Source organism: Kitasatospora sp. NPDC097605 (assembly GCF_040302725.1).
Taxonomy (GTDB): domain Bacteria; phylum Actinomycetota; class Actinomycetes; order Streptomycetales; family Streptomycetaceae; genus Kitasatospora.
In genome coordinates this window covers 1-53,328 of the sequence record NZ_JBEOSF010000055.1, presented here as the reverse complement: position 1 = coordinate 53,328, position 53,328 = coordinate 1, and the positions used below count along the sequence as shown (strand labels likewise).

The window sequence follows — 53,328 nt, the reverse complement described above, 5'->3', positions numbered from 1 at the left end:
GGAGGCCGAACATGCCGACCAACCAGCCCGAACTCGCAGCGGAGCAGCAGCTCCACGGCCTGCGCGCCGAGTTGACCCCGCCCGGGGAGGAGCAGTCCGCCGTGGTGGCGCAGTTCGCGGCGGGCCGGGGCCGGCTCGCCGTGCTCGCCGAGCTGGCGGCGCAGCAGCAGCGGGTCATCACCTCCGACCGGCGCAGCCTGCTGCTGCTCGCCACCCGGTGCGCCGACGGTCCGCTGGGCGGGTGGTTCGCGGGGCTCGCGGACGGCGAGAGCGCCGCGCTGCGCACGCTGCCCGCGCTGGCGGCGGCCTGCGGCCCGGCGGCCGACGGGGCGCCGCTGCCGGGGTGCCAGGCCTACCCGGCGTACCTGGCCTGGCTCGCGCTGAACGGGCGGCCGCCCGCCGTGGCGGCGGCGCTGGTGGCCAACTTCGCGGCCTGGGGCGGGTACTGCGCCACGCTGGCCGGGGCGCTGCGGCGGTTCCACGGGTTCGGGGACGAGGCGTGCGCGTTCTTCGACTTCTTCGCGCAGCCCGCGACCGCGCTGGAGCGGGCGGCGGCCGAGGCGCTCGGACCGGCGGGGCTGACCGCCAGGCCGGACCTCGACGCCGCCCACGAGTACGGCCGGCTGCTACAGGCGTACGAGCAGCTGTTCTGGAGCACGCTCGCCGACCTGCCCTGAGCCGTGCCGCCGAGCGGTTCTCACGCCTGCCAGTGCGGCTTGCCGCTGACCATCCGGCAGGTGATCACCCGGCCGCCGGCCTCGTGGGTGCTCTTGCCGAGGTCGTCGTTGCGGCAGAACTGGCCGGCCTTGTAGCAGTTGCCGGCGTTCGACTTGATCTCGCAGTCGCCGGTGGCCGCCGCGGGCTTGGTCTCGGCGGGCTCGGGGTCGGTCGGCGGCCGGGCGGTGGTGATCTTGGGCTGCGGCTCGGCCTTGGTGGGCGTCGACTGCGGCTTGGGAGTGGTGGCCGGGGCGGGGGTCTTGGTCGGCTGCGCCTTCGGCGGCGGCGCCGCCGGGGTGGTCGGCGCGGGCTCGGCCGCGGTCGGCTCCGCCACCGGGGGCGCCGGGGGCGCCGGCGGCGGCGTCTGGACCGGCTCGGCGGCCGGCGTGGTGACCACCGGGGCCGGCGCGGCCGGCGTGGTGGCCACCACCGGGGCGGCGGGCGTGGAGACCGCGGCCGTGGTCGTGTCACCCGTCGTGGGGTCACAACCGGTCAGCGCGAGCCCGACCGTGAAGACGAGTCCGGCGACGGCGGCCAGGCCGCGACGACCGCCGCGCATCCGTGAAGGCATGAACGTGAACGCTCCGTTCCGTTTCGAAGAGGTTCGCGAGTCAACCAGACCGGCCACACGATCTGTCCATACTTCAAGCACTTGTAAGCAGATCGAGACCTGGCGATCACAGAACGTCGATCACCGAACCAGTGCGATCACATATCGCCAAACACGATCACGCCTCCGCTCACGGCGACGTCACGCCGGGCGGGTGAGGCGGTTCTCGTGGGCGAAGACCACGGCCTGGATGCGGTCGCGGAGTTCGAGCTTCTGCAGGATGCGTCCCAGGTGGGACTTCACGGTGGCCTCCGCGAGGTGCAGGGCGGCCGCGATCTCGGTGTTGGAGAGACCGCGGCCGACCTGGACGAGTACCTCGTGTTCGCGGGGGGTGAGGCGGTGCAGGCGGTCGTCGGGGCGGGTGTCGGTGGCGCCGGGGATGTGGGGGCGGAAGCTCTCCAGCAGGAGGCGGGTGATCCGCGGGGAGACCACCGCGTCGCCCGCGGCCACGCTGCGGATCGCGGTGAGCAGCTCCTCGGGCCTGGTGTTCTTCAGCAGGAAGCCCGAGGCTCCGGCGTTGAGTCCGGCGAAGGCGTACTCGTCGAGGTCGAAGGTGGTGAGGATCAGCACCCGGCTGCTCGGGGAGGCCTTGACGATCCGCCGGGTCGCCTCGATCCCGTCGGTCCCGGGCATCCGGACGTCCATCAGGACGACGTCGGGCCGCAGTTCGCGGGCGAGCCGGACGGCCTCGGCGCCGTCCACGGCCTCGCCGACCGGCGCCATGTCGGGCTGGGCCTCCAGGACCGTGCCGAAGGCCATCCGGAGCAGCGCTTCGTCATCGGCGATCAGGATGCGGATCGTCATGCCGGCACCTCCGCTCCGCCGCCGAGGTCCAGGCGGGTGCGGACCGCCCAGCCGCCGCCCGGGAGCGGTCCGGCCCGCAGCGTCCCCCCGTAGGCGGCCGCACGCTCGCGCATGCCGGGGATGCCGTGGCCGGACGGCATGGCGCCGGACGGTGGCGCGTACGGGCCGGTGTCGGTGACGTCCACGGTGACGGCCCCGGCCGAGCACCGCACCCGGACCTCCGCCCGCGTGCCGGGCGGGGTGTGCTTCAGAGCGTTGGTCAAGGCTTCCTGCACCAGGCGGTAGACGGTCAGCTGGGCGGTGGCGGGGATCCCGGCGTGGCCGCCGTCCACGTCCAGCCGGGTCGGCAGCCCGGCCGCGCCCATCTGGTCGGCCAGGCACCGCAGTTGGGCGATGCCGGGCAGCGGGTGGCGCTCCGCGTCCGGTTCGTCGGCCCGCAGGACGCCCAGCGAGCGCCGCATGTCGGTCAGCGCCTGCCGGCCCGTCTCGGAGATCTGGAGCATCGCGGCGGTCGCCTTCCCGGGCGACCGGTGCTGCGCGTAGACGGCGGCGTCGGTGAGCGCGACCATCACGGACAGGTTGTGGGTGACGATGTCGTGCATCTCGCGGGTGATCCGGGCCCGCTCCTCGGCGACGGCCAGCCGCGCCTGCTGCTCCTGCTGCTGCTCCAAGCGCGCGGCCCGCTCCTCCACGGCGGCGAGGTAGGCACGCGTGGTCCGCACGTTCATCCCGAGGACGGCGGCGGCGACCGCCATCGCGGTCACCGCGACGAACAGGGTCAGGAACGCGCCCTCCGCCGCCCAGCGCAGGCAGGCCAGCACGGCCCCGGCCTCCACGACGGCGCCGGCGAGGAGCGTGCCGCGCCGCCCCGAGGTCGCGGCCACCGTGTAGAGCGCCACCAGCAGGGCGATGTCGGCCGGCAGTTGGACGTCCACCAGCCACTGGACGAAGGCCACGGCGGCCACGACCCCGAACACCGTGCGCGGCGCCCGGCGCCGCCACACCAGGGGCAGCGCGAGCGCGCCCGTCAGGGCGACGGCCACCGGCAGCCCCTGCGGCGGGTGCGTGGTCAGGATGTTGACCAGCAGCAGCGCCGGCAGCAGTGCGTCCCACACCATGGGCGGCAGCCGGGAGCCCCAGCGCCGGGCGGCGCCCACCGGTCGCGCCGCTCGCGCGGCGGCCAGGTCGGCGTACCTCGTCAGCCGTACGGCCATCCACACGGCCATCCACGTTCCCGTCGCCTCGGTGTCACGGCGGGCCCGGTCCGGACGGCCGCCGCGACCACGGTAGGCCGCGGTCCGCCGGACCGCATGAGTCCACCGTCTGATCGCAACGCGCCGGGGTACGACCGCAGGAGGAGGCCCGCTGCCTCCCGTGGTCGCAGAGCGGCCGCCGGCCGGGCGTCCCCGCCTGCGACCGCGGTCGCAGGGGCGACGCACCCCGGGCTGCCACTCCGGTCGCACGCGTCGGCGACCCGGGAGCGATGTGGCGGCGCGTGCCCCGCGCCGACGATGGCCGGGTGACCGAAACCCTCACGGGACTGCACCTGTCCCTCCTGGAAATCCTCGCCCTGCTGGCCGCCGTCGCCCTGGTGGTGGCCCGCTGGCTTCCCCCCGCCGCCCGCCCGCCCGTCACGGTCGCCGCCGGAGCGGGCTTCCTGCTGTCCGCGCTCGCGCTGGGCGTGGTGGGGATCCGCTGGCAACTGCTGCCGGTCCTGGCGGGCGCCGCGCCGGCGCTGCCGTTCGCCGCCGCCCCGCTGGTCCGGCAACGGACCGGCCGCCGGCCGGCGCGGCGGGCCCGGTGGTGGCTGGCGCTGCCGGGATCGGTCGCCTGCGCCGCCCTGATCGCCACCGGCCCGGCGGCCGCCTGGGCCTTCCCGGTCCCCGCGTTCCCCGACCCGACCGGCCCCTTCACGGTCGGCACCCGCGTCGTGCAGTGGACCGACCCGGACCGTCCCGAGACGGCCACTCCCGACCCCGCCGACCGGCGCACGGTCGTGGTCCAGCTCTGGTACCCCGCGCAGCAGAGCCCCGCCGGTACGCCGCGTGCCCAGTACCTCGGCCGCACGGAGCAGGAGGCACGCACCGTCTCCGCGGCCCTCGCGAGCTACTCCGGCCTCCCCGGCTTCCTGATCGACGGTGTCACCCGCGCCCGCAGCCACGCGGTCGTCGACGCCCCGGTGACCGGCGACGGCGGACGGTTCCCGGTCGTACTGTTCTCGCCGGGCCTCGGCGGCGTGCGGACCCAGAACACCGCCTGGGCGGAGGAGTTGGCCAGCCACGGCTATGTGGTCGCCGCCCTCGACCACCCGTACGACTCCGCCGCCGTCGTGCTCGACGACGGCCGGACGATCGACACCGGGATCGCCTCCACCGGCGACGACGCGGAGGACGACCGGCGGGCCGTCGAGACGACCCGGATCCGGGCCGCGGACCTCGGCTTCGTCCTCACCCAGCTGGGCCGCCTGGACCGGGGCGAGTTCCCCGACCCGCTGACCGGACGCCTGGACACCGGCCGGGCCGCCGTGACCGGCCACTCCCTGGGCGGCGCGGCCGCCCTGCAAGCGGCCCGCCAGGACAGCCGGTTCGCCGCCGTCATCGACCTGGACGGCTACCCCCGCGACCCCGACCCGCGCCCCTTCCCCCAGCCGGCGCTCGCGCTCACCCAGGCCGTCGGCCCGCAGACCGACGAGCGCTACCTGCCCCGCCTCACCGAGGTCCTCAAGCTCAGCACCGCGACGAGCTACCGCCTCACCCTCCCCGGCGCCGCCCACCTCACCTTCCTCGACGCCCCCCTCTACCTGCCGCCCCTGCCCTCGCTGGTCGGCTCGCTGGGCCGCGCCGGGAGCCCCCGCGTCGTCGCCGAGGCCACCCTCGCCTTCCTGGACGCCACCCTGAGCTGGAAGCCCGGCGACCTGCCCGCCGCCCTGTCGGCCCACGGCGACCTCACCACCTACCGCCCGGGCTCCGGCGGCTGAACAGCCGCGCCGACGGCCTCGGCCCGGAGTCACCGACGGTGGCTCCGGACCCGGGCCCTACGGGGTGACGGGGATGTTGGTCAGGCCCGCCGTCGCCCGGGTGACGGTGTTGGAGGCGTGGACCACGTTGGGCCGGCCCGAGCAGGCCGAGACCGAGGTGATCTTGATGGCGTAGGCGCCGACGCCCCCGAGGTCCGAGGTGTTGGCGCGCCAGGTGTTCCCGCAGCCGTTCGGGAAGGACGGGGTGGTGGCCGGGTTGTGGGTCTCGTACCCGTTCGCGAAGGTGCCGGGTGCGGCGAAGGTTCCCCGATTGCCCTCGATGAGGTAGCCGCTGCCCTTGACGTCCACCCAGGAGTCGGCGGAGTTCTCCCCGCTGATGCCGCGCCCGTCGAAGGTGTTGCCCCGGATCACGCCGTCCGAGGTGCCCTCCTTCACATCGATCCCCTCGGCGGTGACGTACGGGCCGATCCGGTTGTCCTCGACCAGCACCCGGTCCGACCGGTCGGCGCCGCCGGAGTTGCCGTGGCAGCCCCAGTTGGAGTTCGCCGAGCCGAGGTAGACCCCCTCGCCGTAGCCCGGCTGGACCCGGCCGGTGTACTCGACGACCGAGTTGCGCAGCACGCCGTCGGCGGAGGAGCGGCGGAAGTGCACGCCCTCGTCCTCGACGTGGTGCACATACACGCCGTCGATCACCACGTGGGGTGAACTGTCCAGCACCACGCCCTTCTTGGACTCCTTCACAGTGAACCCGGTGAGGTTCCAGTACGGCGCGCCGAAGAGCCAGAGCCCGTAGCCGGAATCCCACCCGGCGGTCGGCGCCGGGCAGGAAGGCGCGGAGCCGGACGGACCGTCGTTGACGAGCACGGCGGTGCGCGGCCCGGTGAGCGTGACCGGCTGCGCGGCCGTCCCGGCGCGCTGGGCGACGAAGGAGCCGTGGTACTCGCCGGCCGCCAGCCGGATCGTCTGCCCGGGTACCGCCGCCGCCAGCGCGGCCTTCAACTGGGCGGCGGTGGACACGTCCACGGTCTGCGCGGCGGGCGCCGCCGCGAGGGCGGGACCGGCGGAGGGGGCGAGCAGCAGGGCCATGGCCGCGGCAGCGGTGAGGAGAGCGGAGCGCGGGGTCACGGTGCCTCCCGAGGTCTAGTAAGGATCCCTTACTTTCTTCCCTGCGCCGCCTTCCACCATTCATCCGGCAGCATGATCCCGACGGCGACGACACGAAGGCGGTGGGCCACCCCATGATCGGCGACTGGCAGTGGGACGAGACCCTGTTCGCGGGGACGGCCGCGCACTACCGGAAGGGCCGACTGCCCTACGCGCCGGGCCTGGTGGCCGCGCTCGTCGAGGATCTGCGGCTCGACGGCAGCGGGCGGCTCCTCGACGTCGGCTGCGGCCCCGGCACGCTCGCCCTGGACCTGGCCGGCCACTTCGCGGAGGTGGTCGGCGTCGACCCGGACGCCGGGATGATCACCGAGGCCGAACGCGGCGCCGCGGAGCTGGGGTTGGGCGACAAGTGCCGCTGGATCCGGACGCGGGCCGAGCAATTGCCGACCGATCTCGGCGCGTTCGACGTCGCCACCTTCGGCCAGTCCTTCCACTGGATGAACCGCCCGCTGGTGGCTGCCACCGTTCGGACCCTGCTGCGACCCGGCGGAGCACTCGTCCACCTCTCCGACCTCAAGTCCGAGCGGCGCCCCACCGAAGGCCTCCCCCACCCACCGGTCCCGCACGCGGCGATCGCCGAGCTGGTGCGGCGCCACCTCGGTCCGGTCCGCCGCGCCGGGCAGGGCTTCCTCCCCCACGGCACCCCCGGCAACGAGGCCGCGGTCCTCGCCGCCGCGGGCTTCGCGGACCCCCGCCGCCTGGTCGTCCCCGGCGGCCAGGCGCTCACCCGGACGACCGAACAGACCGTCGCCGAGGTCTTCTCGGTCTCCTCCTCCGCGCCGCACCTGTTCGGCCCGCGCCTCCCGGATTTCGAGGCCGACCTCCGCCGCCTCCTGCACGACGCCTCGCCCAACGGCCTGTTCTCGCAACGCCAACCGAGCACCGAGGTCTTCATCTGGCGGCGCTGAGCCGGTCCGCCCTCACGCCGCACCCTCCGGGCCGATCTCGCACCAGACGATCTTCCCGACGCCGCTCCGGGGGCAGCAACCCCACTTCTCGGAGAGCGACTTCACGAGCAGCAGGCCACGCCCGGACTCGTCGTCCTCTCCGACGTCCCCTCCGGCGTCCCGGCCGGCGTCCCGAAGGACGGGCGCACGGTCGCCGCGCGCGTCGTGCACCTCGATGCGCAGCCGCGCCGAGTCGGCGGAGAGCGCCAGCAGCACCCGGTTGTCGCGCGGGGAGCCGTGCACCACGGCGTTGGTCACCAGCTCGCTGACGAGCAACAGGCCGGCGTCGATGAAACGTTCGCCGCCGACGACCTCGGCGAGCAGCCGTTCGAGATGCAGGCGCGCCTCCGCCGGGGACCGCCTGCTGCGCGGCAGCCAGCAGCTGATATTTCGGGCTGATGAGGGGAATCCGGACATGAGGGAGCCGCCTTCCGCACAGAAGTTCCAGCCACGGCGCCCCATGGGCAGCCGTGCAGCGCAAACAAGAGCAGAAGACCCCGTGCGGACGTCACGGCGAGTCATACTCTCGTCACGGTCAGCATGGGGCTGGCAGCGGTTCATCCGCAAGCCAAGACGAGCAAATATGAAAACTTTCACCCTCTAGCGCAAGGTGACTCCTCCGGAGCCGAGTTGGCGGTGGCGGACCACCGCCGGGAGCGTGCACACTGGTCTACGCACCACTCAGGAGGGGCTACAGACATGGCAGTTGCAGTGCCGGCCGTGCGCTACCGGCGCATCGCGGCGGAGTTGCGGAGGCTCCGCGAGCTCAGGAACCTCTCGGCGGAGGAGGTCGCGGCCCAGGTCGAGGGCGTCAACCTGGTGAAGCTGAGCAGATACGAGAACGCCCGGGTGCAGTTGAAGCCCGATGTCGTCCGTGCGCTCCTCGACTTCTACGAGTGCGATCCGGAGTTGAAGGAAGTCCTTGTCGAGATCCTTCGCGACAAGCGTCGACCGGGGTGGGTGGCGGGCTTCGAGCAACTGAACCCGCTCTACACGGATCTGATCCGCCTCGAAGAGACGGCCGCCGGTGTCCGTTCCTACGAGTCGGCGTACATCCCCGGACTGCTGCAGACCCGCCAGTACGCCCACGCCATCATCTCCAGTGGTGTCATCAAGGGCCCCAGTGTCGAGGAGCGGGTCGACGTACGGATCAATCGGCAGTCCGTCCTGACGAGAGCCGAGAATCCGCTCAAACTCTGGGCGGTGATCCACGAGTCGGCCCTGACCATGGGTGCGCCGGAGGGCGTGATGGCCGATCAGCTCGACAAGCTGGTCCAGTTCAGCAGGCTCCCGAACGTCACCGTTCAGATCATGTCGGCCGCGGCACCTCCACACCCGGGGATGACCGGCCCCTACTCGCTGCTTGAGTTCCGGCAGCGCGACCTCGATCTCGTCCTCCTGAGCGGCCTGTTCGGCGGCAACTGGGTCGAAGACCCGGGCCATGTGGACATCTACCGGGCCGCCTTCGACGAGATCATGGCGACCGCACTTGACCTCGACCAATCACTCAGCCTCATCGCGGAGAAAAGAGAGAAGCTCAAGTGACCCATTCCCCCGTCTCATCAGACCTCCGTGTGCAGTGGAAGAAGGCACGCGCCAGCGACCCGAACGACAATTGCGTCGAATGCGGGGAGCTGGAAGGCGCCATCATGGTCCGCGACAGCAAGGACCCGCACGGACCCGCGCTCGCCTTCACCGGCGACGCGTGGCAGGCCTTCGTCGCCAGCATCAACGCCGACGACTTCACCACCCACCGCTGACCCGCGCCCCGCCGGCGCTCAGTCCAGCAGTGCCGTGCGGCGTTCGAAGACCTCCACCCGGGCGCGGTCGAGGGCGGTGGCGACGGCGCCCAGGAGGACGGCCTCCTCGCCGAGGTGGCTCGGGGCGAGGGTGGGCCGCATCGGGCTGAGGTGGTGCAGGGCCTGTCCGAGGGGTTCGAGCAGCAGGTCGGCGCTGCCGCCGATGCCGCCGCCGAGAACGATCAGGTCCGGGTCGAGCACGGCCGACAGCACGGCTACGGCGTAGGCGAGTTGGCCGGCCGCGCGGTGCACGGCGGCGGCGGCCACCGGGTCGCCGGCGCGGGCCGCGTCGAAGACCTCCTTGGCCGTCAGCGGACCGGCCATGCCGAGGTCGAGCGCCGTACGGACCACGGCGTCGGCCGCGGCGGCCTGCTCCACGGTGCCGCCCGGCGTCCCGTCGGGGTGCGGCGGGAGCGGGACCAGGCCCACTTCGCCCAGCGCCCCGTGCGCGCCGACCAGCGGCTCGCCGTCCTTGACCACGCCCACGCCGAGGCCGGTGCCGACGAGCACGTAGGCGAACATCCGGCTGCCGCTCCCCCGGCCGGCGCCGAGCGTGTACTCGCCGAGCGCGGCGAGGTTGGCGTCGTTGCCGACGGTGATCGTGGTCGACAGCCCGTCCGCTATGCGGTCGAACAGCCCGGGCCGACCCCAGCCCGGCAGGCTGGTGGCGTACCGCACGCCGCGTCTCTGCTCGTCCCAGACGCCGGGCGTGCCGATCACCGCGTGCACGATGTCCGCCGGCGCGACGCCGGCCTCGGTGGTGGCCTCACGAGCGGCGGCCACCACCGCGTCGGCGACGGCGTTCGCCGTCCGGCCCCGGTTGGGGATGTCGCGGCGGGCCACGATGTCCCCCGCGAGGTCGGCGACGGCGACCCGCAACCGGGCCCGGCCGATGTCGACGCCGAGCACGTGCCCGGCGAGCGGGTCGGGCTCGTACAGCACGGCGGCGCGCCCCCGGTCGGGGATGAACCGCCCGGCCTCGCGGGCCAGGCCCGCGTGTTCGAGCGCGGCCAGGGCGGCGGAGACGGTGGGCTTGGACAGGCCGGTGTCGCGGGCGAGCTGGGCGCGCGAGGACGGGCCGCCGAGGCGCAGCCGCTCCAGCAGCAGCCACTCGTTGTTGCTTCGCAGCCGCTGCCGGTTCCACGGCTGCGCCGGCGCGGGGCCCGGCGGAACGGTGGTCGGCAGGTCGCGGCTCATCGGGTCCTCCGGTCGGGGGCGCAATCCGGGACGCGCCGGTCGGGGCGCCCGGGCCTGGGGCACCAGCCAGTATGACCGGTCGTCACGCCGCTCACCGGCGAGTATGCGCGCGCGAGCCGGTACCGGAGGAGGAGGGGGCGGGGGCGGCAGGGGCGGAAGGCGTCACGCTTCCCTTGCCACTCTCAACGTATAGCGCACGGGGGGTCTTGCCGCAAGGCCCCGGTCCTGGCGCACAATCGTCGACCTAAGCCGGAACCAGCCCCCTTGGGAGTTTTGCGTAGTGCATCAGCATGTGTCGGAATCCCGGATCGGAGCCGCTGCCATGACCGCCCTCGCCACCAGCGCGTTCGACCTCCCCGACCGTCTCTCCGCCAAGGCCGACCCGGCGCTGGTCGCCCAGGACGAGCGGCACTTCGCCGCCGTCGCGCGGAGCCTGGAGGAGGCGATCGCCGAGACCTCCGACCGGCTCGACGCCGCCCTGCGGGCGCCCGGCGGCGCCGGCCGGGCCGCGATGGACCGGGACGTGGAGGTCCACCGCCTGACCGGCCGGCTGCGCTCGCTGCGCCGCTTCGGCCTGGACCTGTGCCTGGGGCGGATCGTCCCGGCGGACGGCGGCGAGCCGGTGTACGTCGGCCGCCTCGGCCTCACCGACAGCGAGGGCCGCCGGCTGCTGCTCGACTGGCGCTCGCCCGCCGCCGAGCCGTTCTTCGCCGCGACCCACGGCGACCCGATGGGCCTGGCCAGCCGTCGCCGCTACCGCTGGACGGACGGGCGGATCACCGACTACTGGGACGAGGTGTTCGCCGCCGAGGGCCTGGAGGGGCACGCCGCCCTCGACGACCAGTCCGCGTTCATCGCCACCCTCGGCGGCAGCCGTTCGGCGCGGATGCGGGACGTGCTGGCCACCATCCAGGCGGACCAGGACGCCATCGTGCGGGCCGGCTCGCGCGGCGCGCTGGTCGTCGACGGCGGTCCCGGCACCGGAAAGACGGTGGTCGCCCTGCACCGTTCCGCCTACCTGCTCTACTCCGACCCGCGGCTCGGCCACCGGCGCGGCGGCCTGCTGTTCGTCGGCCCGCACCAGCCCTACCTGGACTACGTGTCCGACGTGCTGCCCAGCCTCGGCGAGGAGGGCGTGCAGACCTGCACCGTGCGGGACCTGGTCGCCGAGGGCCGGGGCGCGGCGGTCGAGCGCGATCCGGAGGTGGCGCGGCTGAAGGCCTCGGCGGACATGGTGCGGGCGGTGGAGAAGGCGGTGCGGATCTACGAGGAGCCGCCGACCGAGGGCATGACCGTCTCCACGGACTGGGAGGACCTCTGGCTGAGCGCCGACGACTGGGCGGAGGCGTTCGAGGCGCCCGATCCGGGCGCCCCGCACAACGAGGCGCGCGAGCAGGTCTGGGCGGAGCTGGCCGAGCTGCTGCTGGCCAAGCTGGACGGCGGCGAGGAGATCCCGGTCGAGAGCTTCCTGCGCTCGCTGCGGCGGGACGAGGAGCTGGTCGCCACCCTGCACCGCGCCTGGCCGCTGCTGGAGGCCGCGGACGTGGTCGGCGACCTCTGGACGGTGCCCGCCTACCTGCGGCTGTGCGCCCCGTGGCTGGCCCCCGAGGAGGTGCGCCGGCTGCAGCGCGCCGAGGCGCAGGCCTGGACGGTCTCCGACCTGCCCATCCTGGACGCGGCGCGGCAGCGGCTCGGCGACCCGGAGGCCGCCCGGCGCAGGCGCCGCCAGGAGGCCGCGCTCGCCGCCGAGCGGGACCGGATGGCCGAGGTCATCACGGACATCCTCGCGGCCGACGACGACGGCGAGGGGGCGGTCGCCATGCTCCGCGGCCAGGACCTGCGGGACACCCTGGTCGACGGGAGCGCGCTGCCCGCCGCCGACCCGGACCGGCTGGCCGGCCCGTTCGCCCACATCGTGGTGGACGAGGCCCAGGAGCTGACCGACGCCGAGTGGCAGATGCTGCTGCTCCGCTGCCCGTCCCGGAGCTTCACCATCGTCGGGGACCGCGCCCAGGCCCGGGACGGCTTCACCGAGTCCTGGCAGGAACGGCTGGCGCGGATCGGCCTGGACCGTACCGAGGTCGCCTCGCTGAGCGTCAACTACCGCACGCCGGAGGAGGTCATGGCGGAGGCCGAGCCGGTCATCCGGGCCGCGCTGCCGGACGCCAACGTGCCCACGTCGGTGCGGCGCAGCGGGGTGCCGGTCACCCGCGGGGCGGTCGCGGAGCTGGACGGCGTACTCGGCGCCTGGCTGGAGGCGCACCCCGAGGGCACGGCGTGCGTGATCGGCGACACGGACTTCACGGAGGCGTTCGGGGCGACCCGCCGGGCGGAGTTGCGGGAGACGTCCCGGATCCGCGCGCTCACGCCGGAGCTGGCGAAGGGGCTGGAGTTCGACCTGGTCGTGCTCGTCGACCCGGCGTCCTTGGGCGAGGGCGTGGCGGGCGCGGTCGACCGCTATGTCGCGATGACCCGGGCGACCCGGCAGCTCGTCGTGCTCACCGGCGACCGGGTCTGATCCCGACCGTGCCGGCCACAGCGGTCGACGCCTGGCTGTGGCCGGCACGGCGCCCTTCGTCAGCCGAAGGGGCTGGGGCGGTCTTCGGGACGGAGTTCGGGACGGACTTCGGGACGGAGTTCGGGATGGAGTGAGGCGATCCACGACGCGAAGTCGGCGGACTCGACCTCGAAGTCCTCGGGGCCCAGATCACCCAGGTCCGAGGAGTACACGGCGGAGCCCGGGTCATCGGCACGCAGCAGGAACCCGCGGCCACCGCTGTCGTCGCCGATGAGGACATGGCCCGGTGCGTACTGCGCGACCTCGTAGGTGGTGTTGCGTTCGCCGATGCACCCGGCCGAGTAGACGGTGACCCCGGCCCCGGTCGCCAGGCCGTCCGTCACCTCCCACAGCGCCAGCAGCGGAGCGGGCGGTGCCGGTTCGAGCTCCGCCCGGGCGCGCGCCAGATCGGCCGGCGAGGCCGCCATGGACGCGGGTACCGACTCGGTCATGTCGATGTCACTCCTCCGCTCTGCCGGACTCCGCCGCGGTGGGGCTCCGGAGCTCCGGCTAGCAGTCCGGGATGGTCGTCCCGTTGTTGTCCTTGGCCGTGTCGTTGCCCCATCGCGACAGGTAGAACGCCGACACCCACTGACCGCTCGGGCCCTCGTCCGGGTCGGTCTTCAGCCACCAGTGGTTGTAGCCGCCGCCGCTGGACACCTCACGGCCCCATGCCTTGCAGTACACGTAGTTGGTGCCCTGGTACAGCGTCCCCGTGCTGCCGGTCGAGGTCGGCGAGCCGAACACCGGCGCGTTGGAAAGGGTGTCCACCCAGTACTTGCCGGCGGAAGGCGCGGTGCCACCGCCGCCCGCGCAGTCCGGGATGGTCGTCCCGTTGTTGTCCTTGGCCGTGTCGTTGCCCCATCGCGACAGGTAGAACGCCGACACCCACTGACCGCTCGGGCCCTGGTCCGGGTCGGTCTTCAGCCACCAGTGGTTGTAGCCGCCACCGCTGGACACCTCACGGCCCCAAGCCTTGCAGTACACGTAGTTGGTGCCCTGGTACAGCGTCCCCGTGCTGGTGGTGGAGGTCGGGGAGCCGAACACCGGCGCGTTGGAGAAGGTGTCCACCCAGTACTTGCCGTTGCCCGACGGGGGTGTGGTCGGCGGGGTCGTGGTGGAGCCGGATCCGTACAGCCGGATGGCACCGTAGTAGTCGCCGTGCGAGGAGAGCGGTGCCACCTGGACGTAGCCGCCGGAGTAGGGGGCCTCGACGATCCAGCCCTGTCCGAGGTACATCGCGACGTGGTGGATGGTGGAGGCGGTGTTGCCGAAGAACACCAGGTCGCCGGGGAGCAGCGGCGCCGTGCCGTCCGCCTTGTAGGAGCGGGCGACCGCTCTGGAGGTCGGCCACTGGGTGCGGGTGGTGCCGTTGATGACGTCCTCGCCGACCGCCAGGTAGTAGGCGTAGCGGACCATGCCGGAGCAGTCCAGGCCGCGGACGTTGCAGTCGTTGGGCGCGCCGTTGGCGGGGTCGCAGAGCCCGTAGCTGGGGCCGGGCTTCGATCCGTGGCCGCCGCCCCAGGAGTACGGGGTGCCGATCAGGCCGCAGGCGGAGCGCACGGCGTCGTTCGCCTGCGACGCCGCGCCGGTGGAGAGCACTCCGCAGGCGGGCGCCGCCTGGGCGGCTCCGGCGCCGGCGAAGAAGACCCCGACCGACACCAGGACCGACAGCAGGGCCGCCCACCATAACGGGGCGATCAGTCGGCGGGAGAGAGGGTTTACGCGCGTAGTCATAGCCATGAATCGTTCCAGCGGCCCTGACGGCAGGTCAATGATCATTAGGTGAACATGACGACACCCGCTTCACCTCCCGCACGCAGGCCGTTCATCCGCGGCTCGCGCGGCGATCGGCGATCGGCGGCCGACGGCCGACGGCTCAGGCGACTGAGGCGACCCAGCCGGCCGTGACACCCTGCACCGCGGAGCCGTCGAGGTCCGCGAGCTTGGCGCCGACGAAGGCCCGGGCGCGCTCGGAGGTCTGCAGGCGGAACGGCGGCCGGTCGGCGGTGAGGGCGGCGAGCACGGTCTCGGCGGCCTGCTCCGGCGTCTGCGCCTGGTCGAAGGCGGCCCGGGTGCGGGCCACATAGGCGTCGAGCGCGGGCGCGTACGGACCGGCGGCGGCCAGCAGGGCGGGCAGGTCGATGCCCTGGCTGGCGACGAACTCGCTGGCCACGGCGCCGGGTTCGACGACCGAGACGGCGACGCCGACGGTCGCGGCGACCGGGGCGAGCGACTCCATGAACCCCTCGACGGCGAACTTCGCCGCGCAGTAGGCCTCGTTGAACGGCTGGCCGACCACACCGCCGACGCTGGTCACGGTGACCACCCGGCCGCCGGTGTCCCGCAGGTGCGGCAGCGCGGCCCGGGTCACCTCGACCACACCGAAGAAGTTGACCTCCATGACCTCGCGGACCGGGTCGAGCCCGTCCTGCTCGACGGTGCCGACCCGCCCGGCGCCCGCGTTGTTGACCACCGCGTCGAGCCGGCCGTAGCGGTCGAGGACGCCGGCCAGGCACTCGGCGACGGAGGCGGCGTCGGTGACGTCGAGCCGGGCGACCTGCACCCGGTCGGCGACGCCGGCCGCCTCGACGGCCCTGAGCAGCGCGCCGGAGCGCTTGGTGTCGCGCAGGGTGGCGACCACCCGGAAGCCGGCACGGGCGGCGGCGACCGCGGCGGCGAGGCCGATGCCGCTGGAGGTGCCGGTGATGAGGACGATCCGGTCGCTGGCCATGGGGGCTCCTTCTGGCGGCTGAGGTGCAAGCGGTTTATGTGCGTGCACACACACCCTAGCAAGATGTGTGCACGCACACGCACAAAGGTAGGCTGATCGGCATGGCGCAGCGCACCGACCTCACCCTGGGAGACCTCACCGCCCGCGATCACGCCTTCTACGGCCTGGTCTGGGCCGGCACCACCCTGAGCACCCGGGTCGACCAGGCCCTCACCCGGGCCCACGACCTGCCGCTCTCCTGGTTCGAGGTGATGCTCTGGCTGCACGCCCAGGACCGGCCGGTGGCCGCCTCCGACCTCGGCGCCAAGACGCTGCTCAGCCGCAGCCAGGTCTCCCGGGTCGCCGACTCCCTCCAGGCGCGCGGCCTGGTGGAGCGCGCCCCCTCCCCCACCGACGCGCGCTCGGTGCGGATCGCCCTGACGCCGGAGGGCCGGCAGCTCTTCGCCGCCGCCGACGCGACCCGCCGGGCGGCGCTCGCCGAGGTCTTCGACGACCGCCTCGACGACGCCGACATCGCCGCGCTGGAGACGGTCTGGGCCAAGCTCAAGCGGCCGGCCGGGACCTGAGCGCTCCCCCTACCGGAAACCCGCCGGGCGGTCAACCATCGACCACTCCGTGGGCGTGGCGCGCCTCGGGGCGTGATCATGGGGGCATGCGGTTCCGGCACGGCGGAGGAGGAGAGGGCGGCACCCCAGCGGGCGCGGACAGCGAGGCGCTCGCGGCAGCCGCCGCGGCACTCGCCGGGAGCGGCGGCGGGACTACCGACAGCGACGGACCGGATCTGCTCGGTGAGCTGCTCGGCGTGCTGCCGGCCGGGGTGGCACTGCTCGACGCGGAGCTGCGCTGGGTGTACCTGAACGCGGCGTTCACCACGGTCACCGGCCTGCGCCGGGCCGATCTGCTGGGCCGCCCGGCCGGGGCGACGGCGTTCGCGGACACCGCCGGCACGCTGCGCCGCGTACTGGCCGACGGGCGGGACCGCGAGCGCACCAGCGGCGGGCCGGACGGTCCCGGCGCGCCCGTGCCGCCGGGCCTGCGGGTGCGGTACCGCCCGCTGACCGCCGAGGGCCGGGTCACCGGTGTGGTGGTCGTGGTGCTGGACGACCCCGACCCGGTCCAGGAGCTGCGGCGCGAGCTCGCCCGGGCCCGGACCCGCCTGGCCCTGCTGGAGGCCGCCGCCGAGCGGATCGGCACCACGCTCGACGTCGACACCACCTGCGCCGAACTGGCCGCGTTCGCCGTCCCCCGGCTGGCCGAGCTGGCCACCGTCGACGTGCTGCCGCCGGACGCCGACGCCCGCACCGGCCGGACACCGGGGCGGCGCTTCCACCGGGCCGCTCTCACCTGCGCGGACGGGCTGCGGCCCGCCGTCGACCGGCTGTCCCGCCCCGGCGAGTCGGTGCGCCACCGGGAGGGCTCGGTGGCGGCCCGCGCGCTGGCCTCCGGGGTCGCCGTGCTGGTCGCGCCGCGCACCGCCGAGGAGCTGGCCGAGGCGGCGCCCGACCCGGCCTGCGCGGCCGCCTACCGGGCCGCCGGGGTGACCTCGCTGCTCGTGGTGCCGCTGACCGCGCGCGGCCGGCTGATCGGCCTGCTGACGCTGGCCCGCACCGCCGCCTCCCCCGGCTTCGGGCCCGACGACGCGGTGCTGGTCGGCGACCTCGCCGCGCGGGCCGCCACCGGCATCGACAACGCGCGCCGCTACAGCCGTTCGCAGGGCATCGCCCTGGACCTCCAGCGCGCCCTGCTCAGCGAGCCCGGCCATCCGCACCAGAACCTCGAACTCGCCTCCCGCTACCTGCCGTCCGGCACCAGCTCGGTGGTCGGCGGCGACTGGTACGAGACCGTCCGGCTGCCGTTCGGGCGGACCCTGCTGGTCATGGGCGACGTGATGGGCCACGGCGTCGAGGCGGCCGTCGACATGAGCAGCTACCGCGCCACCCTGCGCGACGTCGCCGGGACGGACCTGCCGCCGCACCGGATCCTGCGCCAGCTGGACGCCGTCATCGCCGCCAACGAGTCCGCCCGCCCGGCCACCTGTCTGCTCGCGCTCGCCGACCCTGGCCGGGGCCGGTGGACGTTCTCCAGCGCGGGCCACCTCCCGCCGGCCCTGATCGCGCCCGGCCGGCCCACCGAGCTGCTGCGGATCCCGACCGGGCCGCCACTCGGCACCGGGCTCGGCGGCTACCAGCAGACCGGCCGCGACCTGCTGCCGGGCGAGACCCTGCTGCTGTACACGGACGGCCTGGTGGAACGGCGCGGCGAGGACATCGACGCCTCGCTGGCCCGCCTCGCCGCGCTGCGGCTGCCCGCCGACGGGCCGCTGGAGGACCTGCTGGACGCGGCGCTGCGCGGCGTCGGCCCGGGGCCCGAGGGCCCGGCCGAGGACGACATCGCCGTCCTGGCGGCCCGGCCCCGGGCCCGGTCCGGGCCGTGAGCGGTCGCTAAGTCTTCGGCCCGACGATCGGCTCGACCGTCGGCTCGGCGGTCGGCTCGACCGTCGGCTCGGCGGTCGGCTCGACCGTCGGCTCGGCGGTCGGCTCGGCGGTCGGTGAACAGCCCGGTCGTCCCGGTCAGGTCGAGCAGCCGGGCGGGCTGGCCGTTCACCCCGGTCAGCGTGAACCGGACATCCCGGTCGTGCGCGCGCTTGCGGGCGTACAGGAACTGGTTGAGGCCCGCCGAGGCGCAGAACTCCAGCGCCGAGCAGTCCACCAGGACGGCCCCGCCGGGCTGCGCACGGCGCACCGCCCCGCGCAGCGCCTCGTGGAGCTCGCGCTGGTTGTCCATGTCGGCGGCGCCGGCGAGTTCGACGGTGACGGTCGAACCGGCCTGTACCGGGCGGGTGACGGACAGCGTGGACATGGCCGTACCGGGGCCGCGCCGACGGGGCGCGGCGGCCCGGGCCTCAGGACCTGCCGCGACCGGTGACCAGGTCACGGGCCCGGTCGACCAGTCCGGCGCCGGGCGCCAGCAGCTTGTTGGCCGGCGGGGTGTCGGGAGCGGAGGGGTGCGGCCGCGTCGGGCCCAGCTTCTTCGCCGTCCGCACCTGCTCGCCGAGTTCCTCCAGCCGCTCCGGCGAGCAGGCCTCGGCGAGCGCCGGGAACAGGGTGCCCTCCTCGTCGGCGATGTGCTCCGTCACCTCGGAGACCAGCCGCTCGGCGAGCGGGCCGAACCGGCTGTCGGTCGCGTCCATGCCCTCCAGTTCCTTGAGCAGGCGTTCCACCGCCGCGTGGTCGGCGATCTCCTTGTCCGCGAGCGTCGCACCGCCGGGCACGTGCTCGCGCACGGCCGGGTAGAGGTACTGCTCCTCGGCGACGGAGTGCCGCACCAGCTCGATCGTGAACTCGTCCACGATCGTGCGGCGGCGGTCGTCGCCCGGGGGCAGGGCCCGGAACCGGTCGAACAGTTCCGCCACCTCGCGGTGGTCGGCCGTCAGTTCCGCGATCACGTTTCCGCCGTGTCCCATGGTGTTCGCACCGTCCTCCGTGTCGGGGCGGGGCGGCGATCCGGCGGGCCCGGATCGCCGGTGGCCGGGTACCGGTCGGCTGCCCGGGCCGGGCCGGTCCAAACGGCCCGGCCGGGCCCGGTGGCGCGTCTGGCGGGCGCGGAGCCCGGCCCGGCCCGGCGGCGCGGCGTTCGGTTCAGAGCCCGGCCAGGGCCTGCTCCAGGTCGGCCCAGATGTCCTCGGGGTGCTCGATGCCGACGGCGATCCGCACGGTGCCCGGGCCGATGCCGGCGGCGGTCAGCTCGTCGTCGGACAGCTGGCGGTGGGAGGTGCTGGCCGGGTGCAGCACCAGGGTGTGCACGCCGCCCAGCGAGGGGGCGAGCGAGGCGAGGCGGACCGCGCCCACGAAGGTGCGGGCGGCCTCCCGTCCGCCGGCCAGGTCGACGGCGAACACCCCGCCCTGGCCGTCCGGCAGCAGCCGGCGGGCCCGCTCGTGGTCGGGGTGGCCGGGCAGGCCCGGGTGGTGCACGGCGGCGATCGCCGGGTGGGCGGCGAGCCGGCCGGCGAGGTCGAGCGCGGACTCGTTGTGCCGGCGGATCCGCAGGCCCAGGGTCTGCATCCCGCGCAGGGTCAGCCAGGCGGCGAACGGGTCGAGCGTCGCCCCCTGCTCCACCGCGTGGTGCCAGACGCGGTGGTGCAGCTCCGCGTCGGCGAAGACGGCGAGGCCGGCCATCACGTCGGAGTGGCCGCCGAGGTACTTGGTGGCGGAGTGGATCACGATGTCGGCGCCGTGCTCGATCGGGCGGTGGAGCAGCGGGGTGAAGGTGTTGTCCACCACGCTCAGCACTCCGGCCTCGCGGGCCGCGCCGATCAGCGCCGGCAGTTCGGGGACGCGGGCGGTGGGGTTGGAGACGGTCTCCAGGTACAGCAGACGGGTGGTCGGCCGCAGCGCGGCGCGCACCTCCTCCGGGTCGTCGCCGCTCACGTGGCTGACGTCGACGCCCCAGCGGGCCGCCAGGTCGGCGAACGTCGCGAAGGTACCGCCGTACAGACTCCGCTGGGCGATCACGTGGTCGCCGGAGCGCAGCAGCGCGCGCAGCACGGTGGTGATGGCGCCCATGCCGGAGGCGGCGGCCAGCGCACCGCTGCCGCCCTCCAGGTCGGCCACCGCGCGCTCCAGCGAGCGGACCGTCGGGTTGCCGAACCGGAGGTAGTGGAAGGCCCCGTCGGGGCCGGTGAAGGCGTCCGCGAGCGCCTCGCTGTCGGGGAAGGCGAACACATGGCCCTGGTGCAGCGGCACGCCCAGCGGGCGGCTGCCGGCCACCTCCTCGACGGGCGGGTGGACGATCCGGCTCTCGGGGCGCAGCCCGTGGTGGTAGTCGCTCATGGCGCCCATGCTGGCCCGGCGCGGCGGAACCGGAACAGGTCCAATTCGACCCCGGTGGCCCTGAACCGGGGCCGCGCGGCGGGCGGTTCGGCGCCCGTCAGCGCCTGCCGCCCCCGTCAGCGGCCGTCGACCCCGGACCGTCCGGCCCGGCGCCGTCGCCAGAGCGCGAACGGGACGACCGCGGCCACGGCGGCGGCCCCCGGCACCGACGGTTCGACCGACCGGTCGCCGCCGCGCGGGACGCCGCCCGACGCCAGGCCCTGCTGGTCGAAGGTGTCCGGCACCGGCAGGGTGTCCCAGCGCGACAGCGGCCAGGCGACCACGAACGCCCGGCCGATCACGTTCTTCACCGGGACGAACCCGCCGCCCGGCTCGTTGACGTGGAAGCGCGAGTCGCGCGAGTCGTTGCGGTGGTCGCCCATCACCCACAGGTGGTCCTTGGGCACCGTCACCTCGCCCACCGGCGCGTCGTCGCACGGCGTCGAGCCCGGGTAGAGGTAGGGCTCGTCCAGCGCCACCCCGTTGACCTTGACCGGGCTGCCCTGCCGGCACTCGACCGTGTCGCCGCCGACCGCGATCACCCGCTTGATCAGGTCCTTCTCATCGTCGGACGGCAGCAGGCCCACCGTGCCGAGCACCGTCCGGATGCCCTCGGTGAAACCGTTGCCCTTCACCCGGGGCACGGTGTCCAGCCAGCCGCCCGGGTCCTTGAAGACCACCACCTCGCCGCGGTCCGGCTCGGCGCCGAACCACGGGGTGAGCTTGTCGACCAGGACGCGGTCGTCCTTCTCCAGCGTGTGCTGCATCGAGCCGGAGGGGATGGAGAACGCCTGGACGAAGAAGGTCTTGATGCCCAGGGAGAGCAGCAGGGCGATGCCGATCAGGATCGGCAGCTCCTGCCAGAGCGGCCGCTTCTTCCTGGCCGGCTTCCCGCTCGCGGTGCCGCCCGTGTCGTCGGCGCCCTCGCTGTTCCCACCGGGCGCGTCCGGGCCGGCGGTGGCGGTCGCGGTCGCCTCCCCCGGCCCCCCGCCGTCCGGCCCCGCCGGGCCGGAACCCTTGCCGGCCTCACCGCTGCCCGCCGAACCCGCGGTCTCCTCGATGCTCATCCCTGGCCCCCTCCGGACGGCCCGGCGGGCCCCGCCGCGGGACCCCCCGATGTCAGCTAACGAACGGTGGTTCCCGCCGACCCGTCAGAACGTACACCCACCGCCCGAAGTCCCGCCCGCGTTGCCCGGCCCCTATGCGGCCCCGCCGCCGAGCATGATCCGCGCGACCAGCTCGCGGCGGCTGGCCACCCCCGCCTTGGCGAACACCGACTTCAGGTGGTCCTGCACGGTGTACGGCTTCATCGCCAGCAGCCGCGACACGTCCCGGGTGTCGCACCCGCGCACCAGCAGCAGCGCCACCTCCTGCTCCCGCGCCGTCAGCCCGTACGCGGAGAGGTAGAGCGGCATCGCGTCGGCGGGCGTCGCCGGGGTCGCCACCACCGTCACCTCGCCGTCGCCGCCGCCCTCCAGGGCCGCGCCGTGCAGCACGTACCAACGGCCGCCCCCGTCCTGCACCCGGACCTTGGACCGCGGCGTCGCCAGGCCGCGCGCCGCCCGGCGGGCCTGCTCGGCGGCCACCGCGAACGCCGTCGGCACGCCGAGCGAGGTCCGGCTCGGATCGGCCAGCCGGCCGAGCAGCTCCTCCGCCGGGCCGGAGAGCGCGAGCGGCCGGTTCGCCGGACCGAGCACCACCACGGCCGGCCCTTCCTCCCCGCGGCCCTCCCCGGCGGCCGGCGGCACATGGCAGGCCCGCAACGCGTTGCCCAGGTGCCGCGCGGCGAGGTCCGCGAACTCGCGCTGCTGGGCCAGGTAGGGCCCCCGGTCGGCCGCCCGCATGAACGCCGCGCAGCCCCACATCCCGCCGTGCGCGTCGAACACCGCCCGTAACTCGTCACCGAACCCGGCGGGTCCGATCAGCTCCCGGAACCGCGCGCTGTCCCCCAACCGCCCCTTCGTCACCCGGCTCAGCGCCTCCGCGCGGACCCCACTGCGGCGGATCGCCGGGAACGTCGCCAGGTTGTCCGCCCACACCTCCAGCCGCACGGCGTCCTCGAACCCCACCAGGCTGAGGTCGTCACTCAGCACCGAGGTCACCAGCCCGGTCGCCGGGTCCGCCGAATGCCAGCAGACCGCGTCGTACCCCAGCACCGGCCGCAACAGCTCATCCGCCCCGCGGAACACCTCCTCGACCGTCAACCCCGCCGCGGCGAGTCCCCGCAACCCCTCCACCGCCTGCTGCGCCGCCACCCCACGTGCCCCACGTGATCCCATGGCCCGGAAACTAACAGCCACCCCACCCCCCGGCCCATGCCCCGCCAGACGGATCCGCCCTCCCCCCACAGGCTGATGCCCCGTCACATCCCTTCCCTCCGCCCACCCCACGCCACAGTCGTCGAGCCGCGCGACCCGGCGCGCTCGGGCGGAGCGGCCGGGGGGGTTCGCGTTCGCCGGTTACAGCCAGTCGCGGCGCTTGAAGATCAGGTAGAGGCTGGTGCAGACCAGGGCCATCAGGGCGATGGCGAAGGGGTAGCCGAAGGCCCAGTGGAGTTCCGGCATCTCGTCGAAGTTCATGCCGTAGACGGTGCCGATCAGGGTCGGGGCGAAGAGGATGGCGGCCCAGGAGGAGATCTTCTTGATCTCGTCGTTCTGGGCGTGGCCGGCCTCGGCGAGTTGCTTCATCTCCTCGTTCTGGCGCTGGGAGACCAGGGTGGCGTTGACGGTGAGGATGTTCTGGAGCATCTGGCGGAAGCCGTCGACCCGCTCGGCGGCGTAGGTGGCGTGGTCGGCGACGTCGCGCAGGTAGCGCTGGAGTTCCTCGTCGGTGCCGTACTTGCCGAAGCCGGCCTCCAGGCTCTTCATGATCTCCAGCAGGGGCCGGGTGGCGCGCTGGAACTCGATGACCTCGCGGGAGAGCTCGTAGATGCGCCGGGAGACCTGCGGGTCGCCGCCGAAGACCTCGGTCTCGATCTCGTCGATGTCGTGCTGGAGGCCGGCGATGACCGGGGCGTAGCCGTCGACGACGGCGTCGAGCACCGCGTAGAGCACGGCCTCGGGGCCGAGGGCGAGGAGCTCCGGGTCGGTCTCCAGGCGGCGGCGGACGGCGGAGAGGTCGGGGGCCTGGGAGTGGCGGACGGTGAGGACGAAGTCGGGGCCGACGAAGAGGTGGATCTCGCCGAAGTCGACCTCCTCCACGTCGTCCAGGTAGCGGGCGGCGCGCAGGACGACGAACAGGGTGTCGCCGTAGCGCTCCAGCTTGGGGCGCTGGTGGGCGACGATGGCGTCCTCGACGGCCAGTTCGTGCAGGTTGAACCGCTCGGCGGCCTCCAGCAGCTGGGCCTCGGCGGGGCGGTAGAGCCCGATCCAGGCCATGGTGCCGGGCTTGCCGGGCAGTTCGCGGTAGACGTCGGCCAGGTTGGCGGACGACTGCACGCGGTGGCCGTCGCGGTAGACGGCCGCGTCGACGACGGAGCGCTCCAGGCTCACGTGCTCGACCGGCTGGTCCGGGCGCGGGTCCATCGAGTGCTCGGGGGCGGGCTGGGGCGCCGCGCCGGCCGGGGCGACGGGACGGGTGAAAGGACGCTTGCTCGCGCGCACGGCGCGCACACGCCAGTCGGACATGGCGGGGTACCTCCGCGGTTCGGTGGCCGCCGCACCGGGGACACGGTGGTCCGCGCGGTACGGGGCGGGCGGGAGGCGCCCGGCCGTCCTCCACCGCGCACGGCGCCCGGGCCGTGCGGCCGCGCCGGGGTCAGCGGCGGGCGGTGCGACGGCGGGGGTCGGGAGCGGTACGGGAGGAGGGGTGCCGGGTGCCAGGAAGAGTGGGGGACGTCCTGGGGCGGGGCCGACTTCGACCCGGACTACTACTGCACTCCACTGCTCTCACCTCCTCGCCGTCGGGGCGCCCGCGCGGGGTCGCCGTAACCGGGCCACCAGGAGGATCCACCCGCCGGGCGGGCGCGCACGGGCGCCACGACGGCGAGTGGGCACCCCTGATCTCGTCAGAGCTTTGGCACGCCACGGCGTAGCGCCCCGGTCTCCCGGGGTGCAGCCACTTGGGGTCACCCCTTAGGCCGGGGAGACCTGTCCTGACCCTGGGCGTCTCTCGACGTCGTGGGGTCAGTGGCCTGTGTCCGTGGCGACGCCTCACCGAACGAGGTGCCTTCACAACCTCCACGAGTCTAGTACCCGCCGAAGGCTCCCTTCGACCGGGGGTACGGCGGCGAATCGCCTCGGAACGCGCCCCCGGGGCCGCCGTTTCATGACTTCGCGTCAATTGGCGGGCGTTCGAGGGTTCAGGGCGGCCGGAGAGCGCGACACGGGCCGCCGCGCCAGAAATCCGGATGCGCCCGCCCGGCGCCGCGGGCTAACCTCGGCGCCATGTCGACGCCCCGCATCTCCTAGCTGACGGACCCGCCTCCACGCCACCCGTGTGTCCGTTCGCTGTTACGGAGCGTCATCCCCTTGATCACCACCCGTGGTGTCGACGTGCGCGTCGCCGCCCGCCTGCTGCTGTCCGACGTCACCCTCCACATCGCCCCCGGCGACCGCATCGGCCTGGTCGGCCGCAACGGCGCCGGCAAGACCACCCTGCTCGCCACGCTCGCCGGGCGGCTGCGCCCCGCCGCCGGCACCGTCACCCGCACCGGCCCGGTCGGCTACCTCGCGCAGGACTCCCGCGCCGCCGACCCGGCCGTGACCGTCAGCGGGCGGATCCTGTCCGCGCGCGGCCTGGACACCGCCGTCCAGGACCTGCGCGCCGCCGAGAACGCCATGGCCACCGCCGCCGACGAGCGCGCGCAGCGCCGTGCCATGGCCGCCTACACCCGGGCCGAGGCCGAGTTCCAGGCCCGCGGCGGCTACCCGGCGGAGGCCGAGGCCGCCCGGGTCGCGGCCGGCCTCGGCCTGCCCGAGCCGGTCCTGGACCGCCCGCTCGGCGCGCTCTCCGGCGGCCAGCGGCGCCGGGTCGAGCTGGCGCGGATCCTCTTCGCCGACCACGGCACCCTGCTGCTCGACGAGCCCACTAACCACCTCGACGCGGACGCCGTCGCCTGGCTGCGCGGCTACCTGGCCGGCCATCCCGGCGGCCTGGTGCTGATCAGCCACGACGTGCCGCTGCTCGCCGGAACCGTCAACCGGGTCTTCCACCTCGACCCGCAGCGCGCCACGATCGACGTCCACAACACCGGCTGGGCCGCCTACCTGGCGCAGCGCGCGGCCGACGAGCGCCGCCGCGCCCGCGAGCGGGCCAACGCCGAACGCAAGGCCGCCGCCCTGCACACCCAGGCCGACCGGATGCGGGCCAATGTGGCGACCGCCGTCACCGCCCGCTCGATGGCCCGCCGGGCCGACCGGATGCTCGCCGCGCTCGAACCCGTCCGCCAGGCCGAGCGCACCGCCCGGATCCGGCTGCCCGAGCCGGCACCCTGCGGGCGGATGCCGCTCGGCGCGGTCGGCCTCACCAAGACGTACGGCGGGCGCGCCGTGCTCGACGGGCTCGACCTCGCCGTCGACCGGGGCAGCCGGCTGGTCGTGCTCGGCCCCAACGGGGCGGGCAAGACCACGCTGCTGCGGATCCTGGCCGGCCGGGAGGCCCCGGACGGCGGGCGCGTCGTGCCCGGGCCCGGGCTGCGGCTCGGCTACTTCGCCCAGGAGCACGAGACCCTCGATCCGGGCCGCACCGTCCGGGAGAACCTCGCCGCGGCCGCACCGGGGCTCACCGACGGTGACGTGCGGCACGTGCTCGGCGCGTTCCTGTTCCGGGGCGACGACGCCGACAAGCCGGCCGGGGTGCTGTCCGGCGGCGAGAAGACCCGGCTCGCCCTGGCCGGGCTGGTCCACTCGGGCGCCAATGTGCTGCTGCTCGACGAGCCCACCAACAACCTCGACCCGGCCTCACGCGCCGAGGTGCTGACGGCGGTGGGCGGCTACCCGGGCGCGATCGTGCTGGTCACCCACGACCCCGGCGCCGTGGAGGCGCTGCGGCCGGACCGGGTCCTGCTGCTGCCCGGCGGGGACGAGGACCTCTGGAGCGAGGACTACCTGGACCTGGTCACCGAGGGGTAGGCCGGGCGGGTCTCCGGGGCCCGGACGGCGTCAGGGCTTGCGTGCCTCGATGAGGAACCGGGCGGAGTGGGCCACGAACGGCCCCTCCGCCCGGATCAGGGCGTCCAGCTCGCGCAGCCGCGCCCAGTGGGCCTCGACGGTGAAGCCCGGCACCATCCAGATCACCTTGCGCAGGAACCAGACCACCGCGCCGATGTCCAGGAACTCGACCCGCAGCCGCTCGGAGCGCAGGTCGACCACGTCGAGACCGGCGGCCCGGGCGGCGTCCGCGGCGTCCTCCGGCCGCCGGGCCCGGCGCGCCTCCGGCTGGGGCCCGAGGAAGAACTCGACCAGTTCGAACACCGAGGCCGGCCCCACGTGCTGGGCCAGGTAGCTGCCACCGGGGCGCAGCACGCGGGCGACCTCCGCCCACCACACGCTCACCGGGTGACGGCTGCTCACCAGGTCGAAGGCGTCGTCGGCGAACGACAGCGGCGGCTCGTCGGCGTCGGCCACCACGACCGCGCCGAGCGGGTGGAGCAGGGCGGTCGCCCTGGCCAGGTTCGGCGGCCACCCCTCGGTGGCGGCGATCGTCCGGGGGAAGCGGTCCGCGACGCCGGCGAGCACCTCCCCGCCGCCGGTCTGCAGGTCCAGCGCGGCCGAGGCCAGCGCCAGCCGCTCCCCCAGCAGCCGCTGGTACCCCCAGGACGGGCGCTCCTCGGTGGCCCGGCCGTCCAGCCAGGCGAAGCCCCATCCGTCGACCGGGGCCTCGGCCGCCTCGTCCACCAGTTCCTCGAACGTACGCTCCATGCCGCCCATCCTGCCCCGTCCGCTTCCCCCGCGCCCTACAGCTGGGCGGCGATCAGCTCGTTGCCGTAGAGGTCCCGGAAGTGCAGCGAGCGCCCCGGCCCGCCGTCCGGCGCTCCGGCCCGGGCGGGCACACCGAGCTCCGCGAGCCGGGCCGCCACCCGGTCGAGGTCGTCGGTGTGGAGCACCAGCAGCGGCATGCCGCCCGTCTGGCGCCCCACCGCCGCCCGCGCCTCCGCGGACTCGGCCGGCATCAGCCACAACCCCGGCCCGTCACCGCCCGCCGGACCGACGTGCAGCAGCCGGTACCCGTCGAGGTCACCGTCGAAGAGCACGCTGAACCCGAGCCCGTCCCGGTAGAACCCGAGCGCCGCATCGGCGTCCTCGACCACCACCACCGTCCGCCCGATCGCCGTGAACAACCCCGCCACCCCATCGCGTTCGCCACCCATACCGTGACCGTAGACCACCCCACTGACACCCACCCGAGCGGCGGCGACGGCGTCATGGGGCCACCCCCACTCCTCCGGCAGAGAGCTCTTCCCCCGGCAGACCACCCACGCCCCCCCGGCAGCAGGCGCGGTCGACAACCGCCCCGCTCCCCTCGCAGCCCACCGGGCGGCCACCCTCCGGGCCGCGGCCACGACATCGTGGGACCGCGCCCACTCCTCAACGGCCGCGAAACCACCTCACCCCGGCACATCGCCGGTCCCAGGCCGGCCGGTCATCGGTGCGGCCGCCGCCGGCCGGTACGCTGCGGCCGGCCATCCCGCTCACCATGCCCTCCGCATCCGGACCAGCCTCGCCGACCGGTCCACCGGTGCCGGGGCAAACCGCCACGCCGGGCGCGGTTCCCGCCACGTGGCGGGTGGCGACCAGCCAGGCAGCGGTCACGGCGTTGTGGCACCACGCCCACTCCTCGACGGCGCCGGAAGCACGCTGCATCGCCTGCCGCCCGCGACGCAGGGGCGCCCGCCCGCCGACCGGGTCACGCCAGCCAGGTCGCCTTGCGGCGCGCCGAGCGGCCAGCGTTCAGGCGGCGATGACGGCCTGGGATCAAAGGGCTCTCCACCTCGCGCCCCCGACACCCGCTGCCTCACCCGGCCACCGCAACGCATGCGCAGCCGACCAGGGCGTGGCGGGCGGCGATGGTCCGGACGGCGATGGTCCGGACGGCGGTGACGGCGTAGCTACCGTGCCCGCTCCTCAGCGGCCGGGGAACCTCTGCTCCACCCCCGAAGCACGCTGCCTCGCCTGCCGGCTGCGGTGCGGTGCGGGGCAGCCGCAGCCGATCGGGTCACGCCAGCGAGGGTTCCCTCGGGGCGTGGCGGGCGGCCCGTCTTCAGGCGGTGAGGACGGCGTGGGGTCGAGGGCTCTCCACCTCGCCTGCCGGCACATCGTCGGCGGGCCGCGACGCAGGGGAAGCCGCCCCCGACCGGGTCACGCGGGGTGGGGTTCAGCCGCGGCGTGGCGGGCGGCGATCGTCCAGGCGGCGGTGACGGCGTGGTGGGCCTGGGTGGTCGCGTCGGCGGGGTCGGGTGGCAGGTGCAGGGGGGTGCCGAGGTGGACGTGGAGGGTGGGGCGGCGGACGGGGGCGGTGGCGAGGCCGGCGAGTTGCTTGAGCGGGCCGCCGGAGGTGAGTCGGCGGGACCCGGCCTGGCCGAGCGGGACGACCGGGGCGCCGGTGGCCCGCGCCAGCCGGGCCAGGCCACTGCGGAACGGGCCGGGTGGCAGTTCCCCGGAGTCGCGGCGGCGCGGCAGTCCGCCCTCGCCGTAGATCAGCACGACCCGCCCGGCCGCCAGTGCCTCGGCGGCCGCGTCGAGCGACTCCGCCGCCCGCGCGGTGCCCCGGTGGACGGCGATGTGTCCCTCCCGACGCAACGCCGGTCCGAGCAGCGGGACCCGCCAGAGCCCGGCGGTGGCGAGGACGACCGGCCGGGCGCCGAGCCGGTGCAGGGCGGCCAGCACCACGGCGGGGTCGGCGAGCGAGGTGTGGTTGGCCGCGACGATGCTGCCCGGCGCGGGGCGGCCGGTGTCGGCGGTGATGTGCAGACGGCCGAAGGCGGGCAGCAGCAGGGCGGAGGCACGACTCAGCATGGCGGTGGTGTGGCTCCTCGGTGACGGTGGTGCGGGGTCCTGTCGGCCAGTCTGCGCGGGCCCGGCGGGCGGCGCCTGAGTACCCGTACTCACCCGGGTCCGGGTACCGCGGCACCGACCGTTCGCCGTGCGCCGGACACCGGACGCGTCTAGGCTCGTCCGGATGAGGCGACTGGACGTGATCGATCAGGCCCTGTTCCAACGGATCGCCGTGGCCCGCCGCCCGTTCGGCGCCGGGTCGCGGGTCGGACCGTGGCTTCGCGGGCTGAGCCGGGCCGCCGACCACGGGGTGCTGTGGTTCGGCGCGGCCGCCGTGCTGGGGGCCGTCGGCGGGCGGTCCGGGCGGCGGGCGGCCCTGCGCGGGGTCGGTTCGCTGGCCCTCGCCTCATCGGCGGCCAACATCGCCGCCAAACAACTCACCCGCCGGCCGCGCCCGCTGATCGACCCGGTACCCGCCGCCCGGCGGCTGCTCCGCCAGCCGATCACCACCTCCTTCCCCTCCGGCCACTCGGCCTCCGCCGCCGCCTTCGCCACGGCGGTCGCGATCGAGTCGCCCGCCGCGGCCGCCGTGGTGGCCCCGGTGGCGCTGGCGGTCGGGTTCTCCCGGGTCTACACCGGCGCCCACTACCCGGGCGACGTCCTGGCGGGGTTCGCGCTCGGATCGTCGCTCGCGGCGCTCACCCTCCGCTGGTGGCCACGTTCCTCCGACGTGCCGCCGCCGGCCGCGCCGCCGCGCCGCCCGGCCCCGGCGCTGCCCGAGGGGGCGGGCCTGTCGGTAGTGGTCAACTCCGGCTCCGGCAACGGCGCGCTGACGTCCGACGGCCCCGAGGCGACGGTTGCCGCACTGCGTGCCGTGCTGCCCCGGGCGGACATCCGGCTCTGCGGGCCCGAGGACGACCTGCCCGCCCTGCTCGCCGATGCCGCCGACCGGGCCGCGGCGGACGGCGGGGCGCTCGGGGTCTGCGGGGGCGACGGCAGCGTCAACCTGGCCGCCGGGCTGGCCGTCGAACGGAACCTGCCGCTCGCGGTCTTCCCGGGCGGCACCCTCAACCACTTCGCGCTGGACCTGGGCATCGACGACATCGAGGCGGCGGCCGCCGCCGTGACGTCCGGCCGGGCGTGCGGGGTGGACCTCGGGCTGGCCGCCGACGACACCGAGCGCCGGCACTTCCTCAACACGTTCAGCCTGGGCGTCTACCCCGAACTGGTCCGGGTGCGCGAGGCGTTCGAGGGCCGGCTGGGCAAGTGGCCGGCGCTCGCGGTGGCCACCGCCCGGGTGCTGGCGACCGCCGAACCGGTCACCGTCCGCGCGGGCGGGCGCGAGCGCCGGCTCTGGCTGCTGTTCGCCGGCAACGGCGCCTACGACCCGCCGGGCTTCGCCCCGACCCATCGGACCGGGCTCGCCGACGGCCTGCTGGACGTCCGGGTGGTCGACGGCGGACGGCCGTTCGCCCGGACCCGGCTCGCCGCCGCGTTCCTGTCCGGCACGCTCTCCCGGTCCCGGGTCTACCACGCCGCCCGGATCCGGGCGCTCGACCTGGACGCCCTGGGCGACGCCGACCGGATCGCCGTCGACGGCGAGTCGGTGCCCGCCGCCGGCGCCCTCCGGCTGGCCAAGGCCCGACGGGCGCTGACCGTCTACCGGCCCGGCTAGGACCGGACGGGGCTCCGGTAGCGTGGCCGCATGAGCGAGCCGACCGCCCCTCGTGCCACGCCCGCCCCCGGAGCGGCCCACCCGGTCGCCCGCTTCTACGACCGACTGGCCGCCGACTACCACCTGTTGTACCCCGACTGGGAGGCGGGCGCGGCCCGGCAGGGCGCCGGCCTCGACGCGCTGCTCCGCGCCCGGCTCGGCGACGCGCCGGCGGAGGTCCTCGACTGCGCCTGCGGCATCGGCACCCAGGCGATCGGCCTCGCCGCGCGCGGCCACCGCGTCACCGGCACCGACCTCAGCCCGGTGGCCGCCGCCCGGGCCGTACTTGAGGCAACGGCACGCGGGCTGCGCCTGCCGACCGCCGCCGCCGACATGCGCCGGCTCCCCTGCCCCGACGGGCGGTTCGACGCCGTGGTGTGCGCCGACAACGCACTGCCGCACCTGCTCACCCCCGCCGACGTGCGTGCGGCGTTCGCCGAACTGTGCCGGGTGCTGCGCCCCGGCGGCCTGCTGCTGCTCTCCACCCGCCCGTACGACGACCTTCGGCGCAGCCGCCCGACGTCCACGGCGCCGCAGGTGTCGGCGGTCGGCGGCCGACGGACCGTCACCTTCCAGCTCTGGCACTGGCACGACGACGGCGAGCGGTACGACCTGGAGCTCTTCCGGCTCGCGCACCGGGAGGACGGGAGCGGCGAGGACTGGGGTGCGGTGAGCGTGCACCGCAGCTCGTACTGGGCGCTCACCCAGGACCAGCTCACCGGATTCGCCGCCGAGGCGGGCTTCACCGCCGTCGAGTGGCAGCCGCCCGCCGCCACCGGCTTCTTCCAGCCGCTCCTGCTGGCCCGCGCGGCCCGGCCCGGCCGCAGCCGCTGAGGAGCGGATGCCGGCGATCCGGGCCGGCCCCCCCGGGACCATGGACCGAGCCCGGATAGGGCTTAACGAGGAGTCAGGGCGGACGACACGGACATATACCTGTTCGGGTGACATTCCTAGCTTTAATGCGGCTCCGGTATCTAGGGTTCGAAGCACCGTTGGTCCACGAAGGGATAACCATCATGTACCGCACCGTCCGCACGTTCGCCGTCCTCGTCGCCGCCATCGGCGCCGTTTCCCTGCCCACCCAGGCCTTCGCCGACGAGGTGACGGTCAACACCACGACCATCACCGTCATCGGCACCGGCAACCAGCTCGCCGGCGGCGAGATCACCAACGTCGGTGGCGACGCCATCATCGGCTCCTTCGACGGCATCGACATCCACTGATCCCCTTTCCGCACCGACCCCGCACCGCCCGCGCCCGTCCCAGGCGCGGGCGGTGCCGCGCGCCCGGCAGGTCGGCAGGGCGCCCGGTCCACAGGTCAGGCGCGGCCGCCGAACTGCCAGCGGTGGACCTCGACGGCGGCGTAGTGGTGGGCGGTGAGGACGGCGCGGGCGGCGTGCGGGTCGGGGGCGCGGAGCAGGACGGCGGTGCCCAGCCAGGCCGAGCCGTCGTCGGAGAGGAGCGGACCGTAGGCGATCAGCTCGTCGCGTTCGGGCGGGGGCGTGAGGTCGGCGGGCCGGCCGGCGCCGAGGCCGAGCACCAGGTAGCGGTTGCCGCCGGTACGGCCGCCGGGGAACTCCGCCATGGTGCGCCCCAGCAGGTTGCGCCAGCGCCGCACCAGGACGTCGCGGTAGACGCCGGCCTGGTAGCAGGGCTCGTCGAAGGCGAACGAGCGGGCGGCGGCGGGGTCCGGCAGGTCGAGGATGTGGACGCTGCCGGTGGGTGCGCCGTCGCCGTCGGAGAGGGTGGGGCCACGGGCGATCATCGCCGCGGCGAACCCGTCCATGTAGGACCAGTGCTCCTCCCGCAGGCCGTGGCGCGCCGCCCTGGAGTGCGGCCGGTCCCGGTGGTGAACGAAGAACTCCATGCCCGCAGGGTGCCGCCCCGGGCTCAACGCGTCGACCCGATTCTCCGTTCGTCCGCTGCGCGTGTGCGCCGTCCACGGTGCGGCCTGACGTGGGGTGAGAGTCAAGGGGCGGTCAGGCCGTCGTACGCCTGGCGGGCCCGCTCGACACGGTCCAGATTGGCGGCGGACCACTGCGCCAGGCCGGCGAACAGCGGGGCCAGGCTGCGGCCGAGATCGGTGATCTCGTACTCGACCCGCGGCGGCACCTCCGCGTGGTAGGTGCGCCGGACCAGGCCGTCGCGCTCCAGCTGCCGCAGCCGCTGGGTCAGCACCTTGGGCGTGATGGTGGCGACCCTGCGCTGCAGCTCGACGTACCGCTGGCGGCCGTACTCGTTGAGCGTCCACAGGATCGGGGTGGTCCAGCGGCTGAAGACCAGGTCGACGACCGGGCCGATCGGGCAGGCCAGCGCCGGGTCCGCCGGTCCGCCCGTCGATCCGTCCGCCGACCCCCCGGCCGTCCACTCCGTGCCGCTCACCCGCCCCGCCCCCTCGACACCGGGTCACTTTCCTCTAGGTACCTACTGTACGCAGCCTGTTAGCGTCGTTCCGCGAGCCCGGGGACAGCGTCCCGAGCTTCGCCAACTCCCCTTTTCCCGAGCGGCCCTTCGGCCGTTTCCCAATGATTCTCTTGTCAAGGAACGAGGACTGCGTCGTGATCGTGGTGACGGGTGCGACGGGCACCATCGGACGGCCGCTGGTGGATGCGCTGGCGGCGGCGGGCGAGCAGGTCACGGCGGTGTCCCGCCGACCCTGGGACGGGACGCTCCCGCGGGGCGTGCGACATCACCGGGCCGACCTCGCCGTGGCCGGCAGCCTCGCGCCCGCGCTGGACGGCGCCGACGCGCTCTTCCTCCTCCTCTCCGGTGAACTGCTGATGGACGGTGGCGGCGCCGCGCCGGACGCGCTGCTCGACGCCGCCGCGGCCGGCGGGGTGCGCCGGGTGGTGCTGCTCTCCTCCCAGGCGACCGGCACCCGGCCGCAGGCCGCCTCGCACGCCCGGCTGCGCGCCTTCGAGGAGGCCGTCCGCCGGTCCGGGCTCGACTGGACGATCCTGCGGCCGAGCGGCTTCCACTCGAACGCCCTCGGCTGGGCGGAGCCGGTGCGGGCGCGGCGCACGGTGGCCGCGCCGTTCGGCGACGTCGCCCTGCCGACGGTGGATCCGCAGGACCTCGCCGAGGTGGCCGCCGCCGTCCTGCGCGACGGCGGCACCGCCCGGCCGTGGGCCGCCGCGCACGCCGGCCGGACCTATGTGCTGACCGGACCGACGCCGGTCTCGCCGCGCGAGCAGGCCGCCTCGCTCGGGGCCGCGCTCGGCGAACCGGTGGCGTTCGTCGAGCTCGGCCGCGAGGCCGCCCGCGACCACCTGCTGGCCGTCATGCCGGAGAGTGTCGCGGACGGCACGCTCGACATCCTGGGCGAACCGACCGCCGCCGAACGGCAGGTCAGCCCGGACGTCGAGCGGCTGCTGGGCCGCCCGGCCACGCCCTTCGCCACCTGGGCCCACCGGAACGCCGCCGCCTTCCGTTGACCGGGGTCCGGGGTCCGGCGGAGCACCACGCGCTCAGGTCTCGCGCTGCGGGTGGTACTCCGCCTCGGTTATGCCGAAGGTCCAGGCCACCCCGGCGCGGGCGGTGAGCGTGGTGGGCGGCACCCGCAGCCAGTAGGTGCGGAAGGTGCCGTCGGGCTCGGCGGTCGAGTTGACCACCTCGACCATCACCACCGGCTCGTCGTCGGGCAGCTCGATCCGCCAGAGCACGCCGGTCTCGTCCTTGTGCACCGGGACGGCGCCGGAGTCGTCCAGATAGCGCTCGTAGCCGTAGTGCTCCAGCAGGACGCGGCGCAGCTCGGCGTTCTCCTCGGTACGGATCCGCTCGACCGTCACGGTGCCGAGCCCGGCGAGGAAGTCGGCGGGCACCGGCATGCCCCGCCAGGCGTGCAGGGCGAAGCCGTCGGAGTATGCCAGGGCCGGGCCGTCGGCGCGGTCCAGCCGGCCGGCCTCGTCACGGTGCAGCGCCACCGGGCGCTCGCTGACCAGCACCACGTCCGCGTACGGCCACCACCAGCCGGCGCCGCGCGCGACCTCCGCCAGTGCGGCGATCGCCTCGCCCGCGGAGCCGCCCGGCACGTCCGACGGGCCCGGCACGTCCGACACCTGCGGCTCCGCCCCCAGCACCCCGGCCGCCTCGAAGGCGGCGAACCAGGGCGCGTCGTGCTGGCCGCGGACGGCGTCGAGCAGGGCGAGGCGGGCGGCGCTCCGCTGCTCGCGGGCCGCCGCGATCACGTCGTCCTCGTCGTTCTCGGTGTCCGGCTCGGGCGCGATCCGGTCGAGCACGGCCGTGCGGATCCGGTCGGCGAGCGTGTTGGTCACCGGGCCGAGCTCGCCGCCGGTGAGCGCCCAGAGCGGCGCCCAGCCGGCCGCGCCGGTCCGCTCGACGGCCTGCCGGCGGACCGCGTCCCAGGGCAGGGTCCGCACCGACTCGCGCACCGTGACGGCGCCCGCCGCGCGCAGTTCCAGCGCCGCCTCGGCGGCTGCCAGCGGCGAGCCGAACCACCGGACGTCGGCCGGTTCGGCCAGCCCCACGGCCCGGTACGCGGCCCGCACCGCCCGCTCGACACCGGCCCGGTCGCCCTGGCCGGTGGCGGCGGCCGCCGCCCGCCAGCGCGCCGTCACCTCGGTGTGCCCGCCGACCACGGGGGCCGGCGCCGTCTGTCCAGTCACCATCACACTCTCCGTTCCCGCCCGGGCACCCCGCCCGACCGTGCCGCGGGCGCCGCGCGCCCGCCCTGATCCGTGTCCCTCGTCCGCGCGCCCGGGCGCGCGCCGCCGTCCGTCAGTCCGCGACCACGCGCACCGCGCCCGGGATGTACTCGCGCTGGCGGACCACCCGGTACCAGCCCTTGGGCAGCGGGATCGCCGCGTGCTCCTCGTGCACCACCCGGCCGCCCTCCGGCAGGTGCAGCCACGCGGTACCGAACGGCCCCGACTCGCGCCGCAGCTCCCCCGGGCCCACCACGGCGTGCGCGTGTCCGGTGACCTCGCCCAGCGCCAGCACCAGCCGACCCCGCGCGTCCCGGGGCTGCGCGGCCAGCGCCTCCACCCGGGCCGGTACCGTCGGCTCCTCCACCGGCACCATCAGCACATCTCCCTGACGGAACATCAGCTCTCCCTGAGCGACTCGACGACGCATCGGATTCCCACGCCCAGGACCCTAGGACAAGGGTCTGACAACGGCGAGCGGGGCCCGGGTGACGGCTGTGCCGGACGGGGCCGGTGAGGCACCGGGAGAGTCGTGGGCAACGCGCCGGGGCGGTGCCCCGGGCGGCGGATTGTCGGTCCGGGCTGGTAGACACTTGTTCGGCCCGCACCGACCTCCGAGGAGCAGCGCATGACGGTCAACAACCACATCGAAGAGTTCCACGGCCTTCCGGTCTTCGACTTCGTCGCGGCCGTCGACGAGGACGCCGAACTGCCCGAGCCCGCCGCCGTGGCCTGGAAGATCGCCATCGAGTTCGAGGCGGACCAGGACTGGGCCGCGCGCTGGCAGCAGTTCCTGGACCGCGTGGACACCGCCCGGGTGACCGCCGTGGTGGTCGGCGAGTGGTCGCAGGACGGGCCGGACAGCTTCGCCGGACCGCTGGCCGAGATCCTCGGCGCGGCCGAGCGGCTGCCCGCCCTGCGCGCCCTGTTCATCGGCGACATCACGTACGAGGAGAACGAGATCTCCTGGATCGACATGACCGACGTGACGCCGGTCCTGACGACCTTCCCGCTGCTCACCGAGCTGGTCGTGCGCGGCGCCTCCGACGAGACGATCGAGGGGGAGGGCGTGATGCTCCGGCCGGTGCGGCACGAGCACCTGCGGGCGCTGCGGTTCGAGACGGGCGGCCTGCCCTCCGCGGTGCCGAAGGCGGTCGCGGCGAGCGAACTGCCCGCGCTGGAGCGGCTGGAGTTCTGGCTCGGGGTGGCGAACTACGGCGGCACCACCCGGCTGGAGGACCTGCAGCCGTTCCTGGACGGCGCCCGCTTCCCCGCGCTGCGCCACCTCGGCCTGCAGAACAGCGAGATCCAGGACGAGATCGCCGCCGCCGTCGCCCACGCTCCGGTGGTGCCCCGGCTGGAGTCGCTCAACCTGTCGATGGGCGTGTTCACCGACCAGGGCGCGGCGGCGCTGCTGGAGGGTCAGCCGCTCACCCACCTCAAGTCCCTCGACCTGCACCACCACTACCTCACCGAGGCCATGCAGCAGCGGCTGCGCGAGTCGCTGCCCGGCGTGGCGATCGACCTCTCCGAGGCCGGCAAGCCCGACGACCAGTGGCGCTACGTCGCCGTCGCCGAGTAGTCCGCGCGCCGGCCCGCCCGTCAGCCCGCTCGTCCCGCGTCCGCTCAAGCGCCAGCACCAGCACCAGCACCAGCGCCATCCATGCCGCCCAGGGGGGCACCCGTGTTCATCACCCAGTTCGCCGACCGCTTCCTCCACCTGCCGGTCGTCAACCTCTCGCTCAGCGAGCCCGGCCGGCACCAGCGGCGCGGGCTGGTCGACGAGCTGCCGGCGGCGGACGCCGCCGCCTGGCGGCTGTCCGTCGGCTACGGCTCGAAGCAGGGCTTCGACGACCTCTGGTCGGCCTTCCTCGCCGCGGTCGACCCGGCCGGCGTCCGCGCCCTGCTCATCGGCCCCTGGTGGGTGCGGGACTACGTGCCGGTGCACGAGACGCTCGAGCGGATCGTCGCCGACGCCGAGCGGTTCCCCGCCCTGGAGGCGCTCTTCATCGCCGATGTGACCTCCGAGGACTGCGAGATCTCCTGGCTGGAGATGTCGGACGTCACCCCGGTGGTGAAGGCGTTCCCGCAGCTCACCGAGCTGGTGGTGCGCGGCGGCAACGGTCTTCGGCTCGACCCGGTGCGGCACGACCGGCTGACCGGCCTGCGGTTCGAGTCCGGCGGGCTGCCGGACGACGTGGTGCGGGCGGTCGCGGCGAGCGAGCTGCCCGCGCTGGAGCGCCTGGAGCTGTGGTTCGGCGTCGACGAGTACGGCGGCGACGCGACGATCGACGACATCGCGCCGATCCTGGCCGGCACCCGGCTGCCGTCGCTGCGCCACCTCGGCCTGGAGAACAGCGAGTTCCAGGACGAGATCGCCGCCGCCGTCGCGCACGCCCCGGTGGTGGCGCAGCTGGAGTCGCTCAGCCTGGCGATGGGCGTGCTGAGCGACGACGGCGCGGCGGCGCTGCTCGACGGCCAGCCGCTCACCCACCTCAAGTCCCTCGACCTGCACCACCACTACCTCACCGAGGCCATGCAGGAGCGGGTGCGCCAGTCGCTTCCGGGCGTGGAGGTCGACCTCTCGGACGCCGAGGAGGACGACGAGGACGAGTGGCGCTACGTCGCGGTGGCCGAGTAGGCGGCCCCGATGCTGACGACGACCCCCCAGAGCGCCGGCCGGGACCGGGCCCCACGCCCGGCCCGGCCGGAGCACCGGCTCCCGCCGGACGGGCGGCTGACCGTGCTCGGCAACCCCGGCCACCGCCGGGTGACGCTGTTCGCGACCGCCGCCCGGGCCGCCGGCCTGCCCGAGCCCACCGTGCTGCCCTGGCTCGACCTGCTGCGCGGCTCGTTCCGGCTGCCCGAGGGCACCGTGCTGCGGATCGAGTCGCCGGGCGAGGAGGAGGCGGTGGACGCGCTGCTGCGCGGACCGGCGCTCGGCGCGCACTACGCGCCGACCCGGGTCGAGGGCGGCGCCGCCTGGTACGCCGGGGTGACGGCCGCGCTGCGCGCGCTGGCCCGGACCCCCGGGGTGCGGCTGCTCGGCGACCCGGAGGAGATCGCCGTGATGTTCGACAAGCGGCGGGCGCACGCGCTGCTGTCGCGCGCCGGGGTCCCGGTTCCGCGCGCCCTCGACGGGGCCGTCGCGGGCTGGGACGACCTCCGCGCCCGGTTGGAGGCCGAGGGGATGCGCCGGGTCTTCGTCAAACCCTCCCACGGCTCCTCCGCTTCGGGCGTGGTGGCGCTGGAGTTCGGGCCGCGCGGCCAGCTGCGGGCCACCACCTCGGTGGAACTCGCCGAGGGGCGGCTGCACAACTCGCTGCGGGTCCGCCGCTACCAGGAGGAGCGGATGGTCGCGGAGCTGGTCGACCGGCTCGCCCCGGACGGCCTGCACGTCGAGCAGTGGGTGCCGAAGGCCGCCCAGGCGGGCCGTTCGGCCGACCTGCGGGTCGTCGTGGTCGCCGGCCGGGCCACCCACGCGGTGGTCCGCACCAGCGCCCAGCCGATGACCAACCTCCACCTCGGCGGAGCCCGGGGCAGCCTGGAGCTGGCCCGGGAGGCCGCCGGACCGGCCTGGCCGGACCTCCTGGAGACAGCGGAGCGGGCGGCCGCCTGCTTCCCGAACTCCCCGATGGTCGGCGTCGACGTGCTGCCGACCGCCGCCTGGCGCCGCACGGTGGTCGGCGAGGTCAACGCCTTCGGCGACCTGCTGCCCGGCCTCACCGGCCTGCCCGGCGGACCCGCCGAGGGCCTCGACACCTACGGCGCCCAACTCGCCGCACTCGGCGTGCCGCCCGTGACCCCGCCATCAGCACCACCGAACCTGACGATCCACCCACGTACGGAACAGCACCGATGAACCACCAGCCCAGCACCCACGCCCCCGCCGTCGCGGCCGAGTCCCCCGACATGAACGCCGTGGTGGGCAGCCACGACCTGCTGCTCGTCACGCTCGACACCCTGCGCTTCGACGTCGCCGAGGAGCTGGCCGCCGCCGGACGCATCCCCCACCTGGCCGCCCACCTGCCCGGCGGGCGCTGGGAGCGCCGGCACTCCCCCGGCAGCTTCACCTACGCCGCCCACCAGGCGATCCTGGCCGGCTTCCTGCCGACCCCGGCCTCGCCCGGCGGACCGCACCCGCGGCTGTTCGCCGCCCGGTTCGCCGGTTCGGAGAGCACCGCGCCGCGCACCTGGGTCTTCGATGCCCCGGACCTGCCGGGCGCGCTCGCCGCCGCCGGCTACCGGACGGTCTGCATCGGCGGGGTCGGCTTCTTCAACAAGCAGGGCCCGCTGGGCTCGGTGCTGCCCGGGCTCTTCCAGGAGAGCCACTGGTCACCCGAGATGGGCGTCGCCTCGCCCACCTCCTTCGAGGAGCAGGTGGCCCGCGCCGAGCGGGCCGTCGCCGAACAGCCCGCCGGACAGCCGCTCTTCCTCTTCGTCAACGTCCCGTCGCTGCACCAGCCGAACTGGTTCCACCTGCCGGGCGCGACGCGCGAGCACGGCGACAGCCGGGCGAGCCACGCCGCCGCCCTGGAGTACGTGGACGCCCACATCGGCCGGCTGTTCGCGGCGATGAGCGCACGGCGGCCGTGCTTCGCGATCGTCTGCTCGGACCACGGCACGGCCTACGGGGAGGACGGCTACACCGGCCACCGGATCGGCCACGAGGTGGTCTGGACGGTGCCGTACGCCCACTTCACGCTCCCCGCGAGCACCCCGCCGTCCGCCACGCCCGCCGAGGAGACCGCATGACCACCGCCCCCGCCCGGCCGGTCCACGGCACGACGACCGCACCGGAGGCCGCGTCGACGACCGACCCGGCGTACGACCCGGCGACCGCGCTGCCGTACGCGCCCCCGTACCAGTCGTACGTCTACGCCTACCCCCACAAGACCGCCTACCGCGAGCTGGCGGACCGGCCGCCGCTGCGCGAACTGTGGGCGGGCGAGTCGCAGCACGCGCTCTCCCTCTACCTGCACATCCCGTTCTGCGAGGTGCGCTGCGGCTTCTGCAACCTGTTCACCCGGATCGGCGGCCCGGACGGCCTGACCACCGCCTACCTGGACGCCCTCGATCGGCAGGCGGGCGCCGTGCGCGCCGCGCTGGACGAGGACGCCCGGTTCGCGCTCGCCGCGTTCGGCGGCGGCACCCCCACCTATCTGAGCGCCGCCGAGCTGGAGCGGCTCTGCGACATCGCCGAGCACCGGATGGGCGCCGACCTGCGGGCGGTTCCGCTGTCGGTCGAGGCCTCCCCCGCCACCGCCACCGCCGACCGCCTCGCGGTGCTCGCCGAGCGGGGCACCACCCGGCTGAGCCTGGGCGTGCAGTCCTTCGTCGACGCGGAGGCCCGCTCGGCGGTCCGTCCGCAGAAGCGCGCCGACGTCGAGGCCGCGCTGGGCCGGATCCGCGACGCCGGATTCCCGGTCCTCAACATCGACCTCATCTACGGCATCGACGGCCAGACCGAGGCCAGCTGGCTGCACTCGCTGGACGCCGCGCTGGTCTGGCAGCCCGAGGAGCTGTACCTCTACCCGCTCTACGTGCGCCCGCTGACCGGCCTGGCCCGGCGCGGGGAGGCGGAGAGCCCGGCCCAGTGGGACGCCCGCCGGCTCGCCCTCTACCGGGCCGGCCGCGACCACCTGCTCGCCCAGGGCTACCAGCAGGTGTCGATGCGGATGTTCCGCCGGGCGGCCGCCCCGCAGGCCGGGGTGAGCGAGTACGCCTGCCAGACCGACGGCATGGTCGGCCTCGGCTGCGGCGCCCGCTCCTACACGTCCCGGCTGCACTACTCCTTCGACTACGCGGTGGACGCCACCGAGGTACGCCGGATCATCGACGACTACGTGGCCACCGAGTCCTTCGACCGCGCGGTGGTCGGCCGGGCGATGACGCCGGCCGAGGCTCGGCGGCGGCACCTCGTGCAGTCGCTGCTGCAGGCCGAGGGACTTTCGCTCGCCGAGTACCGGGCCCGCTTCGGCAGCACGCCGGCCGAGGACTTCCCGGCCGAACTGGCGGAGTTCGGAGCCCGTGGCTGGCTCGCGGACGACGCCGGTGCCGCCCTTCGGCTGTCCCCGGAGGGCCTGGCGCACTCGGACGCCGTCGGGCCGATGCTGTTCTCGCCCGAGGTGCGCACGCTGATGGCCGAATACGAGGCGAAGTGACCTTCCTCGGCATGCCCACCGCCCGCCCGGCCCCCGACGGCACGGCCACCGCCCGCCCGGCCCCCGACGGCACGGCCGGCCGGCCCCTCGACCTCAGCCTGCTCTACCGGGGCCCGCTGGCCTCCTGCGACTACGACTGCCCGTACTGCCCGTTCGCCAAGCGGCGCGACACGCCCGAACAGTTGCGCGCCGACCGTGCCGCACTGGAGCGCTTCACCGAGTGGGTGGCCGGCCGCGCCGGCACCGGCGACACCGTCTCGGTTCTGTTCACCCCCTGGGGCGAGGGGCTGGTGCGGTCCTGGTACCGGCGTGCCATGGTCGAGTTGAGCCGGCTGCCGCACGTCCCTCGGGTCGCCGTCCAGACCAACCTCAGCTGCCGCACCGGCTGGCTGGCCGAGGCGGACCTCGCCGGCCTCGCGCTCTGGGTCACCTACCACCCCGGCCAGGTCGACCACGACCGCTTCCTCGCCAAGTGCCGCGAGCTCGACGCCCTGGGCGTGCGGTACAGCATCGGGGTGGTCGGGCAGCCGGAGCACCTGGCGGCGGCCCGCCGGCTGCGCGCCGAACTGTCCCCGGCGGTCTACCTCTGGATCAACGCCGCCGAGGGCCGCCGCTACACCGACGCCGAAGCGGCCGACTGGACCGCGCTCGACCCGCACTTCGGCTTCAGCCGGAACGCCCACCCCAGCGCCGGCCGCCCCTGCCGCACCGGCGAGTCGGTCCTGTCGGTCGACGGTGACGGCACCGTCCGCCGCTGCCACTTCGTCCGCGAGGAGCTCGGCAACCTCTACGACGGCTCCTACCGGCCCCGGCTCGCCCCACGTCCCTGCCCGCTGCCGGTCTGCGACTGCCACATCGGCTACGTCCACCTGGAGACCCTGCCGCTGTACGACGTCTTCGCGGGCGGCGTCCTGGAGCGCGTCCCGCACGCCTGGTGACGAGCCCTCACGCGGAAAACCGGTTGCGGGCCGGACACACCGCGTGACACCGTGACCGTGAGCGTTTTCAGCTTCGCCACCCCGGGGTGACGCTGTGGCCCTCGCTTGAGTCCTGGAAACTGTTCGGCCGGGCCCGCCGGGCACAGTGGCTGGCTTGTCTGCGAAAGTCGCGGGCGGGCACTTCGCTGAGGGGCCGACCCTGCGCTTCGGGGAGGAGGACAATCATGGGGATGAATGGAACACACGCTCGAAGTACCATCCCTGCAAGGTTCTCCGGCCGATACTTCTCAACCTCCGCAGTGGCGTAGTCGGACGGAGACTCCCTGCAGAGAGGGCAGAGAGCGATGAGTGTGGCTGAGAGTTGGTCGCGTGTGATGAGTCTTCTTCGGGAGCACGCGCCGGCCGATCACGCGGATCTGCCGGGGCCCGCTACGGAGCAGATGCTCGCGGCAGCCGAAGAGCGGATGGGGATCTCCCTGCATGTGGACCTGCGGACGTGGCTGTTGCAGAACAATCCGGATCTGCCGGAGGAAGACGTCGACGACGACGTGATGTGCTGCGGCTTCGACGGGTTCCCCGACGAGGGAAGCTTCTTTCTGGGCATCCGGGCGATGGAGAGGCTTTACGCGAACCGCTCGACGTCCTGTGGATTCGACCCTCCGGACCAGCCGGACTACCCGTTCTGGCGTAACAAGTGGATCCCGTTCCTGTCCGACCAGGACGGCTGGAGAGGAAAGTTCATCGATGTGCGGGACGGGCGTGTCGGCAACTGGTTCGTGGGTGAGATCACGGTCACGGGCGAGTACGAGTCGATGGCCCAGTACTTCGACTCCGTGGCAGAGACACTGACGAGGATCGCTGATGGAAGCTCCCCGGTCTGTCGGTTCACCGAAGGGCGACTTGTCTGGTCGTGAGACGGTCCTCACCTGGATGACGGCCATTGCCAAGCCGCCCTCACCTTGGAACGACAATGAGCCTCGTCAGCGTTGACGTTCCAGCGGGAGGATGGCTGCGGCGATGACGGTCATCCGGTTGGGGCTGCAGCGGGCCCGGCGGAGGATCTGCCAGGACTTGAGTCGCACCAGAGCGTGCGGCAAGTCGAGTGCGGCAGGACGGGGAACCAACGAGGCGCCTGCGCTGATGAATTGAGACGTCGAGCACATCTCACAACGGCACGGGAGCCTCGTGTGTTACGGGACGTGGCCCGTCACCCGATCAGTGGCTACTCTGAAAGAGCTCCGTGATCAGATGACGGTGATACCAGAGAAGGGGTTGCTCATGACAGGCTGCGCCGTACCGGGCCTGGTGCTCGGCGACTCGCCGGTCCGCACGTCGACCGGGGAGCCACGTCTCGTCTGACCCACCGTTGTTCCCCTCCTCGTCGGCGTGCTCTTCGTGCCCATCCGCACGTTCGACCGCGAGGAGTCCCGGTGCCCGCAACCGACCGCACCGTCACCACCCCTGTCCCTGGCCCTGTCACCACCCTGCCCGCCCGCTGGCACAGTGAGAACGGCACGCCGCCGCCCGACCGCGTCGTCCTCGCCGACGACCGGCTGCGGGCCGACACCGCCCACCGGCTGGCCTCCGACGGCGACGCCCTGCTCTGGCAGGGCGACTACCACGGTGCCCGCCAGTTGCTCACCGCCCTCGCCCGCCGGGTCGAACGCGAGAGCCGGCTCGAACGGGAGGCCTGCCGGGGCCGCGCCGCCGGCCCGACCACGGCGGGCGAGGTGTTCCGGGAGCAGCGCCGCGAGCGGGCCCGGGCCGCCCACGTGCTCGGCCGTCTCGTGGTGCGTTTGGAGGACGACCACGCCCTGCTCCTGCGCCGCGCGCCCGACGTCCGGCAGGCCTGCCGGGAGGCGTACGGCCCGCCGGACGGGGCCCGGGTGGTCGCCCTGCGGGAGCTGCTCGGCGTCCTCGGCGCGCAGCAGTGGCGCGAGCGGGGCGTGGAGGTGCCCGCGCTCGGCGCGCGCGTCCATCCGCACTACGGCGTGTTCTCCCCGGTCCGCGGCGAGTACGTCGACCTGGTGGCCCGCGCGCCATTGCCCGCCGCCGCGCTCGGCCACGGCACCGCATTCGACCTCGGTACCGGCACCGGGGTGCTGGCCGCCGTACTGGCCCGACGCGGGGTCGGACGGGTGCTGGTCACCGATGCCAATCCGCGCGCGCTGCGCTGCGCCCGCGACAACGCGCACCGGCTGGGCCTGGCCGACCGCATCCGACCGGCCGGGACCGGCCTCTATCCGCCGGGCTGCGGACGGGCCGGTCTGGTGGTCTGCAATCCGCCGTGGCTGCCGGCCGAGCCCGCCTCCGCCCTCGAACTGGGCGTGTACGACCCCGGTGGCCGGATGCTGCACGGCTTCCTCTCCGGGCTGGCGGAGCGGCTCGTACCCGGCGGCGAGGGCTGGCTGGTCCTCTCCGACCTCGCCGAACACCTGGGGCTGCGCTCGCACACCGACCTGCGCACCGCCTTCGCCACCGCCGGTCTGCGCGTCGTCGGCCGCCTCGACGCCCGCCCCCGGCACCGCCGGGCAACCGAGGCCGCTCGGCGCGCCGGTGCCCGGCAGACCGACACCCGCCAGACCGGCGCCCGCACCGCCGATCCGCTCGACGCCGCCCGGGCCGCCGAGGTGACATCGCTCTGGCGCCTCGCCCCCGCGTGACGTCCCGTCGTCCGCCGGACACACCGGGCCATGCCCGGAATCCGGCGGGCGTTCCGCGTGGCCACCGCGGGTCCGCCGTACCTACGCTGGAGGGACGAGGAGGCGATCAGCATGCTTGGAGACGCACCCCTGGTGGCGATCATCCCTGCCGCCGACCTGGCCCGGGCGAAGGCCTTCTACACCGACACCCTCGGCCTCAAACTCACCGACGCCGGCCCGGAAGGCGACCTGACCTTCGAATGCGGCGGCACCGAGTTCGGCATCTACGAGACACCCAGCGGCGGCCAGGCCGCTCACACCCTGGCCAGCTTCAAGGTCCCCGACCTGGACGCGGAGATGACCGCGTTGCGCGGGAAGGGCGTCGTGTTCGAGGACTACGACATGCCCGGACTGAAGACCGTCAACGGCGTCGTGGAGGCCGAAGGCATGCGCGCCGCCTGGTTCAAGGACAGCGAGGGCAACATCCTCTGCCTGAACGAGCGGACCGCCGGCTGACGGCCGCCGGTTCCGACACCGTCTGAGCGCCCGGCCGGGCCGACCCGGCCGGGCGTCGGCATGCCCGTCGCCGCCCGGCCTCGAAAAGGATCTCCGACCCCGCCGGAATCGCAGCGCACGCGACCGGAAATGTCCGCACACGGATCTCCCATTGCCATGATCCGTATTCCAAATGCCCGATTTGCGCCCATATCGAACATGACGTCCGCTCTGCATCGTTTGGTACACGAAGGGCGTTTTGCTGTTTCGCGCCCGACCCGTACCCCCGACGATCGGCGGGGTTCATCGACCGGGATTTGACGCCGGACGATCGCCTTGGGGATAGTCCATTCCGGACCGACCGGGCGATACCACCGATCTCCTGCTCGGGGGCGAGGAGACCGGGGGTGCGATGCGATTTCCGAAAACCATGGGGACGGTGCTGGCTGTCGCCCTGAGCACGCCCCAGGCACACATCGGCGCGGCCCCGAAGGAACTCATGGAGCCGGTCTCGGCCGTCGCACCCGCCACCACACCCGCCGTCGCGGGCGACGAATCGTTCCTGCAGATCGTCGCGCACCAGGACGACGACCTGCTCTTCATGACCCCGGACCTCAACCGGCAGTACGCGGCGCCGTCCGTCACCGTCTATCTGACCGGTGGCGAGGCGACGGGCACCGCGTTCCCCAGCCCGTGCGCCTACTCCGAGAGCCGGGACACCGGCGCCCGGGCCGCGCACGCCCGGCTCGCCGGGGTGGCCGAGCCCACCTGGAACACCACCGCACTCCGGCTGGCCGGCGGCAAGACCGTCCAGGTGGACACCCTGGACCAGGCGCCGCAGATCAAGCTGGTGTTCCTGCGGCTGCACGAGGGCGGCGACGCCAACTACCCCGCCGGCGGCGGCCGGGCCACCCTCGACACCCTGTTCACCGAGGGTCCGGGCGGCCCGTCCCACCAGGCCACGCTCGGCAGCCTGCCCGCGGACGGCGAGTGCGACCCCGCGTACGCGAACCAGGACTACACCCACGACGAACTCGTCGCCACGCTCACCGAACTGATGGAACGGTTCCGCCCGACCGTGCTGCGCGCCCAGGACCCGCGCGTGCCGTACGGCTACAGCCGTGATCCGCTCAATCCCGCCGACCACGGCGACCACATCGCCGCCGCGCGCTTCGCCGGAAAGGCCGCGACCGGTTATCACGGGCCGGACGGGAACGGACGGGTGATACTCCGTAACTATCGCGACTACAACGTCCGGATGGACCCGCCGAATCTGCCCGCGAGTGCCGCGAAAGAGAAAAGGAAGACCTTTCTCGCCTATCTCGGGCCCAAGCGTCCCGCGCCCGGCGGAGGGTATTCCGCGGCATACGATCCGCAGCCGAATCCGGACGAGCCGCATTTCTACGCGGACTTCCCGTCGCGGCAGTATCCGCGGTGGTCGAACGGCACCGCCTGGGCGGCCCAGGACGGCACCGGCGCGCTGAACGCCTTCGCGGTGCTCGACAACCGGGTGCAGGTCTGGCGGGAGTCCGAGCCGGGCGGTACCTGGAGCGGGCCGGTACCCGTCCCCGGCGGCGAGGGCCTGGCGGCCGCGCTCGGCGTGGTGCGGGACGCCGCCGGGCTGATCCACCTGTTCGGCGTCCGGCTGAGCGACGACCGGATCGTCACCGTCGCCCAGACCGCCCCGGGAAGCTGGGGCGCGTGGACGGTGCTCGGCACCCCCGACCCGGCCGCGCCGGGGTTCGTCGGCAGTCCGGTCGCGGTGCTCGGCGGCGACGGACGGCTGACCGTCTTTGTCCGCAACACGGGCGGTGGCGTCAGCGCGCTCGGCCAGCTGCCGGGGGGCGGCTGGCCGGCGGAGTGGACCGACCTCGGCGGTACCCGGGTGCGGGACGGCCTGGCCGCCGTCCTCGCCGCCGACGGCGGGATCGAACTGTTCGCACCGACCACGGACGGCATCGGACACTGGCGGCAGCCTTCGCCCGGTGGCCCGTTCGTCCGGGACACCGCCTTCCTCGGGCCCGCCCCGGCCGGCCCGGTCACCGTGAGCCGCACCGCCGACGGCCGCCTGGAGCTCTTCTTCCACCAGGCCGGCACCGGACAGGTCGTCACCCGCTTCGTGCGCCCGAACGGCTCCTGGACCACCACGCCCGAGTCGCTGGGCGGCCCGGCCGGTCTGGAGGGCGTCGCCGTGGTGACCGGGAGCGACGGTCGGACGACCGTGGCGATCCGCAACGGCGCCGGCGGGATCAGCCTGGCCTCGCAGTCGGCACCCCACCGCCTCGGCACGCAGTGGTCCGACCTCGGCCGGCAGGTCGTCGGCGCGCCGACCGTGGTACTCGACGCCGCCGGCCGGCGCGTCGTCCTGGCGCTCGGACCGGACGCCGTCCTGCGCACCACGCGGCAGACCGAGCCGGGGGCCGACAACCCGTTCGGCGCCTGGCAGCCGGCCGGAAGCTGAGGCCGGCCCCCGCCGAGGGGTGGGTCAGTCCTCCGCGGCGAGCCCCGGAACGGCGGTGTCGAGGGCGAGGGTGACCTGATCCAGCAGGGCGCGCAGGGCAGCCAGCTCCTCGACGGGCAGGCCGGTGGCGGCGAGCAGCCGGCGGGGCACCCGGCCGGCCCGCTCGCGCAGGGCGGAGCCCTCGTCAGTGAGGCTGACGGTGACCGAGCGCTCGTCCTCGGGGCTGCGCTCGCGGCGCACCAGTCCGGCCGCCTCCAGCCGCTTGAGGAGCGGGGAGAGGGTGCCCGAGTCGAGTCTGAGGTACTCGCCGATCCTCTTGACCGGCAGGTCGCCGTGCTCCCAGAGGACCAGCATGACCAGGTACTGCGGGTAGGTCAGGCCGAGATCCTTGAGGAGCACCCGGTAGACGCCCCCGAAGGCGCGGGACGCGGCGTTCAGGGAGAAGCAGATCTGCCGGTCCAGGCGCAGCAGCTCGGCGTCGGCGGGCGGCTCGGGCAGGTCGGGCAGGTCGGGCGGCTCGGGCAGGTCGGGGAGCGCGGTCATGGCTCCATGGTAGCGACGCCCCACACGCGATTGAGTTGTGCGCAATTGAATTGCGTGCTCTACTTGTCCCGGGCAGGCGGCCCGCACGGGACCGCCGGACCGAGACTTCGAACCGCAGGACGGAAGGGAACGGACATGGACGCGCTCTACACCGCAGTCGCCACCGCCAACGGCCGGGAGGGCCGCGCCGTCAGCTCCGACGGTCAGCTCGACCTCGCGCTGGCGATGCCGCCCGGCCTCGGCGGCAGCGGGCAGGGCACCAACCCGGAGCAGCTGTTCGCGGCCGGCTACGCCGCCTGCTTCGCCAGCGCGCTGGGCCTGGTCGGCCGGCAGGCGAAGGTGGACACCGGCGACGTCTCGGTGACCGCCGAGGTGTCGATCGGCCGGGAGGGCGAGGGCTTCGGCCTCGCGGTGGTGCTGCGGGTCGAGCTGCCCGAGGCGCTCGCGGGCGAGACCGGCGAGCTGCTGGTCAAGAAGGCGCACGAGGTGTGCCCCTACTCCAACGCCACCCGGGGCAACATCCCGGTCGAGCTCGTCGTGGAGTAGTCGACCAGTAGGCATGTCGACAATCGGTGATCGACGTCCGCGGGGCCCCGTCGCGCAGGTGCGCGGCGGGGCCCGCGCGGCATCAGCCCGCCGGCCCCTCGGACGGCCGCGGCGGCGCGGGCGGGACGGGCGGCGCCCCCGGCGCCGTCCCGCCGGCCACTCCACCCGCTCCCCCGCCCGGCCCGCCGCCCGCCTCGCGCAGGACGTCCAGGCGGTGCCGGTACTCCCCGGCATCGATCTCGCCGCGCGCGAACCGCTCCGCGAGGACCTGCTCGGCCGACGGCACCGGCGGCGCCCCGCTAACCGGCCCCGACGGACCCGACGGACCGGCGGCCCACGCCCCCTTGGACGGCGGCGGCGCTCCGGCCGCCCGCGACTGCCGGACCAGGACCACCGCGACGGCCACCAGCGCCAGCAGGACCAGCAGCAACCCCAGCGCCATCAGGCCCAGACCCCAGCCCCCGAACCCATGGCCGTAGCCATGGCCGTTCCAGTACCTCATCACGACCTCCTCACCGCCCCGACGGGCGGGCGACGGCCGTGACGGCCGCACCCGCCATGGGGCGATCGGCGCCTCACCACCATCGTGCGCCCGCGCCCGTCGGAGCGGTGTGAGGAGCCGGCGCGAGCGGCGACCGCGCCGGGAGGGAGCCGGCGAGCCTCCGCCGACGCCCTCCCCGCGGACCGGGAAACCCCGCTCCCGGGGCCCGCCCGCACCGGGCCGGGTACCGTTCGCCCCATGAACCACCACCCGCCGGCCGACGACCGCGAGCGCCTCGTCGCGGCCGGGGTACTGCTCCGCTACCAGGACCACCGCCCCCATCCCGCCCTCGGCCACTCCCCCATCGGCTACGTCTCGACGGCGCTCTGGTTCGAACTCACCGCGCTGGCCATCGTTCCCGCCGCGGCGGCGACGACGGCGCACGCGCTGCTGCGGTCCATCGCCGCCGACGCGGTGGACGCCGCGCTCGCGCCCGGCAACGAGTCCGCGCCCCGCGACGACCTCTACGTCACGCACCCCGCGTACATCGGCCCGTACCGCCGGGTGGTCTGGTTCCAGCGGTCGGGTCCGCGCGGGCTGATCACGGCGATGTTCCCGCCCGACCACTGATCACGTACGCCCCGGCGTTCCACCCCCGGGCCCGCCGCGCTCGACCCGCAGGCTGTGGCAGGTCCAGCCGAGCCGGTCCGGCCCGGCGGCCGGCGGGCGGGGGTGGTAGGTGCCGTCCGAGACCGACAGGTTGACGATCAGATAGGCGTGCCAGTCGGAACCCACACCGCGCCGGTCCGCGTGGATCAGCGTGCCGCCGACGAACCAGTCCACCGAGTGCGCGCCGAAGACCGTCCGGACGTCGAAGGTGGCGCCGGGGGCTATGCCGGCGTCGGCCCCGTGCCAGTACCGGTAGCCGCCCCGGACGTGGTTGGAGATCTCCAGCAGGTCCGGGTTGTCGGGGTGGTACTCGAACACGTCGATCTCGTTGCCGCCGTCCCGCCACGTCCAGATGGCCGGCCAGGCGCCCAGTTCGAGGGGCAGGGTGACCCGCGCGCCCAGGGTGTCGCCGGTGCGGACCTGGAAGCCGTCCGGGCTGCCCTCGGTGGTGAGCAGGCTGCACGTCCAGAGGTCCCCGCCGTACCGCCGGGCCGCGGTGAACAGGCCGTCCGGGCAGTAGGCGCGGCCGAGGTAGTCGAGTTTGTGGTCGCCCCGGTTGGTCGGCCCCATCCGGGGATAGGCGCTGCTGCGCCCCGCGACCCACTGGCTGGTGGATGTGAAGTCGGCGTCGAACACGACGGCCACGGCTGCCTCCCCGGAACCCGGCGGCGCGGCGGCCCACTACCGCCGCACACGCTGGGTGAGATACCCGGCACGCAACGCGATATTCGAACCGGAGGCTCCGGGTCCAGCCGGACACCCGGTCGAACGGCGCGGCGCGGGCCCGACGCGCGGGCGCGCGGGCTCAGCCGATGGGCGCAGGCGCGCCGTCCCCGCGCGCGCCACCGTCCCCCACGCCCCCTGACCCGAACGGGGAGCCGTCCTCGGGGCCCAGCCCGCCGAAGGTGTCGGCGCTCAGCCGGTCGGTCACCGAGACCACGCCGTCGACCGAGCGGCAGAGGTTCAGCACGATCGGGACGAGGTGCGGCTCGGGCACGGTGCCGCTGAGCACCACCCGCCCCTGGTCGACCTCGACCCCCACCGAGGCGGGGCTCACGCCCTCGACCCGGCCGAGCACCTCCTCCACGATCTCCCGGCGGATCACCCGGTCCTCGCGCAGGAAGACCCGCAGCAGGTCACCGCGGCTGACCATGGCGAACACCCGGCCGTCCTCGTCCAGCACCGGCAGCCGCTTCACGCCGTGCCGGCTCATCATCCGGGCCGCCGCGACCACGCTGGCGTCCGGGGTGGTGCAGACCACCGGGCCGGTCATCAGATCGGCGGCCGTGACCGCGCCGTCCGGGCCGGTGCGGCGGAGGTCCGGCGGCGGCATGTGGCTCCCCTGGTCCTCCTGGGAGGCCAGGGTGAGAAGCAGGTCCGCCTCCGAGACGATGCCGAGCGGCCGGCCCTCGCCGTCCACCACCGGCACCGCGGTGATGTCGTACTCGGCCAGCAGCGCGACGATCTCGCGGAAGCCCGTCTCGGGAGCGACCCGGACCACGGGGCTGGTCATCACTGATTCGACGGTGGCATGCCGCACGCCGGTTCACCTCGTCCGAAGGCGCGGTCCGACCGGACCCCTTCGTCCGATCGGCTGTACCAGGAGCATCTCCCCCGACCGGGCGATCCGCCAGGGGCCAAGGGGCTGAATCGGCGGGACCAAGGGCCTTCCCCACCCTACGCCGGTCCGACCCGGGCGGCACCGGTCCGCCCCGGCCACCCGCCCCAACCGCGTGACGCCGAACGGACCGCCGCCGGGCCGGCCTCACGACAGGCCGGACCGCCGCCGGGCCGGCCTCAGGACGGGTCGCCGGGGACGGCGGCGAGCACGATCTGCAGGATCGGGCCGGCCGAGGCGCCGCCCGTGACGCCGTGCTCCGCGCCGCCGCGGACGATGGCCGGCTGGTGGAACCGGCCGGACGCCGCGGTCGCCGTGACGGACGCCATCACCAGCGGGTTCGCCTGGATCCGCCCTGGCCGATCACCGACGCGGCCTTCTCCGTCTCGTCCTTGGGCACCGGCACCGAGCCGTCGTAGGACGGGATGCCCACGTGCCACTCCTGCCCGACCCCGAACACACCCGAACACGGCGCCGCCATCCGGCGGATCATGAGCCTTCAGGTCTGGCCGCACCGGCTGGCCTCCGGCTTCCCCTTCGACGACGTGCACGTCGCCGGGAAGACCGGATCCCTGCCGACGCTGCGCAACGAGGTGGGCGTCGTCGAGTACCCCGACGGCGGCCGCTACGCCGTCGCCGTCCTCACCCGCACCGCCCACACCGCCCACACCGCGGCCACCCTCCCCGCGGCCGACACCGTCATCGGCACGGCCGCCCGCCTCGCCGTGGACGCGCTGCGCGGCCGCTAGCCGTCCGAGGCCGGCTTCCACGGCTTCGGACGGCCTGCCGCCTGGAGGAGCGCCTACGGGTGGGTGTTCTTGACGTTGGGCTGGGTCTTCTGGTTGTAGATCTCCACGTTGTCCGCGTTGTAGGCGTGGATGTAAGGGGCCGGGGGGTTCCCGTTGGGGCCGGTGGAGATGGCCGCCGTGTGGACGAACGCGCCGCCCGCCATGACGGCCGGGTACTGCGTCGGGTCGTCGCCGTAGCTGACGGTGACCTTGGCGACCTCGGGCGTGTAGTGACCCGCTCCCAGCGAGAGGTACTGCCCGGCACCGGCCGGCGTGCTGAAGCTGTCGAAGAACTCGA

General features: G+C 74.6%; 50 protein-coding genes, 5 pseudogenes and 1 riboswitch. Of the genes and pseudogenes, 27 read left to right on the top strand and 28 right to left on the bottom strand.

Annotated elements, in window-relative coordinates; genetic code table 11:
- Positions 1-677, top strand: a 677-nt coding sequence (locus ABTX81_RS37040) for a transcriptional regulator (RefSeq protein WP_350554852.1), incomplete at its 5' end; no start/stop codon positions are given.
- Positions 678-697: 20 nt separating this feature from the next.
- Here the strand turns inward: ABTX81_RS37040 and ABTX81_RS37035 are convergent.
- From ABTX81_RS37035 to ABTX81_RS37025, 3 genes are all read right to left on the bottom strand, one after another.
- Positions 698-1,288 carry a hypothetical protein gene (locus ABTX81_RS37035; protein WP_350554850.1) on the bottom strand — a complete coding sequence of 197 codons (591 nt, stop codon included), beginning with the start codon at positions 1,286-1,288 and terminating at the stop codon, positions 698-700.
- 180 nt (positions 1,289-1,468) lie between these two features.
- Entirely contained in the window at positions 1,469-2,131 is a 663-nt protein-coding gene (locus ABTX81_RS37030) for a response regulator (protein WP_350554848.1), read from the bottom strand.
- Positions 2,128-3,357 carry a sensor histidine kinase gene (locus tag ABTX81_RS37025; protein ID WP_502892938.1) on the bottom strand — a complete coding sequence of 410 codons (1,230 nt, stop codon included), beginning with the start codon at positions 3,355-3,357 and terminating at the stop codon, positions 2,128-2,130. Before ABTX81_RS37025 ends, ABTX81_RS37030 begins: the two co-directional genes overlap by 4 nt.
- Before the next feature lie 257 nt (positions 3,358-3,614).
- Here ABTX81_RS37025 and ABTX81_RS37020 point away from each other — a divergent pair, with 257 nt between their 5' ends.
- On the top strand, positions 3,615-5,108 hold the full coding sequence (locus ABTX81_RS37020; protein WP_350554846.1) for an alpha/beta hydrolase family protein: 1,494 nt from the start codon (positions 3,615-3,617) through the stop codon (positions 5,106-5,108).
- A 57-nt stretch (positions 5,109-5,165) separates the two neighbouring features.
- Here ABTX81_RS37020 and ABTX81_RS37015 read toward each other — a convergent pair whose 3' ends face one another.
- Positions 5,166-6,194: a right-handed parallel beta-helix repeat-containing protein gene (locus ABTX81_RS37015; protein WP_502892939.1), complete on the bottom strand. Its 1,029-nt coding sequence runs from the start codon at positions 6,192-6,194 to the stop codon at positions 5,166-5,168.
- 152 nt (positions 6,195-6,346) lie between these two features.
- On the opposite strand from ABTX81_RS37015, the gene ABTX81_RS37010 reads away from it, so the two are divergent.
- Positions 6,347-7,180: a class I SAM-dependent methyltransferase gene (locus ABTX81_RS37010; RefSeq protein WP_350554862.1), complete on the top strand. Its 834-nt coding sequence runs from the start codon at positions 6,347-6,349 to the stop codon at positions 7,178-7,180.
- 12 nt (positions 7,181-7,192) lie between these two features.
- Here the strand turns inward: ABTX81_RS37010 and ABTX81_RS37005 are convergent, their stop codons facing one another.
- Positions 7,193-7,636 (bottom strand): ATP-binding protein, encoded by a 444-nt coding sequence (locus ABTX81_RS37005; protein WP_350554842.1) that lies wholly within the window; start codon positions 7,634-7,636, stop codon positions 7,193-7,195.
- Positions 7,637-7,918: 282 nt separating this feature from the next.
- Between ABTX81_RS37005 and ABTX81_RS37000 the strand changes: the two genes are divergently transcribed.
- Both ABTX81_RS37000 and ABTX81_RS36995 read left to right on the top strand, forming a co-directional pair.
- A complete protein-coding gene (locus ABTX81_RS37000) occupies positions 7,919-8,764 on the top strand; it encodes a helix-turn-helix domain-containing protein (protein WP_350554840.1) in 846 nt (281 codons plus the stop codon).
- Positions 8,761-8,979, top strand: coding sequence for a DUF397 domain-containing protein (locus ABTX81_RS36995; protein WP_350554838.1), 219 nt, complete (start codon positions 8,761-8,763; stop codon positions 8,977-8,979). The genes ABTX81_RS37000 and ABTX81_RS36995 overlap by 4 nt, the downstream gene beginning before the upstream one ends.
- 18 nt (positions 8,980-8,997) lie before the next feature.
- Here the strand turns inward: ABTX81_RS36995 and ABTX81_RS36990 are convergent, their stop codons facing one another.
- Positions 8,998-10,215: an ROK family transcriptional regulator gene (locus tag ABTX81_RS36990; protein ID WP_350554836.1), complete on the bottom strand. Its 1,218-nt coding sequence runs from the start codon at positions 10,213-10,215 to the stop codon at positions 8,998-9,000.
- 322 nt (positions 10,216-10,537) lie between these two features.
- Between ABTX81_RS36990 and helR the strand changes: the two genes are divergently transcribed.
- Positions 10,538-12,733, top strand: a complete 2,196-nt coding sequence (gene helR, locus ABTX81_RS36985; protein WP_350554834.1) for an RNA polymerase recycling motor ATPase HelR — start codon at positions 10,538-10,540, stop codon at positions 12,731-12,733.
- Positions 12,734-12,792: 59 nt separating this feature from the next.
- Here the strand turns inward: helR and ABTX81_RS36980 are convergent, their stop codons facing one another.
- From ABTX81_RS36980 to ABTX81_RS36970, 3 genes are all read right to left on the bottom strand, one after another.
- Entirely contained in the window at positions 12,793-13,224 is a 432-nt protein-coding gene (locus tag ABTX81_RS36980) for a hypothetical protein (protein ID WP_350554832.1), read from the bottom strand.
- Between the two features lie 58 nt (positions 13,225-13,282).
- On the bottom strand, positions 13,283-14,509 hold the full coding sequence (locus tag ABTX81_RS36975; protein ID WP_350554830.1) for a C40 family peptidase: 1,227 nt from the start codon (positions 14,507-14,509) through the stop codon (positions 13,283-13,285).
- Positions 14,510-14,651: 142 nt separating this feature from the next.
- Positions 14,652-15,506 (bottom strand): SDR family NAD(P)-dependent oxidoreductase, encoded by an 855-nt coding sequence (locus ABTX81_RS36970; RefSeq protein ID WP_350554828.1) that lies wholly within the window; start codon positions 15,504-15,506, stop codon positions 14,652-14,654.
- 101 nt (positions 15,507-15,607) lie between these two features.
- Here ABTX81_RS36970 and ABTX81_RS36965 point away from each other — a divergent pair, with 101 nt between their 5' ends.
- The 3 genes and pseudogenes from ABTX81_RS36965 to ABTX81_RS36955 all read left to right on the top strand — a co-directional run.
- A complete protein-coding gene (locus ABTX81_RS36965; protein WP_350554826.1) occupies positions 15,608-16,072 on the top strand; it encodes a MarR family winged helix-turn-helix transcriptional regulator in 465 nt (154 codons plus the stop codon).
- A gap of 86 nt (positions 16,073-16,158) precedes the next feature.
- On the top strand, positions 16,159-17,940 hold the full coding sequence (locus ABTX81_RS36960) for a SpoIIE family protein phosphatase (protein WP_350554824.1): 1,782 nt from the start codon (positions 16,159-16,161) through the stop codon (positions 17,938-17,940).
- 26 nt (positions 17,941-17,966) lie between these two features.
- Positions 17,967-18,044, top strand: a pseudogene (locus ABTX81_RS36955) (hypothetical protein); the annotation flags it as partial.
- A gap of 27 nt (positions 18,045-18,071) precedes the next feature.
- Here the strand turns inward: ABTX81_RS36955 and ABTX81_RS36950 are convergent.
- The 6 genes and pseudogenes from ABTX81_RS36950 to ABTX81_RS36925 all read right to left on the bottom strand — a co-directional run.
- A pseudogene (locus ABTX81_RS36950) lies at positions 18,072-18,365 on the bottom strand (STAS domain-containing protein); the annotation flags it as partial.
- 43 nt (positions 18,366-18,408) lie between these two features.
- Positions 18,409-18,969 carry a hemerythrin domain-containing protein gene (locus ABTX81_RS36945; RefSeq protein WP_350554822.1) on the bottom strand — a complete coding sequence of 187 codons (561 nt, stop codon included), beginning with the start codon at positions 18,967-18,969 and terminating at the stop codon, positions 18,409-18,411.
- A gap of 175 nt (positions 18,970-19,144) precedes the next feature.
- Positions 19,145-20,335, bottom strand: a complete 1,191-nt coding sequence (locus tag ABTX81_RS36940; protein ID WP_350554820.1) for a trans-sulfuration enzyme family protein — start codon at positions 20,333-20,335, stop codon at positions 19,145-19,147.
- A gap of 116 nt (positions 20,336-20,451) precedes the next feature.
- A complete protein-coding gene (lepB, locus tag ABTX81_RS36935; protein WP_350554818.1) occupies positions 20,452-21,441 on the bottom strand; it encodes a signal peptidase I in 990 nt (329 codons plus the stop codon).
- Positions 21,442-21,573: 132 nt separating this feature from the next.
- Positions 21,574-22,629 (bottom strand): helix-turn-helix transcriptional regulator, encoded by a 1,056-nt coding sequence (locus ABTX81_RS36930; RefSeq protein ID WP_350554817.1) that lies wholly within the window; start codon positions 22,627-22,629, stop codon positions 21,574-21,576.
- Between the two features lie 204 nt (positions 22,630-22,833).
- Positions 22,834-24,000: a magnesium and cobalt transport protein CorA gene (locus ABTX81_RS36925; protein WP_350554815.1), complete on the bottom strand. Its 1,167-nt coding sequence runs from the start codon at positions 23,998-24,000 to the stop codon at positions 22,834-22,836.
- Between the two features lie 362 nt (positions 24,001-24,362).
- Positions 24,363-24,544, bottom strand: a riboswitch (M-box (ykoK) riboswitch).
- 299 nt (positions 24,545-24,843) lie between these two features.
- Between ABTX81_RS36925 and ABTX81_RS36920 the strand changes: the two genes are divergently transcribed.
- On the top strand, positions 24,844-26,445 hold the full coding sequence (locus tag ABTX81_RS36920) for an ABC-F family ATP-binding cassette domain-containing protein (protein ID WP_350554813.1): 1,602 nt from the start codon (positions 24,844-24,846) through the stop codon (positions 26,443-26,445).
- Positions 26,446-26,475: 30 nt separating this feature from the next.
- Here the strand turns inward: ABTX81_RS36920 and ABTX81_RS36915 are convergent, their stop codons facing one another.
- From ABTX81_RS36915 to ABTX81_RS36905, 3 genes are all read right to left on the bottom strand, one after another.
- Positions 26,476-27,234, bottom strand: a complete 759-nt coding sequence (locus ABTX81_RS36915) for a methyltransferase domain-containing protein (protein ID WP_350554811.1) — start codon at positions 27,232-27,234, stop codon at positions 26,476-26,478.
- A 35-nt stretch (positions 27,235-27,269) separates the two neighbouring features.
- On the bottom strand, positions 27,270-27,683 hold the full coding sequence (locus ABTX81_RS36910) for a VOC family protein (RefSeq protein WP_350554809.1): 414 nt from the start codon (positions 27,681-27,683) through the stop codon (positions 27,270-27,272).
- 988 nt (positions 27,684-28,671) lie between these two features.
- Positions 28,672-29,328, bottom strand: coding sequence for a lysophospholipid acyltransferase family protein (locus ABTX81_RS36905; RefSeq protein ID WP_350554807.1), 657 nt, complete (start codon positions 29,326-29,328; stop codon positions 28,672-28,674).
- 163 nt (positions 29,329-29,491) lie between these two features.
- Here ABTX81_RS36905 and ABTX81_RS36900 point away from each other — a divergent pair, with 163 nt between their 5' ends.
- The 3 genes from ABTX81_RS36900 (at position 29,492) to ABTX81_RS36890 (ending at position 32,244) form a co-directional block, all read left to right on the top strand.
- Positions 29,492-30,982, top strand: a complete 1,491-nt coding sequence (locus ABTX81_RS36900; RefSeq protein WP_350554805.1) for a bifunctional phosphatase PAP2/diacylglycerol kinase family protein — start codon at positions 29,492-29,494, stop codon at positions 30,980-30,982.
- 30 nt (positions 30,983-31,012) lie between these two features.
- The gene (locus ABTX81_RS36895) at positions 31,013-31,855 is read left to right on the top strand and encodes a class I SAM-dependent methyltransferase (protein ID WP_350554803.1); all 843 of its coding nucleotides are present in this window, start codon (positions 31,013-31,015) and stop codon (positions 31,853-31,855) included.
- 182 nt (positions 31,856-32,037) lie between these two features.
- Positions 32,038-32,244, top strand: coding sequence for a hypothetical protein (locus ABTX81_RS36890; protein WP_350554801.1), 207 nt, complete (start codon positions 32,038-32,040; stop codon positions 32,242-32,244).
- A 95-nt stretch (positions 32,245-32,339) separates the two neighbouring features.
- Here the strand turns inward: ABTX81_RS36890 and ABTX81_RS36885 are convergent, their stop codons facing one another.
- Positions 32,340-32,888 carry a YciI family protein gene (locus ABTX81_RS36885; protein WP_350554799.1) on the bottom strand — a complete coding sequence of 183 codons (549 nt, stop codon included), beginning with the start codon at positions 32,886-32,888 and terminating at the stop codon, positions 32,340-32,342.
- Positions 32,889-32,989: 101 nt separating this feature from the next.
- Complete coding sequence (locus ABTX81_RS36880; protein ID WP_502892937.1) at positions 32,990-33,403, bottom strand: winged helix-turn-helix transcriptional regulator; 414 nt, start codon at positions 33,401-33,403, stop codon at positions 32,990-32,992.
- 176 nt (positions 33,404-33,579) lie between these two features.
- Here ABTX81_RS36880 and ABTX81_RS36875 point away from each other — a divergent pair, with 176 nt between their 5' ends.
- On the top strand, positions 33,580-34,455 hold the full coding sequence (locus ABTX81_RS36875; protein ID WP_350554858.1) for an SDR family oxidoreductase: 876 nt from the start codon (positions 33,580-33,582) through the stop codon (positions 34,453-34,455).
- A 33-nt stretch (positions 34,456-34,488) separates the two neighbouring features.
- On the opposite strand, the gene ABTX81_RS36870 is transcribed toward ABTX81_RS36875, so the two are convergent.
- Entirely contained in the window at positions 34,489-35,649 is a 1,161-nt protein-coding gene (locus ABTX81_RS36870) for a DUF6745 domain-containing protein (protein ID WP_350554797.1), read from the bottom strand.
- A 109-nt stretch (positions 35,650-35,758) separates the two neighbouring features.
- Positions 35,759-36,085, bottom strand: a complete 327-nt coding sequence (locus ABTX81_RS36865) for a DUF8820 family protein (protein ID WP_350554795.1) — start codon at positions 36,083-36,085, stop codon at positions 35,759-35,761.
- 228 nt (positions 36,086-36,313) lie between these two features.
- On the opposite strand from ABTX81_RS36865, the gene ABTX81_RS36860 reads away from it, so the two are divergent.
- From ABTX81_RS36860 to ABTX81_RS36810, 10 genes are all read left to right on the top strand, one after another.
- The gene (locus tag ABTX81_RS36860) at positions 36,314-37,267 is read left to right on the top strand and encodes an STM4015 family protein (RefSeq protein WP_350554793.1); all 954 of its coding nucleotides are present in this window, start codon (positions 36,314-36,316) and stop codon (positions 37,265-37,267) included.
- Positions 37,268-37,369: 102 nt separating this feature from the next.
- Positions 37,370-38,326, top strand: coding sequence for an STM4015 family protein (locus ABTX81_RS36855; RefSeq protein ID WP_502892936.1), 957 nt, complete (start codon positions 37,370-37,372; stop codon positions 38,324-38,326).
- Positions 38,327-38,335: 9 nt separating this feature from the next.
- Entirely contained in the window at positions 38,336-39,547 is a 1,212-nt protein-coding gene (locus ABTX81_RS36850; protein ID WP_350554791.1) for an STM4014 family protein, read from the top strand.
- 50 nt (positions 39,548-39,597) lie between these two features.
- Positions 39,598-40,440, top strand: coding sequence for an STM4013/SEN3800 family hydrolase (locus tag ABTX81_RS36845; protein ID WP_350554854.1), 843 nt, complete (start codon positions 39,598-39,600; stop codon positions 40,438-40,440).
- Entirely contained in the window at positions 40,437-41,849 is a 1,413-nt protein-coding gene (locus tag ABTX81_RS36840) for an STM4012 family radical SAM protein (protein ID WP_350554789.1), read from the top strand. The genes ABTX81_RS36845 and ABTX81_RS36840 overlap by 4 nt, the downstream gene beginning before the upstream one ends.
- Before the next feature lie 11 nt (positions 41,850-41,860).
- Positions 41,861-42,787, top strand: coding sequence for an STM4011 family radical SAM protein (locus tag ABTX81_RS36835; protein ID WP_350554787.1), 927 nt, complete (start codon positions 41,861-41,863; stop codon positions 42,785-42,787).
- A gap of 344 nt (positions 42,788-43,131) precedes the next feature.
- Positions 43,132-43,701 (top strand): SMI1/KNR4 family protein, encoded by a 570-nt coding sequence (locus tag ABTX81_RS36830; protein ID WP_350554785.1) that lies wholly within the window; start codon positions 43,132-43,134, stop codon positions 43,699-43,701.
- 516 nt (positions 43,702-44,217) lie between these two features.
- Positions 44,218-45,450 carry a methyltransferase gene (locus tag ABTX81_RS36820; RefSeq protein WP_350554783.1) on the top strand — a complete coding sequence of 411 codons (1,233 nt, stop codon included), beginning with the start codon at positions 44,218-44,220 and terminating at the stop codon, positions 45,448-45,450.
- A gap of 111 nt (positions 45,451-45,561) precedes the next feature.
- Positions 45,562-45,945: a VOC family protein gene (locus ABTX81_RS36815; protein WP_350554781.1), complete on the top strand. Its 384-nt coding sequence runs from the start codon at positions 45,562-45,564 to the stop codon at positions 45,943-45,945.
- A 418-nt stretch (positions 45,946-46,363) separates the two neighbouring features.
- Complete coding sequence (locus tag ABTX81_RS36810) at positions 46,364-48,385, top strand: DUF8189 domain-containing protein (RefSeq protein ID WP_350554779.1); 2,022 nt, start codon at positions 46,364-46,366, stop codon at positions 48,383-48,385.
- Positions 48,386-48,409: 24 nt separating this feature from the next.
- Here ABTX81_RS36810 and ABTX81_RS36805 read toward each other — a convergent pair whose 3' ends face one another.
- On the bottom strand, positions 48,410-48,928 hold the full coding sequence (locus ABTX81_RS36805; RefSeq protein ID WP_350554778.1) for a MarR family winged helix-turn-helix transcriptional regulator: 519 nt from the start codon (positions 48,926-48,928) through the stop codon (positions 48,410-48,412).
- A gap of 135 nt (positions 48,929-49,063) precedes the next feature.
- Between ABTX81_RS36805 and ABTX81_RS36800 the strand changes: the two genes are divergently transcribed.
- A complete protein-coding gene (locus ABTX81_RS36800; RefSeq protein WP_350554776.1) occupies positions 49,064-49,474 on the top strand; it encodes an organic hydroperoxide resistance protein in 411 nt (136 codons plus the stop codon).
- A gap of 82 nt (positions 49,475-49,556) precedes the next feature.
- On the opposite strand, the gene ABTX81_RS36795 is transcribed toward ABTX81_RS36800, so the two are convergent.
- Complete coding sequence (locus ABTX81_RS36795) at positions 49,557-49,976, bottom strand: SHOCT domain-containing protein (protein WP_350554774.1); 420 nt, start codon at positions 49,974-49,976, stop codon at positions 49,557-49,559.
- Positions 49,977-50,213: 237 nt separating this feature from the next.
- Between ABTX81_RS36795 and ABTX81_RS36790 the strand changes: the two genes are divergently transcribed.
- Complete coding sequence (locus tag ABTX81_RS36790; protein WP_350554772.1) at positions 50,214-50,585, top strand: hypothetical protein; 372 nt, start codon at positions 50,214-50,216, stop codon at positions 50,583-50,585.
- Here ABTX81_RS36790 and ABTX81_RS36785 read toward each other — a convergent pair whose 3' ends face one another.
- The 3 genes and pseudogenes from ABTX81_RS36785 to ABTX81_RS36775 all read right to left on the bottom strand — a co-directional run.
- Positions 50,586-51,269: a beta-glucanase gene (locus ABTX81_RS36785; RefSeq protein ID WP_350554770.1), complete on the bottom strand. Its 684-nt coding sequence runs from the start codon at positions 51,267-51,269 to the stop codon at positions 50,586-50,588.
- Positions 51,270-51,429: 160 nt separating this feature from the next.
- Positions 51,430-52,137 (bottom strand): CBS domain-containing protein, encoded by a 708-nt coding sequence (locus ABTX81_RS36780; protein WP_350554768.1) that lies wholly within the window; start codon positions 52,135-52,137, stop codon positions 51,430-51,432.
- Between the two features lie 284 nt (positions 52,138-52,421).
- Positions 52,422-52,699: pseudogene (locus ABTX81_RS36775) on the bottom strand (penicillin-binding transpeptidase domain-containing protein); the annotation flags it as partial.
- A 4-nt stretch (positions 52,700-52,703) separates the two neighbouring features.
- Here ABTX81_RS36775 and ABTX81_RS36770 point away from each other — a divergent pair.
- Positions 52,704-52,991, top strand: a pseudogene (locus ABTX81_RS36770) (serine hydrolase); the annotation flags it as partial.
- A 53-nt stretch (positions 52,992-53,044) separates the two neighbouring features.
- Here the strand turns inward: ABTX81_RS36770 and ABTX81_RS36765 are convergent.
- Positions 53,045-53,328, bottom strand: a pseudogene (locus tag ABTX81_RS36765) (hypothetical protein); the annotation flags it as partial.

Coding starts and splice junctions, on each gene's coding strand:
- ABTX81_RS37035 (WP_350554850.1), bottom strand. CDS start 1,288: ATGCCTTCACGGATGCGCGGCGGTCGTCGCGGCCTGGCCGCCGTCGCC.
- ABTX81_RS37030 (WP_350554848.1), bottom strand. CDS start 2,131: ATGACGATCCGCATCCTGATCGCCGATGACGAAGCGCTGCTCCGGATG.
- ABTX81_RS37025 (WP_502892938.1), bottom strand. CDS start 3,357: ATGGCCGTGTGGATGGCCGTACGGCTGACGAGGTACGCCGACCTGGCC.
- ABTX81_RS37020 (WP_350554846.1), top strand. CDS start 3,615: ATGTGGCGGCGCGTGCCCCGCGCCGACGATGGCCGGGTGACCGAAACC.
- ABTX81_RS37015 (WP_502892939.1), bottom strand. CDS start 6,194: ATGGCCCTGCTGCTCGCCCCCTCCGCCGGTCCCGCCCTCGCGGCGGCG.
- ABTX81_RS37010 (WP_350554862.1), top strand. CDS start 6,347: ATGATCGGCGACTGGCAGTGGGACGAGACCCTGTTCGCGGGGACGGCC.
- ABTX81_RS37005 (WP_350554842.1), bottom strand. CDS start 7,636: ATGTCCGGATTCCCCTCATCAGCCCGAAATATCAGCTGCTGGCTGCCG.
- ABTX81_RS37000 (WP_350554840.1), top strand. CDS start 7,919: ATGGCAGTTGCAGTGCCGGCCGTGCGCTACCGGCGCATCGCGGCGGAG.
- ABTX81_RS36990 (WP_350554836.1), bottom strand. CDS start 10,215: ATGAGCCGCGACCTGCCGACCACCGTTCCGCCGGGCCCCGCGCCGGCG.
- helR (WP_350554834.1), top strand. CDS start 10,538: ATGACCGCCCTCGCCACCAGCGCGTTCGACCTCCCCGACCGTCTCTCC.
- ABTX81_RS36980 (WP_350554832.1), bottom strand. CDS start 13,224: ATGACCGAGTCGGTACCCGCGTCCATGGCGGCCTCGCCGGCCGATCTG.
- ABTX81_RS36975 (WP_350554830.1), bottom strand. CDS start 14,509: ATGACTACGCGCGTAAACCCTCTCTCCCGCCGACTGATCGCCCCGTTA.
- ABTX81_RS36970 (WP_350554828.1), bottom strand. CDS start 15,506: ATGGCCAGCGACCGGATCGTCCTCATCACCGGCACCTCCAGCGGCATC.
- ABTX81_RS36965 (WP_350554826.1), top strand. CDS start 15,608: ATGGCGCAGCGCACCGACCTCACCCTGGGAGACCTCACCGCCCGCGAT.
- ABTX81_RS36960 (WP_350554824.1), top strand. CDS start 16,159: ATGCGGTTCCGGCACGGCGGAGGAGGAGAGGGCGGCACCCCAGCGGGC.
- ABTX81_RS36945 (WP_350554822.1), bottom strand. CDS start 18,969: ATGGGACACGGCGGAAACGTGATCGCGGAACTGACGGCCGACCACCGC.
- ABTX81_RS36940 (WP_350554820.1), bottom strand. CDS start 20,335: ATGAGCGACTACCACCACGGGCTGCGCCCCGAGAGCCGGATCGTCCAC.
- lepB (WP_350554818.1), bottom strand. CDS start 21,441: ATGAGCATCGAGGAGACCGCGGGTTCGGCGGGCAGCGGTGAGGCCGGC.
- ABTX81_RS36925 (WP_350554815.1), bottom strand. CDS start 24,000: ATGTCCGACTGGCGTGTGCGCGCCGTGCGCGCGAGCAAGCGTCCTTTC.
- ABTX81_RS36915 (WP_350554811.1), bottom strand. CDS start 27,234: ATGGAGCGTACGTTCGAGGAACTGGTGGACGAGGCGGCCGAGGCCCCG.
- ABTX81_RS36910 (WP_350554809.1), bottom strand. CDS start 27,683: ATGGGTGGCGAACGCGATGGGGTGGCGGGGTTGTTCACGGCGATCGGG.
- ABTX81_RS36905 (WP_350554807.1), bottom strand. CDS start 29,328: ATGCTGAGTCGTGCCTCCGCCCTGCTGCTGCCCGCCTTCGGCCGTCTG.
- ABTX81_RS36900 (WP_350554805.1), top strand. CDS start 29,492: ATGAGGCGACTGGACGTGATCGATCAGGCCCTGTTCCAACGGATCGCC.
- ABTX81_RS36895 (WP_350554803.1), top strand. CDS start 31,013: ATGAGCGAGCCGACCGCCCCTCGTGCCACGCCCGCCCCCGGAGCGGCC.
- ABTX81_RS36890 (WP_350554801.1), top strand. CDS start 32,038: ATGTACCGCACCGTCCGCACGTTCGCCGTCCTCGTCGCCGCCATCGGC.
- ABTX81_RS36885 (WP_350554799.1), bottom strand. CDS start 32,888: ATGGAGTTCTTCGTTCACCACCGGGACCGGCCGCACTCCAGGGCGGCG.
- ABTX81_RS36870 (WP_350554797.1), bottom strand. CDS start 35,649: ATGGTGACTGGACAGACGGCGCCGGCCCCCGTGGTCGGCGGGCACACC.
- ABTX81_RS36865 (WP_350554795.1), bottom strand. CDS start 36,085: ATGTTCCGTCAGGGAGATGTGCTGATGGTGCCGGTGGAGGAGCCGACG.
- ABTX81_RS36860 (WP_350554793.1), top strand. CDS start 36,314: ATGACGGTCAACAACCACATCGAAGAGTTCCACGGCCTTCCGGTCTTC.
- ABTX81_RS36850 (WP_350554791.1), top strand. CDS start 38,336: ATGCTGACGACGACCCCCCAGAGCGCCGGCCGGGACCGGGCCCCACGC.
- ABTX81_RS36845 (WP_350554854.1), top strand. CDS start 39,598: ATGAACGCCGTGGTGGGCAGCCACGACCTGCTGCTCGTCACGCTCGAC.
- ABTX81_RS36840 (WP_350554789.1), top strand. CDS start 40,437: ATGACCACCGCCCCCGCCCGGCCGGTCCACGGCACGACGACCGCACCG.
- ABTX81_RS36835 (WP_350554787.1), top strand. CDS start 41,861: ATGCCCACCGCCCGCCCGGCCCCCGACGGCACGGCCACCGCCCGCCCG.
- ABTX81_RS36830 (WP_350554785.1), top strand. CDS start 43,132: ATGAGTGTGGCTGAGAGTTGGTCGCGTGTGATGAGTCTTCTTCGGGAG.
- ABTX81_RS36815 (WP_350554781.1), top strand. CDS start 45,562: ATGCTTGGAGACGCACCCCTGGTGGCGATCATCCCTGCCGCCGACCTG.
- ABTX81_RS36805 (WP_350554778.1), bottom strand. CDS start 48,928: ATGACCGCGCTCCCCGACCTGCCCGAGCCGCCCGACCTGCCCGACCTG.
- ABTX81_RS36800 (WP_350554776.1), top strand. CDS start 49,064: ATGGACGCGCTCTACACCGCAGTCGCCACCGCCAACGGCCGGGAGGGC.
- ABTX81_RS36795 (WP_350554774.1), bottom strand. CDS start 49,976: ATGAGGTACTGGAACGGCCATGGCTACGGCCATGGGTTCGGGGGCTGG.
- ABTX81_RS36790 (WP_350554772.1), top strand. CDS start 50,214: ATGAACCACCACCCGCCGGCCGACGACCGCGAGCGCCTCGTCGCGGCC.
- ABTX81_RS36780 (WP_350554768.1), bottom strand. CDS start 52,137: ATGACCAGCCCCGTGGTCCGGGTCGCTCCCGAGACGGGCTTCCGCGAG.